The sequence below is a fragment of the Neobacillus sp. GCM10027624 genome (assembly GCF_042675345.1).
Classification (GTDB): Bacteria; Bacillota; Bacilli; order Bacillales; family Cytobacillaceae; genus Neobacillus; species Neobacillus cucumis_D.
In genome coordinates this window covers 57,672-115,342 of sequence record NZ_JBHTHD010000011.1, presented here as the reverse complement: position 1 = coordinate 115,342, position 57,671 = coordinate 57,672, and the positions used below count along the sequence as shown (strand labels likewise).

54 protein-coding genes and 2 other annotated features (2 of these 56 cut by a window edge) are annotated in these 57,671 nt (G+C 38.5%); of the genes, 15 read left to right on the top strand and 39 right to left on the bottom strand.

Annotated elements, in window-relative coordinates:
• From mbcS to refZ, 6 genes are all read right to left on the bottom strand, one after another.
• Nucleotides 1–857 carry the 5' portion of an acyl-CoA synthetase MbcS gene (mbcS, locus tag ACFQZ9_RS16760; RefSeq protein ID WP_498944671.1) on the bottom strand. Its footprint begins 727 nt before the window's first position, so only the first 857 of its 1,584 coding nucleotides appear in the window; it begins with the start codon at nt 855–857; the stop codon falls past the left edge of the window.
• Nucleotides 858–1,056: 199 nt separating this feature from the next.
• Complete coding sequence (locus tag ACFQZ9_RS16755; RefSeq protein WP_198309433.1) at nt 1,057–1,260, bottom strand: alpha/beta-type small acid-soluble spore protein; 204 nt, start codon at nt 1,258–1,260, stop codon at nt 1,057–1,059.
• 90 nt (nt 1,261–1,350) lie between these two features.
• A complete protein-coding gene (gene thiI, locus ACFQZ9_RS16750; RefSeq protein WP_198309434.1) occupies nt 1,351–2,559 on the bottom strand; it encodes a tRNA uracil 4-sulfurtransferase ThiI in 1,209 nt (402 codons plus the stop codon).
• A gap of 1 nt (nt 2,560) precedes the next feature.
• Nucleotides 2,561–3,703: a cysteine desulfurase family protein gene (locus ACFQZ9_RS16745; protein WP_498944670.1), complete on the bottom strand. Its 1,143-nt coding sequence runs from the start codon at nt 3,701–3,703 to the stop codon at nt 2,561–2,563.
• Nucleotides 3,704–3,857: 154 nt separating this feature from the next.
• Nucleotides 3,858–5,546 (bottom strand): septation ring formation regulator EzrA, encoded by a 1,689-nt coding sequence (gene ezrA, locus ACFQZ9_RS16740; protein WP_498944669.1) that lies wholly within the window; start codon nt 5,544–5,546, stop codon nt 3,858–3,860.
• Nucleotides 5,547–5,717: 171 nt separating this feature from the next.
• The gene (refZ, locus tag ACFQZ9_RS16735; protein ID WP_498944668.1) at nt 5,718–6,347 is read right to left on the bottom strand and encodes a forespore capture DNA-binding protein RefZ; all 630 of its coding nucleotides are present in this window, start codon (nt 6,345–6,347) and stop codon (nt 5,718–5,720) included.
• A gap of 159 nt (nt 6,348–6,506) precedes the next feature.
• Here refZ and ACFQZ9_RS16730 point away from each other — a divergent pair, with 159 nt between their 5' ends.
• A complete protein-coding gene (locus ACFQZ9_RS16730) occupies nt 6,507–6,989 on the top strand; it encodes a free L-methionine (R)-S-oxide reductase MsrC (RefSeq protein ID WP_198309438.1) in 483 nt (160 codons plus the stop codon).
• Between the two features lie 43 nt (nt 6,990–7,032).
• Here the strand turns inward: ACFQZ9_RS16730 and megL are convergent, their stop codons facing one another.
• Together megL and ACFQZ9_RS16720 are read right to left on the bottom strand one after the other, a co-directional pair.
• On the bottom strand, nt 7,033–8,217 hold the full coding sequence (gene megL, locus ACFQZ9_RS16725; RefSeq protein ID WP_498944667.1) for a methionine gamma-lyase: 1,185 nt from the start codon (nt 8,215–8,217) through the stop codon (nt 7,033–7,035).
• Between the two features lie 121 nt (nt 8,218–8,338).
• Nucleotides 8,339–9,775: a sensor domain-containing diguanylate cyclase gene (locus tag ACFQZ9_RS16720; RefSeq protein WP_498944666.1), complete on the bottom strand. Its 1,437-nt coding sequence runs from the start codon at nt 9,773–9,775 to the stop codon at nt 8,339–8,341.
• A 390-nt stretch (nt 9,776–10,165) separates the two neighbouring features.
• On the opposite strand from ACFQZ9_RS16720, the gene rpsD reads away from it, so the two are divergent.
• The gene (gene rpsD, locus ACFQZ9_RS16715) at nt 10,166–10,768 is read left to right on the top strand and encodes a 30S ribosomal protein S4 (protein ID WP_198309441.1); all 603 of its coding nucleotides are present in this window, start codon (nt 10,166–10,168) and stop codon (nt 10,766–10,768) included.
• A 42-nt stretch (nt 10,769–10,810) separates the two neighbouring features.
• On the opposite strand, the gene ACFQZ9_RS16710 is transcribed toward rpsD, so the two are convergent.
• Nucleotides 10,811–11,002 (bottom strand): DUF6954 family protein, encoded by a 192-nt coding sequence (locus ACFQZ9_RS16710; RefSeq protein WP_498944665.1) that lies wholly within the window; start codon nt 11,000–11,002, stop codon nt 10,811–10,813.
• A 112-nt stretch (nt 11,003–11,114) separates the two neighbouring features.
• The gene (gene tyrS, locus ACFQZ9_RS16705) at nt 11,115–12,371 is read right to left on the bottom strand and encodes a tyrosine--tRNA ligase (RefSeq protein ID WP_498944664.1); all 1,257 of its coding nucleotides are present in this window, start codon (nt 12,369–12,371) and stop codon (nt 11,115–11,117) included.
• 44 nt (nt 12,372–12,415) lie between these two features.
• Nucleotides 12,416–12,632, bottom strand: a binding site (T-box leader).
• 149 nt (nt 12,633–12,781) lie between these two features.
• On the opposite strand from tyrS, the gene ACFQZ9_RS16700 reads away from it, so the two are divergent.
• Entirely contained in the window at nt 12,782–15,571 is a 2,790-nt protein-coding gene (locus tag ACFQZ9_RS16700; protein WP_498944663.1) for a transglycosylase domain-containing protein, read from the top strand.
• Nucleotides 15,572–15,615: 44 nt separating this feature from the next.
• Here the strand turns inward: ACFQZ9_RS16700 and acsA are convergent, their stop codons facing one another.
• Nucleotides 15,616–17,334 (bottom strand): acetate--CoA ligase, encoded by a 1,719-nt coding sequence (gene acsA / locus ACFQZ9_RS16695; protein ID WP_498944662.1) that lies wholly within the window; start codon nt 17,332–17,334, stop codon nt 15,616–15,618.
• A 199-nt stretch (nt 17,335–17,533) separates the two neighbouring features.
• Between acsA and ACFQZ9_RS16690 the strand changes: the two genes are divergently transcribed.
• The 3 genes from ACFQZ9_RS16690 to ACFQZ9_RS16680 all read left to right on the top strand — a co-directional run bounded on the left by ACFQZ9_RS16690 (nt 17,534) and on the right by ACFQZ9_RS16680 (nt 20,139).
• Nucleotides 17,534–18,166, top strand: a complete 633-nt coding sequence (locus ACFQZ9_RS16690; protein ID WP_498944661.1) for an N-acetyltransferase — start codon at nt 17,534–17,536, stop codon at nt 18,164–18,166.
• 156 nt (nt 18,167–18,322) lie between these two features.
• Nucleotides 18,323–18,970 (top strand): acetoin utilization AcuB family protein, encoded by a 648-nt coding sequence (locus ACFQZ9_RS16685; RefSeq protein WP_498944660.1) that lies wholly within the window; start codon nt 18,323–18,325, stop codon nt 18,968–18,970.
• Nucleotides 18,967–20,139: an acetoin utilization protein AcuC gene (locus ACFQZ9_RS16680; RefSeq protein ID WP_498944659.1), complete on the top strand. Its 1,173-nt coding sequence runs from the start codon at nt 18,967–18,969 to the stop codon at nt 20,137–20,139. The genes ACFQZ9_RS16685 and ACFQZ9_RS16680 overlap by 4 nt, the downstream gene beginning before the upstream one ends.
• Nucleotides 20,140–20,173: 34 nt before the next feature.
• Here ACFQZ9_RS16680 and ccpA read toward each other — a convergent pair whose 3' ends face one another.
• From ccpA to ACFQZ9_RS16655, 5 genes are all read right to left on the bottom strand, one after another.
• Nucleotides 20,174–21,163, bottom strand: coding sequence for a catabolite control protein A (ccpA, locus tag ACFQZ9_RS16675; RefSeq protein ID WP_026572169.1), 990 nt, complete (start codon nt 21,161–21,163; stop codon nt 20,174–20,176).
• A gap of 264 nt (nt 21,164–21,427) precedes the next feature.
• Entirely contained in the window at nt 21,428–22,504 is a 1,077-nt protein-coding gene (locus tag ACFQZ9_RS16670) for a bifunctional 3-deoxy-7-phosphoheptulonate synthase/chorismate mutase (RefSeq protein ID WP_198309450.1), read from the bottom strand.
• Between the two features lie 303 nt (nt 22,505–22,807).
• A complete protein-coding gene (gene ytxJ / locus ACFQZ9_RS16665; protein WP_498944658.1) occupies nt 22,808–23,140 on the bottom strand; it encodes a thioredoxin family protein in 333 nt (110 codons plus the stop codon).
• A gap of 89 nt (nt 23,141–23,229) precedes the next feature.
• Nucleotides 23,230–23,718, bottom strand: a complete 489-nt coding sequence (locus tag ACFQZ9_RS16660; RefSeq protein WP_498944657.1) for a YtxH domain-containing protein — start codon at nt 23,716–23,718, stop codon at nt 23,230–23,232.
• Between the two features lie 30 nt (nt 23,719–23,748).
• Nucleotides 23,749–24,210, bottom strand: coding sequence for a DUF948 domain-containing protein (locus ACFQZ9_RS16655; RefSeq protein WP_498944656.1), 462 nt, complete (start codon nt 24,208–24,210; stop codon nt 23,749–23,751).
• 203 nt (nt 24,211–24,413) lie between these two features.
• Between ACFQZ9_RS16655 and ACFQZ9_RS16650 the strand changes: the two genes are divergently transcribed.
• On the top strand, nt 24,414–25,529 hold the full coding sequence (locus ACFQZ9_RS16650; protein WP_498944655.1) for an aminopeptidase: 1,116 nt from the start codon (nt 24,414–24,416) through the stop codon (nt 25,527–25,529).
• Between the two features lie 38 nt (nt 25,530–25,567).
• On the opposite strand, the gene murC is transcribed toward ACFQZ9_RS16650, so the two are convergent.
• The 7 genes from murC to ACFQZ9_RS16615 form a co-directional block, all read right to left on the bottom strand.
• Complete coding sequence (gene murC / locus ACFQZ9_RS16645; RefSeq protein ID WP_498944654.1) at nt 25,568–26,866, bottom strand: UDP-N-acetylmuramate--L-alanine ligase; 1,299 nt, start codon at nt 26,864–26,866, stop codon at nt 25,568–25,570.
• 316 nt (nt 26,867–27,182) lie between these two features.
• Nucleotides 27,183–29,819, bottom strand: coding sequence for a DNA translocase FtsK (locus ACFQZ9_RS16640; protein WP_498944653.1), 2,637 nt, complete (start codon nt 29,817–29,819; stop codon nt 27,183–27,185).
• Between the two features lie 164 nt (nt 29,820–29,983).
• Complete coding sequence (locus ACFQZ9_RS16635) at nt 29,984–30,778, bottom strand: DUF1444 domain-containing protein (RefSeq protein WP_498944652.1); 795 nt, start codon at nt 30,776–30,778, stop codon at nt 29,984–29,986.
• A gap of 85 nt (nt 30,779–30,863) precedes the next feature.
• Entirely contained in the window at nt 30,864–31,178 is a 315-nt protein-coding gene (locus ACFQZ9_RS16630; RefSeq protein ID WP_498944651.1) for a thioredoxin family protein, read from the bottom strand.
• 16 nt (nt 31,179–31,194) lie between these two features.
• Nucleotides 31,195–31,629 carry a hypothetical protein gene (locus tag ACFQZ9_RS16625; protein WP_498944650.1) on the bottom strand — a complete coding sequence of 145 codons (435 nt, stop codon included), beginning with the start codon at nt 31,627–31,629 and terminating at the stop codon, nt 31,195–31,197.
• A gap of 179 nt (nt 31,630–31,808) precedes the next feature.
• Nucleotides 31,809–32,324, bottom strand: a complete 516-nt coding sequence (locus tag ACFQZ9_RS16620; RefSeq protein ID WP_498944649.1) for an inosine/xanthosine triphosphatase — start codon at nt 32,322–32,324, stop codon at nt 31,809–31,811.
• A 55-nt stretch (nt 32,325–32,379) separates the two neighbouring features.
• Nucleotides 32,380–33,453 carry a M42 family metallopeptidase gene (locus tag ACFQZ9_RS16615; RefSeq protein WP_498944648.1) on the bottom strand — a complete coding sequence of 358 codons (1,074 nt, stop codon included), beginning with the start codon at nt 33,451–33,453 and terminating at the stop codon, nt 32,380–32,382.
• Between the two features lie 183 nt (nt 33,454–33,636).
• Here ACFQZ9_RS16615 and ACFQZ9_RS16610 point away from each other — a divergent pair, with 183 nt between their 5' ends.
• Entirely contained in the window at nt 33,637–33,951 is a 315-nt protein-coding gene (locus ACFQZ9_RS16610) for a PepSY domain-containing protein (RefSeq protein ID WP_498944647.1), read from the top strand.
• 45 nt (nt 33,952–33,996) lie between these two features.
• Here ACFQZ9_RS16610 and ACFQZ9_RS16605 read toward each other — a convergent pair whose 3' ends face one another.
• Together ACFQZ9_RS16605 and trmB are read right to left on the bottom strand one after the other, a co-directional pair.
• Nucleotides 33,997–34,833: an MBL fold metallo-hydrolase gene (locus ACFQZ9_RS16605; RefSeq protein ID WP_498944646.1), complete on the bottom strand. Its 837-nt coding sequence runs from the start codon at nt 34,831–34,833 to the stop codon at nt 33,997–33,999.
• Nucleotides 34,834–34,900: 67 nt separating this feature from the next.
• The gene (gene trmB / locus ACFQZ9_RS16600) at nt 34,901–35,563 is read right to left on the bottom strand and encodes a tRNA (guanosine(46)-N7)-methyltransferase TrmB (protein WP_198309463.1); all 663 of its coding nucleotides are present in this window, start codon (nt 35,561–35,563) and stop codon (nt 34,901–34,903) included.
• Nucleotides 35,564–35,731: 168 nt separating this feature from the next.
• Here trmB and ACFQZ9_RS16595 point away from each other — a divergent pair, with 168 nt between their 5' ends.
• Nucleotides 35,732–36,010 carry a YtzH-like family protein gene (locus ACFQZ9_RS16595; protein WP_026572154.1) on the top strand — a complete coding sequence of 93 codons (279 nt, stop codon included), beginning with the start codon at nt 35,732–35,734 and terminating at the stop codon, nt 36,008–36,010.
• Here ACFQZ9_RS16595 and ACFQZ9_RS16590 read toward each other — a convergent pair whose 3' ends face one another.
• The 5 genes from ACFQZ9_RS16590 to pepV all read right to left on the bottom strand — a co-directional run bounded on the left by ACFQZ9_RS16590 (nt 36,011) and on the right by pepV (nt 42,371).
• Entirely contained in the window at nt 36,011–36,784 is a 774-nt protein-coding gene (locus ACFQZ9_RS16590) for a phosphotransferase family protein (RefSeq protein WP_498944645.1), read from the bottom strand.
• Nucleotides 36,785–37,024: 240 nt separating this feature from the next.
• Complete coding sequence (gene pulA, locus ACFQZ9_RS16585) at nt 37,025–39,169, bottom strand: type I pullulanase (protein ID WP_498944644.1); 2,145 nt, start codon at nt 39,167–39,169, stop codon at nt 37,025–37,027.
• Complete coding sequence (locus ACFQZ9_RS16580; protein WP_498944643.1) at nt 39,156–40,136, bottom strand: diacylglycerol/lipid kinase family protein; 981 nt, start codon at nt 40,134–40,136, stop codon at nt 39,156–39,158. Before ACFQZ9_RS16580 ends, pulA begins: the two co-directional genes overlap by 14 nt.
• 15 nt (nt 40,137–40,151) lie before the next feature.
• Complete coding sequence (gene thpR, locus ACFQZ9_RS16575; protein ID WP_498944642.1) at nt 40,152–40,721, bottom strand: 2'-5' RNA ligase family protein; 570 nt, start codon at nt 40,719–40,721, stop codon at nt 40,152–40,154.
• 228 nt (nt 40,722–40,949) lie between these two features.
• Entirely contained in the window at nt 40,950–42,371 is a 1,422-nt protein-coding gene (gene pepV / locus ACFQZ9_RS16570) for a M20 family metallopeptidase (protein WP_498944641.1), read from the bottom strand.
• Between the two features lie 626 nt (nt 42,372–42,997).
• Between pepV and ACFQZ9_RS16565 the strand changes: the two genes are divergently transcribed.
• Both ACFQZ9_RS16565 and ACFQZ9_RS16560 read left to right on the top strand, forming a co-directional pair.
• Nucleotides 42,998–43,219 carry a DeoR family transcriptional regulator gene (locus ACFQZ9_RS16565; RefSeq protein WP_071358441.1) on the top strand — a complete coding sequence of 74 codons (222 nt, stop codon included), beginning with the start codon at nt 42,998–43,000 and terminating at the stop codon, nt 43,217–43,219.
• 471 nt (nt 43,220–43,690) lie between these two features.
• Entirely contained in the window at nt 43,691–45,028 is a 1,338-nt protein-coding gene (locus tag ACFQZ9_RS16560; protein ID WP_498944640.1) for an amino acid permease, read from the top strand.
• 113 nt (nt 45,029–45,141) lie between these two features.
• On the opposite strand, the gene ACFQZ9_RS16555 is transcribed toward ACFQZ9_RS16560, so the two are convergent.
• From ACFQZ9_RS16555 to speD, 4 genes are all read right to left on the bottom strand, one after another.
• Complete coding sequence (locus tag ACFQZ9_RS16555) at nt 45,142–45,516, bottom strand: ArsR/SmtB family transcription factor (protein WP_498944639.1); 375 nt, start codon at nt 45,514–45,516, stop codon at nt 45,142–45,144.
• A complete protein-coding gene (locus ACFQZ9_RS16550; protein ID WP_198309471.1) occupies nt 45,517–45,933 on the bottom strand; it encodes an SRPBCC family protein in 417 nt (138 codons plus the stop codon).
• Between the two features lie 210 nt (nt 45,934–46,143).
• Nucleotides 46,144–46,665, bottom strand: a complete 522-nt coding sequence (locus ACFQZ9_RS16545) for an LURP-one-related/scramblase family protein (RefSeq protein WP_498944638.1) — start codon at nt 46,663–46,665, stop codon at nt 46,144–46,146.
• 171 nt (nt 46,666–46,836) lie between these two features.
• Nucleotides 46,837–47,646, bottom strand: a complete 810-nt coding sequence (gene speD / locus ACFQZ9_RS16540; RefSeq protein ID WP_026572142.1) for an adenosylmethionine decarboxylase — start codon at nt 47,644–47,646, stop codon at nt 46,837–46,839.
• Between the two features lie 147 nt (nt 47,647–47,793).
• On the opposite strand from speD, the gene ACFQZ9_RS16535 reads away from it, so the two are divergent.
• The gene (locus tag ACFQZ9_RS16535; protein ID WP_498944637.1) at nt 47,794–49,059 is read left to right on the top strand and encodes a TolB family protein; all 1,266 of its coding nucleotides are present in this window, start codon (nt 47,794–47,796) and stop codon (nt 49,057–49,059) included.
• Nucleotides 49,060–49,111: 52 nt separating this feature from the next.
• On the opposite strand, the gene ACFQZ9_RS16530 is transcribed toward ACFQZ9_RS16535, so the two are convergent.
• Both ACFQZ9_RS16530 and ACFQZ9_RS16525 read right to left on the bottom strand, forming a co-directional pair.
• Nucleotides 49,112–49,831: a pseudouridine synthase gene (locus ACFQZ9_RS16530; protein ID WP_498944636.1), complete on the bottom strand. Its 720-nt coding sequence runs from the start codon at nt 49,829–49,831 to the stop codon at nt 49,112–49,114.
• A 26-nt stretch (nt 49,832–49,857) separates the two neighbouring features.
• The gene (locus tag ACFQZ9_RS16525) at nt 49,858–51,468 is read right to left on the bottom strand and encodes a putative polysaccharide biosynthesis protein (RefSeq protein ID WP_498944635.1); all 1,611 of its coding nucleotides are present in this window, start codon (nt 51,466–51,468) and stop codon (nt 49,858–49,860) included.
• 400 nt (nt 51,469–51,868) lie between these two features.
• Between ACFQZ9_RS16525 and ACFQZ9_RS16520 the strand changes: the two genes are divergently transcribed.
• Nucleotides 51,869–53,140: a BaiN/RdsA family NAD(P)/FAD-dependent oxidoreductase gene (locus ACFQZ9_RS16520; RefSeq protein WP_498944634.1), complete on the top strand. Its 1,272-nt coding sequence runs from the start codon at nt 51,869–51,871 to the stop codon at nt 53,138–53,140.
• A 10-nt stretch (nt 53,141–53,150) separates the two neighbouring features.
• Here the strand turns inward: ACFQZ9_RS16520 and ACFQZ9_RS16515 are convergent, their stop codons facing one another.
• Complete coding sequence (locus tag ACFQZ9_RS16515) at nt 53,151–53,336, bottom strand: sporulation protein Cse60 (protein ID WP_133334283.1); 186 nt, start codon at nt 53,334–53,336, stop codon at nt 53,151–53,153.
• 139 nt (nt 53,337–53,475) lie between these two features.
• On the opposite strand from ACFQZ9_RS16515, the gene ACFQZ9_RS16510 reads away from it, so the two are divergent.
• Nucleotides 53,476–53,835, top strand: coding sequence for a hypothetical protein (locus ACFQZ9_RS16510; RefSeq protein WP_498944633.1), 360 nt, complete (start codon nt 53,476–53,478; stop codon nt 53,833–53,835).
• Nucleotides 53,835–54,731 (top strand): FAD:protein FMN transferase, encoded by an 897-nt coding sequence (locus tag ACFQZ9_RS16505; protein WP_498944632.1) that lies wholly within the window; start codon nt 53,835–53,837, stop codon nt 54,729–54,731. The genes ACFQZ9_RS16510 and ACFQZ9_RS16505 overlap by 1 nt, the downstream gene beginning before the upstream one ends.
• A gap of 31 nt (nt 54,732–54,762) precedes the next feature.
• On the opposite strand, the gene ACFQZ9_RS16500 is transcribed toward ACFQZ9_RS16505, so the two are convergent.
• Together ACFQZ9_RS16500 and leuS are read right to left on the bottom strand one after the other, a co-directional pair.
• Nucleotides 54,763–55,068, bottom strand: coding sequence for a rhodanese-like domain-containing protein (locus ACFQZ9_RS16500; RefSeq protein ID WP_498944630.1), 306 nt, complete (start codon nt 55,066–55,068; stop codon nt 54,763–54,765).
• Nucleotides 55,069–55,129: 61 nt separating this feature from the next.
• Nucleotides 55,130–57,547 carry a leucine--tRNA ligase gene (leuS, locus tag ACFQZ9_RS16495; protein ID WP_498944629.1) on the bottom strand — a complete coding sequence of 806 codons (2,418 nt, stop codon included), beginning with the start codon at nt 57,545–57,547 and terminating at the stop codon, nt 55,130–55,132.
• Between the two features lie 40 nt (nt 57,548–57,587).
• Nucleotides 57,588–57,671 (bottom strand) — a binding site (T-box leader) (it continues 134 nt past the right edge of the window).

Sequence of the window (57,671 nt, the reverse complement as noted above, 5' to 3'; positions counted from 1 at the left end):
AATTGATATTCTGCTAGGTTATCTACCTTTGCCATTAATCGATATTCTGTCGGTGTACAACAAAGAACATTTACATCGTATTTTTGCAGCAGGCTTAAATACTTTTTGGGCTCAAATTTGCCATTATAGATTAAACCTGTTGCGCCTGACCCAAGGACTGATAAAAATGGACTCCAAATCCATTTTTGCCAGCCTGGACCGGCCGTTGCCCAAACGGTATCCCCTTCGTTAATCCCAAGCCATTTAGACGCAGCCGTTTTCAGATGAGCAAATGCCCAGCCATGAGTATGCACCACTCCTTTAGGATTCCCGGTTGTACCTGAGGTATAGGATAAAAAGGCCATATCCTCTCTTTTCGTATCGGCAATGGTAAATTCCTCTGAAGCCGCTTTCATTTCTTCATCCAGATGGCTCCATCCTTCCATTTTTCTTCCAAGGGAAAATTTTACAAGAGATTGGGCAGTACTAATATTTTCAAATTGATCCACGTATGGATAATAACTAATAACAGCCTTAACATCACCATGTGTAATCCGGTATTGTAAATCCTTTTCTCTTAGCATTTCAGAGCTTGGAATTACCACCATCCCCGCTTTTAATGCAGCGAGGTAGACAATATAGGCTTCAATCAGTCTTGGAACAATTACTAAAACTGTGTCACCTTTTTGTAAACCATTATGAATCAGCACATTACTTGCTTGATTTACTTTTTTCAATAATTCATCATATGTAACCTGTTTTGTTTCACCTGTTTCATTTTCCCATTTTAATGCTAATTTGTTCGGGTCTTTTGCAAAACGTTCTACTTCAGAAACAAGATTGTAGTTCTCCGGTGCAATTAAATCCTCACGTTTCATAACTCTCCCCCTCAGCAATAAAAATTTACATCCAATTTTATTATACAAAATTGTCCTAAAATTTTAAATTATTATTATTCGAAAAACATTTTTTAAGTTCGTTATTGATTTTCCCACCAATCAATTAGATAAAATAAAATAGCAAATAAAGAAGAGAGCAGGAATAATTCCTGCTCTCTGTAGCCATATTATTTATTTGTTAACGAGTAAATCCGCTGCCGCCTAATTGAGACTCAGCCATAGCGACTAAACGCTTAGTGATTTCTCCACCAACTGAACCGTTAGCACGAGAAGTAGTATCAGCACCAAGGTTTACACCAAATTCATTAGCAATTTCGTATTTCATTTGGTCAAGAGCTTGTTCAACACCTGCAACTAATAATTGATTAGAGTTGTTTGCCATTTGATATCACCTCCTTGTGAGTTTATAATGTGTAGAACTCACAAGGTTCATTCTTAATATCAATTGGTAATTGTTCACAAAAAATTCATTTTAAAATAATTCATCGAACTCTGAATCATCGTTACCCAGATCCGGTTTAATTGTAATAGTCTCCGTGTCATTAACTGCTTCTTCAATCAAAGGATCAAAATCAAAATAGCTTTCATATTGCTGGACTTTCTCTCTGCGGGGCTTTGTTTTTGGCGACGCAGGGACAAAAATCGTACAGCAATCTTCATACGGTCTATTCGAAATCTCAAGGGTATCGAATTCTTGAGCGATTTTAATAATTTCGGTTTTGTCCATTGTTACAAGCGGTCGTATGATGGGTGTATTGGTAACCTCATTAATGGTAAACATGCTTTCAAGTGTTTGACTAGCCACTTGACCAAGGCTTTCGCCCGTAATAATGGCAAGCCCTTCCCGCTTTTCTCTAATTTTATCGGTAATCCTAAGCATGAATCTTCTTGTTGATGTCATAGTATAGTTTTCAGGAACTTGTTCACGTATTGCCTGTTGTACATCCGTAAACGGAACAATATGAAGCGTCATTTGACCATACACTTCAGCTAGCTTTTTAGCAAGGTCAATCACCTTTTCCTTAGCCCGTTCACTTGTAAACGGCGGACTGAAGAAGTGAACGGCCTCAATCTCAAGTCCTCTTTTCATGGCCATAAAACCAGCAACAGGACTGTCGATTCCGCCTGACAGCATTAACATCGCTTTCCCGCTGGAGCCCGCTGGGTATCCCCCGGCCCCTTTTATTGTTTCACATGAAAGATAAACAGCCTCTTTACGAACCTCAATCAATAAATTAATATCCGGCTTTTTCACATTTACTTTTAGACCAGGAATGTTTGACAGCAGATGCGCACCAAATAGTTGGTTGATTCCGTCCGTATCCAATTCAAAGGTTTTATCCGATCTTTTCGCGGTAACTTTAAAGGTTTGACCTTCTTGATAAAGTGAACCAACCAATTCAAGAGCAGTTTCTTTCATTTTCTCCAAATCACTTTCTACCTTAACAGCCGGACTAAATGTTTGGATCCCAAATATTTTTCTTAAAATCATCTTAATTTCTTGTACATCTTCACCGTTTAATAAGACATACATACGATCATGTGTTGCTTCCACTTTTATTTTTGGAAAAGCGGCAAGGGCCAATTTAACACTTTTTTTTAATTTACCAACGAATTTATTACGATTGCGGCCTTTCGTTGACATTTCTCCATAGCGAATGACTATTCGATCATAATTCATATTATTTCATTACCTTTCGTAAATGTTCAGAAGCTTCTTTCATTGCTGAAAGAGCGTCAATGGCTTCATTTTCTGTATTATTAAAGGAGAGACTGATTCGTATAGCACTTTCAGCCAGTTCATCCGGAACCCCCATAGCAAGCAATGTTGCACTTGGGGATTTCTTCTTAGATGAGCATGCACTTGTGGTTGAAACATAGATTTCTTTTTCCTCAAGTGCATGAATAAGAACCTCAGATTTTATTCCTTTAATGGAAAAATTTAAAATATGTGGAGCAGCATTCTGAATGGGCGTATGGATTTGAACCTCTTCTAATTCACTTAACCCATTCCTTAGGATTTCCCGAATCTTTTTCATTCTTTCCATCCCGTTTTTCCCTTCCGTTAATGTCATTCGTAATGCCTTGGATAGGGCAACAGCCCCTGCAACATTTTCCGTGCCGCTGCGGAGCTTCCTCTCTTGGCCTCCTCCAGCTAATAATGGGGACAATCGTACACCTTCCCGAATATATAAAACTCCAGTCCCTTTCAAGCCGTGAAATTTATGGGCGGAAAAAGAACATAGATCGACTCTGTTTTCATGCAATGAAAGCGGGACTTTTCCGACAGCCTGAACGGCGTCTACGTGGAACAAAATGTTAGGATATTTTTTTAAATATTCTTCGATTTCCTTTATTGGCTGGGTGGTCCCAACTTCATTATTGACCTGCATAACCGAAATGAGGATGGTGTCTTTCCTGATTGCCTTTTCCAGGTCTTCTATTTGAATCCGACCGGTTGAATCAACTGGAAGGTATGTTACTTCAAATCCATCCTGCTCCAGCTGCTCAAATGATTGTCTGACAGAGGCATGCTCAATGCTTGTCGTAATTAAATGGCGGCCCTTATTTTTATGAATATAGGCAGTGCCTTTAATCGCTAAATTATTACTTTCGGTTCCTCCCGATGTAAACAGTATCTCTGTTTGCTTTACAGATAAAAGATTCGCCACCTGTTCCCTTGCCTTTGTTAAAAGTTTCTCAGCCTGTCCGCCTAATGCGTTTAGTGAGGACGGGTTTCCAAAGTATTCACTTGAAACCGTCAAAAATGAATCGAGAACCTCTTTATATGGTTTAGTTGTCGCACTATTGTCAAAATAAATCATGATTTTCCCCCTAACGAATCCGAAAACCCTTATGCAAAAAATAATCTTATCATACATTGCTTCAATTTAGAATGATGGTACATGTGAAATTTCAGTTTAACAAAAGCAAAAAACCGAACAGCCGGTGTGCTGAATCGGTTTTTTGCTTATCATTTTAGTCATTTGCAATTGCTGCTTTGATTTTCTTTAAGGCTCCAGGGTCAACCCCTTCTAATGATGCTGCGACCTGTTCCAATGCTTGTTGATATTCATAATGCCTGAAAGCCTGTTCTGCATCCATTAATCCCTTTGCAACGGAAGGAAATTTGCTGCGGTACAGGTTTCCATATTGAATAGCCTTTTCTGCCAGCATCGCATTTTCAATCAATTCCACTGTAGAATGAGTTAGTTTATCAACCGTTAAAACCGCAATTTCTAAATATTGATTCAGAGCAGAAATATTAAGCGGTTTTTCCTCAAGCTGCTGCTTCACATTTTGTATGCTCTCATTTGTGTCCTCATACAAATACTTATAATCCTCGGGCAATCCAGGTATATTACTTTTGGAAACAAGCCGAACGGCTTCCCCCACTTTTTTTGTCAGTTCTCTAACCTTATCCCTTGCCTCAATCTCATCCTTACGTAATGATTGAAGATTATTTGCAAACTGCTGTTGTTCTTCTCTGATGTTTTCAAGCTGTTCCTTTATTTCATTTAATTCTTCACTTATCTTGGTCTGAGCTGTTTCATTAATTTTTAATTTTTCGACTAGGATTTCATAATGCTTAAACACTGCTAAAAGCTCTTTTTCCAAATGTCTTTGTGTTTCAAAATCATATTCTTTTAAATGATAGGTTTGCTGGACATTCGACACTTCATCAACAAGAAGGTTGTTTTCTTCCTGTGCTTCTATCAGAAGATCATAGGCAATTTTCTCATTTTTAATGATAAAGTGCTTAGCATGTACCTCTTTTTCCAGTAAATCAAAAAGGATATCCACTCGATCCTTGGTTTCTTTTACACTTTCAACTGCTTTATCTAAGTCCGTTTCCTCAATCAAGCGAATTGCTTCTGAAAGCTTTTCTTCCAATGCTTTAATTTCATTTTCCAACTGAATATGCTCTAGGTAATAGCCCTGCTGAACCATTTCCTTAAACCCATCATGGACATCGGAAATTTGTGCCGGCAGGATGGATTGAACCTCAATTAAAAGCTGTGGAGTAAGCTCCATCACATTCTTAATGGTCCCTAAATGGCTGCTGATTGTTAAAACAATTTCGCGGGCTTCAAGGTAGTTTCCATGCTCTGTTTTTTCATCAAATTCTTGGAACTTCTTCGTGACCTCTTCCAGTTGCTTTTCCAGGCTTTTTTCAGCCTTGCTGAAGGTATGCCGGTGGGCAAGTAGTACTTTCTTTGTTTCCCGGTATAATTCTTTTAATTGTTCAATTTCTACCCGGTTTTTTTCCTCGCTGCCTACTAGCTCATGCAATTCTTCCAATATTTTTGTAATCTGATTTTCGGTTTCCTGCAAGGTATCATTGATTGTACGTTGAACTGTTTTAGCCTTGTTAAATCGGTAGCGGTCTATGTATTCTTCCGCATCAAATAACATTTCCTCTAGTTTCGGGAGCTTCACTGTAACAATGTCATCCCATTGGTTACGCCAATTTTCGAACAGTTCCTCTGTTTGCCCCGTCATATTAAGCTGCTTCACCTTAGACATTTCTTCCAAAATTGGACGATTCAACAAATCGATTTTCCACGCTTCTAAACGGTCCATTTCTTTAAAATACTTTTTCTTTATTAGATATCCTAATACAAATAAAGCTAGCATAAGGATAAAAAATCCTATGAAATACTTCACATGTAAGCCTCCTGTTCCGGAAAACATCGTTTCAAGTTCTCTTTAGGTGTCAGTTTATATAAAAATAGCACGATATGTTCAATTCAATGTATTTATGATACCATGTAAACGACAATTTTTGACTATAATTTTCAATTTTTTTGCAAAAGAAATCAAAAAAATAGAGGCTCATCATAAAATAGCCTCTTTCTTCACTACTACACCATTACAAAGTGTATTTTCAATCCAATTGTACATTTCGTTTAAATATTTTTGCTCAAAGAAACGTTCATTTGGAAAAATATACATTACTTCTCTTAGATAATGAGAATTCATAAATGGCATCATTAGCAAACCCTTAAGCTGAATAATCAAATAAGGAACAGAGTGAGGCTGGAATTCCTTCCATTCCATCCCTTTTTCAAATATTTTTTGAAAATAATATTTTTCTTTAAGATTATACGTTGACATTATTTCTCTAACGATTTGTGAATCCAATGACATTTCACGGTATACAACATTTGCCAATTGAATATTTTCACATTGGTAATGGAGCAATTTGGCAGTCATTCGTTTTAGGCAATCTTTAGCACCGAGCCCTACCAGGGCATACTCCTCTTCCATGATCCGGAGGTATTGTTCATAAAAGTGCGTAAAGCAGTATTCTAAGAGGCCGAGCTTATTTTCAAAATAGTAAGCAACCGTTGCAGAGTTTACATTCGCATAGCCTGCAATATCTCTGATTGATGTACCAGAGTATCCATTTGAATTAAATAATTTAATCGCTGCTTCAATAATTGCTTCCTTTAAATTTTTTTTCATGTCTTTCCCCCTCGAAAGTGGATCGAACTTTTTACTCCTTACCTAATGTTTCTTTATTTCGCCGCTTATTCCTTTATTAAAAAATCGACAAATTCTACCTGGTTTCACGGTAATTTGCTAAAATAATATAAAAAACTAACGAAAAATAGGTGAAAAAACATGTTTAACGTCGAAATGTATACGGGCAGTCGTGAGGAAAATTATGAACTTGTTAAAAAACAATTGCATGCCTTGATTCATGATGAGAAAAATCAAATTGCGAATCTTAGTAATGCCTGCTCCTTGTTAAACCAATTTCTTGACCGTACCAACTGGGTCGGGTTTTATTTAATGGATGAGAAGGAAGAACTTGTATTAGGACCCTTTCAAGGACTTCCTGCCTGTGTTCGGATTCCTGTTGGAAAAGGTGTTTGCGGCACCTCAGCAAAGTTAAAGGAAACAGTCAGAGTAGAAGATGTGAATCAGTTTCCAGGCCATATTGCCTGCGATGCTGCATCACAATCAGAAATTGTCATCCCATTGTTAAAAAATGGACATTTACTTGGTGTTTTGGATATTGATTCACCGGAAACAAACCGCTTCGACGAGCTTGATCAGCAAAAATTAGAAGAGTTTGTTGAAATTTTAATACAGCATATTTAATCTAAAAAGCAAGGAAGAGTTTTTCATCTTCCTTGCTTTTTTGTTATATCTTTTCCAGGGCCTGATCGAGATCATCGATAATATCCTCCCAAGCTTCAAGCCCTACTGAAAGCCGGAGTAAATTTTCCGTTATCCCCATTTTTCTTCTTTCTTCTTTCGGGACCACTGCATGTGTCATCGTAGCCGGATGCTGGATTAAGGTTTCTGCATCCCCAAGACTAACAGCAATTTTAATTAAGTTTAGTTCATTCATCAATCGCTGTGCTGTTTCCTTTCCCCCTCTTATGGAAAACGAAATAAGACCCCCAGGCTTTTTCATTTGTTTTTTCATAATTTGATAGTCTGGGTGCTCAGCGTCACCTGGGTAATAGATCGCATCAATTTTGGGATGTTTCATTAAAAACTGAAAGATTTTATCTGTATTGTCACAATGACGATCGATTCGAATTGGTAGGGTTTTTAATCCCCTTAGCAAAAGCCACGCATCAAAGGGTGAAATAATTCCACCAATATCTTTTTGCGTTGTTCTTGAAACCTTTTGAATCCATTCTTTTTTACCAACGACGATACCGGCAAGGACATCGCCATGTCCGCAAATATATTTTGTCGCACTATGGATGACGACATCACAGCCATGGGTAAGCGGGGTTTGTAAATAAGGAGAACAAAATGTATTATCTACCACCACCGGTATGCCTTTTTCGTTCGCAATTTTAGCCACCTGCCCTAAATCAACTAGTTTCATTGTAGGGTTTATTGGTGTTTCAATATAAATACATGCAGTGTTTGGACGGATTGCCTTTTCCATCATTTCTATTGAATCCATTGAAGAGAAATCATGTTCAATCCCATATTTTTCTTTCAAGAGTTGCAGGAATCCAAAGGTACAGCCATATACACCTTGTGAACAAAGAATGTGGTCACCGGTTTTCGTTAAGGCAACTAATGCAGCAGAAACGGCTGCCATTCCGGATGAAAAGGCTAAAGCAGCTTCCCCTTTTTCAAGTACTGCCAACCGTTCTTCAAGTATTTTTACAGTTGGATTCCCTAAACGTGAATAAATATAGCCTTCTTCCTCGCCGGAAAACCGTCTTTCCCCCTGCTTAGCAGTGGAAAAGGTAAAGGTTGATGTTTGGTACAAGGGTGGAACGAGACTCCCCTGATGTTCATCAGATACATAACCTGAATGAATGACCTCTGTTTCAAAGCGTAAGTTTTTATCCTCCAATTTTGCCCCTCCTATTTTGAAAACGCTTCCATTTCTATAGAATATGAAGCTTCTTTAGATAAAGTACGTAAACAAAATTTCAACCTATATGAATTCAGGCACCCATGAATCCATGGATGCCTTAACTTGCTTTTATGCGATCATTTTGATTAATGACTTTATTTTTCCCTGTTCCTTTTGCTGTGTAGAGGGACTCGTCCGCCCTTTTAAATAAATAGTTATAAGAATCAAGCATGTCCCTATGCCAATAGGATACACCGCAAGATACGGTAATTGATGGGATTGAGTATTCGGCCACAGCTTTTACTAAACGCTCAGCTACTGCCACCCCTGTCTCTAATGTCACCTTAGGAAGGTAGATGGCCATTTCCTCACCACCCCAGCGTGCTCCAACATCATGATCGCGAATATTTCCACGAATAATATTGGCTACTTGAACCAATACTTCATCACCAACCTGGTGTCCATACGTATCATTTATGTCCTTAAAATTATCAATATCAATCAGAATGAATGTCCCTTGCTCGTCCTCTTTCATTGACAATTGAATCTTTTCATCAAGATAATTTCGCGAATGAAGTTTCGTTAAATGATCTGTAATAATCATTCTCTCCAATTCTTCCCTAAGCATCGAATTGGAAAGCGCCAGTGCGGAATGATGAATCAGCGATTGCAGAAGCTTAAAGGCTTCAAAGGAAAAGAAATAGGGTTCTTGATTCATAACAATACTAAAACCTTTAAATTTTCCTCTTTGGACCATTGGAACCGCCATTATGGAACGAAAACACTTTATTCCATTAATACTAGGAATGTTTATATCTCCGAAAAAAAGCGCCTCTTTTTCTATCAGTATTTTATTTTTTATGTATTCAATATATGGATGTGCTTGTTTCGTATAAAAGAATGGGGTAGATCCTGGCAGTAGTTTACTATTCATCAAATTGTCTGTCAGCAGGAAAAAACCTGCTTCCTCTGCTTGGAAGGAATGTTTAATTTGATTTGTCATATAGCTAATCATATCTTTTAGTCTGAGCTTTGAGTTTAAACGATGTGTTGTTTCATTAATTAACTGTAAATCGGAAATTACCTGTCTGGACTGCTGATAAAGCTTGGTATTTTCCAATGCACCACCAGCTGCATTTGCCAGTAAAGTGATAAATTCAATTTCATCTTTTGGAAATACAAGGATGTTAGCGGCAATGATTTGCAGAACACCATAAACCCCTTGTTTCCCTTTTAACGGTGCATAAAGGATAGAACTGTTCTCTTCAAGAGAATTTTCCAATTTGGTATTCCCTGAAACATAAGCCTCCATGGCTGTAATATTTTCACTATCATATTCAAGATCAATAATGGGCAATTCATTTTGGTTGTGATAATCTTGAGAAAGAAGCAAATAGCAGGAAAATGAGGGATACAACTGTTCGAGAGAAACAATTATTTCCCGTAGAAGAGATTCCTTATCCAATAAAGAATGGAATTTTTCAGTTATATGAAATAACCGCTTATATCTATTTTCTTTATTTTGTATGATGAAATTTTCACCGAACGCGTTCATTTTTCATTCACCCAATTTTTCCATTCTAATTCCAAATATATACACCTTCACTTAATTATAGTGAATATTCTCTGATTTTTGTAATTAATTTTCGAATAATTTCTAACTTTTATATAGTCTGCAAAAGATTGGATATACATTATTATAACAAAATATTCTTGACTTATCAGTAAATAAAATTATATAATACTCTTTGTGTAAAATATTGCAGCTTATGTGAACACTTTAATCGTTCATTTTGTTCCTCACTTGAACACTTTATTCAAATGATGGGGTATCTTGTAACCCTCTGCTGCTAGGGCGAAGGTATCTGAAAACAAAATGGCTATCATCGTTGTTTCATAACCGTTTTTATTTTACCAAAATAAAAACACGAAGGAGGAGTCTCTCATGGCTCGTTATACCGGCCCTAGCTGGAAATTATCCCGTCGTCTTGGAATCTCTCTAAGCGGCACAGGAAAAGAATTAGATAAGCGTCCTTACGCTCCAGGACAACACGGTCCTAACCAACGCAAAAAGCTTTCTGAATATGGTTTGCAATTACAAGAAAAACAAAAACTTCGTCATATGTACGGAGTAAATGAGCGCCAATTCCGCAACCTATTTGACAAAGCTGGCAAATTAGCTGGTAAACACGGTGAAAACTTCATGGTTCTTCTTGAATCACGTCTTGACAACGTTGTTTATCGTTTAGGTTTAGCTCGCACTCGCCGTGCTGCTCGTCAGTTAGTTAACCACGGTCATATTCTTGTTGATGGATCTCGCGTTGATATCCCATCATACCGTTTAACTGCAGGACAAACTATCACTCTTCGTGAAAAATCACGCAATCTTGATGTTGTGAAAGAAGCAATTGAAGTAAACAACTTCGTTCCTGATTTCTTAACTTTCGATGCTGATAAGTTAGAGGGTACTTTCACTCGCTTACCAGAGCGTTCTGAATTACCAGCTGAAATTAACGAAGCACTTATCGTTGAGTTCTACTCACGTTAATCTCTGTAAAAAAGAAACCCCTGAGCAATTGCTTAGGGGTTTTTATTTTCTTTTATTAACCGATTGAAGAGATTTTCGATAAAAAAAGACAATGATTGCATATAAAATGAATACAATGAATGCTGTGATGATTCTTTCTGTTGAACTTCCATCCGCTAACAAAACCGGTCCTAAACCAAAAAAGGTAACAAGTGCGAGCACAATGATAAAAATAGCATGCAACAATAACCGCAAATGCCTCACCCCCGTCTTGTGCTTATTCTATTAGACGATTTAAGTTAATCTCTGTTACAAAAGTAGAAAAAAAAGAAAGAGCCCTCGGTAATTCTCCAAGAGCCGCATCATTTTAGTATTTAATTAATGTATATTTCTTCTTCCCTCTTCTGATGATGGTAAATTGTCCTTCAATCTGGTCATTTTCAGCTAGAGAGTAGGAAGCATCTGTAATTCGTTCACCGTTAACAGACACCGCTCCATTTGTAATGTCTTCACGCGCCTGACGTTTGGATGGTGAAATCGCTGCTGCCACAAGCAGATCAACGAGATTCCCTTCAAAACTGGAAGCGTCAAATGAAGGAACATCTTTAAACCCTTGTCTAATTTCTGCAGCAGAAAGTTCTTTCACATCACCGCTAAACAATGCCTGGGTGATTTTAATTGCCTGCTGCAATGACTCTTCGCCATGAATTAATCGAGTCATTTCTTCAGCCAAAGCTTTTTGTGCCTTTCGTAAATGTGGTTCTTTCTGTACCGACTTTTCTAGCTGCTCAATTTTCTCGTGTGACAGGAAGGTAAAGTATTTCAAGTATTTAACCACATCCGCATCAGCTGAATTAATCCAGAACTGGTAGAATTCATATGGTGTTGTTTTTTCAGGATCTAACCAAACGGCACCGCCTTCGGTTTTGCCGAATTTTGTACCATCCGCTTTGGTTACTAACGGAATCGTCAATCCAAAAGCTTTTGAGCCTTCAGGCTGCATTTTACGGATCAATTCCAGCCCGGAGGTAATGTTCCCCCACTGATCACTTCCGCCAATTTGTAATTTACAATTATGATGCTCATATAAATGGTTGAAATCCATCGCTTGTAAAATCGTATAAGTAAATTCAGTAAAAGAAATCCCTGTTTCAAGTCTATTTGCAATTGTATCCTTCGCCAACATGTAATTTACACCGATATGTTTTCCGATATCACGTAAAAACGATACGATATCCATGGAACCAGCCCAGTCATAGTTATTTACCATGATGGCTCCATTTTCGCCGTCAAACTCAAAAATCGCCGCTAATTGCTTTTGAATGCCTTCAACATTTTTTTGTACGGCTTCTAATGTTTGTAAGTTACGCTCTTCACTTTTACCACTAGGGTCACCGATTAAACCCGTCGCCCCACCGACTAGCACAATAGGACGATGCCCGTGCTGCTGAAATCTTCTAAGTGTTAAAAATGGAACTAAGTGGCCAATATGCAAGCTGTCTGCTGTTGGGTCCGCACCACAATATAATGAAATTTTTTCACTTGATAAAATATCTTTTAAACCTTCTTCATCGGTTTGCTGATAGATAATTCCCCGCCATGCCAAATCCTCTAATAAATTCATTTAAATAGCCTCCTAAAAGAAAATAAAAAACGTCCCTGCAAACATGCAGGGACGTATAAATACGCGGTACCACCCGGCTTGAGGAAAAAACTTCCTCCACCTCAAAAAATTAACGGCTTATCCGTTCTCTGCTACTCCTATCTTCACAGAGAAAGCTCCAGGACGTAATTCAATTTTCTATATGTATCAGCTTTCACCCTCCGCTGACTCTCTACAAACAGGGATAGAAAATCTACTGTTGATTCCTTTCACAGCTTTAAAATTATAAAATTGATTATACCTTTTTTACCACATTTCCATGACTCCTGTCAAACTTGAATTGGAAAATTAAGATAAATGTAGAACTTTGTCATTTTTTTGAACATGTATATGCTATAATGTATGTGATTTAAGTCGAGGTGATGCTCTTAATGAAAGAAAGACTGCAGGCATGGATGGAAGTTTTAAAATCATCCCTAAACTTGCTTACACATAAAAAAACAGTAAAGAGTGCTCGAATTACATATTCTGTAGTTTGGAATCTTTTTCTAATCTTTTTAACTGTAATTATTCTTGGAGGCTCTTTTGCTACCGGTGTTGGTGCAGGGTACTTTGCCTCACTTGTGAAGGATGAACCCGTCCGCTCTTACAGTAGTTTGAAAAAAGATATTTATAATTATACTGAGACTTCTGACCTCTATTTTGCTGATAATGTTTACCTCGGAAAACTAAGATCAGATCTTGAACGTGAAGAAGTAAATTTGGATCAAGTCTCTGATTACCTTGTAAAAGCCGTCATTTCAACAGAGGATGAGTATTTTTATAAGCATCATGGTGTGGTTCCAAAAGCCGTTTTTCGCGCCCTATTTCAGGAAGTCACCAATTCAGCAGTTCAATCAGGCGGCAGTACGTTAACTCAGCAGCTTATTAAGAACCAAATTTTAACCAATGAGGTTTCCTTTCAACGGAAAGCAAATGAAATCTTACTTGCCCTTCGTTTAGAAAAATTTTTCTCCAAAAAAGAAATTCTTGAGGCCTACCTAAATGTTTCAACATTCGGTCGAAATTCATCGGGACGAAATATTGCAGGGGTACAGGCAGCAGCAAAAGGAATCTTCGGGAAAAGCGCAAACAAGCTCACATTACCAGAAGCAGCCTTTATCGCGGGGTTACCGCAAAGCCCCTTCGGATACACCCCTTTTACAAGAGACGGAAAAGTGAAAGAAAATCTGGATCCGGGAATAAACCGGATGAAAACCGTTTTAAAAAGGATGTATGATGGCGGTTACATTAACAAAAAGCAGTATGCCGAAGCGGCCGCCTATGACATTACAAAAGATTTTACACCACCGCGTCCAAATCCTTTGGAAAAATATCCATGGCTGACATTTGAAATTGAAAAACGTTCAATCGATGTTCTTGCTACGGTTTTAGCCCAAAAGGACGGAATCAGTGAAAAAGAATTGAAGAAAGACAGTAATCTTCATTACAAGTACCAAACATTAGCCAGTCACGATTTAAAACAAAATGGCTATGAGATCCACACAACCATTAACAAAAAAATGTATGACGCCATGCAAAAAGTTAAGGATCGATATCCATATTATGGACCTGAAAAACCGGAAGAAAAGAAGGATCCGGAGACAGGTAAGGTCAAAACCGTCATGGAGCCCGTGGAGGTTGGGGCTATCCTAATTGAAAATAAAACCGGTAAAATCATAAGCTTTGTTGGCGGAAGAGATTATAATAAACAGCAGCTGAATCACGCTACCAGCGCGATTCGTCAAAATGGTTCGACCATGAAACCGCTCCTTGTTTATGGACCGGCAATTGAAATGGGAAAGGCTGCCCCTGGGACAACTTTACCGGATGTTGCTTTGAGCCTTAACCCGGCAAGCAGCAGCCCATGGCCCCATAACTATGACATGAGATACAGTGGTTTAGTCTCTGCAAGATATGCCCTGGCATGGTCTTATAACGTGCCTGCTGTAAAGTTATACAGGGACATTGTTAATCAACGGCCAGCTAAATACCTTGAAAAAATGGGTTTTTCTTCACTTAGAAGTGAGGACTATACGAACCTTTCAACAGCCATTGGTTCTTTAAGCAACGGAGTAACAGTTGAAGAAAATACGAATGCCTTTACAACTTTTGCAAATGGCGGGAAATTTATCGACGCCTATATGATTGACAAAATCGTCGATAAGGATGGGAAAGTGATTTATCAGCATCAGATCAAACCTGTTAAAGTTTTCACACCGCAGACCTCTTATTTAACATTAGATATGATGCGTGATGTTATGAGAATGGGTACGGCTGCCGGCATTAATTACCGTCTTAAATTTCGAACAGACTGGGCCGGAAAAACGGGTACAGGAGTCGATTATAAAGACTCATGGCTGGTTGGAACCAATCCGAATGTAACATTTGGAATCTGGACAGGTTATGATACACCAAAATCCCTTCAATCTTACGGGTATATGTCGTATAGTCAGCGGACAAACAATCTTTGGGTTGATTTAATCAATTCTGCCTATAAGATCAAGCCGTCCTTAATTGCTCCTAAAAAGCAATTTAAAATGCCAAAAGGAATTGTTAGACGCTCTTATTGCGCTGTTTCAGGTCTCTTGCCATCTGCAGCTTGCGTAAATGCCGGCTTAGTTGAGAGTGACTACTTCAATGCTAAATATGTCCCGACAAAAGTGGATGATAGTTTGGTTGCCGGAAATTATGTTACGATTGGCGACCGCAAATATTTAGCATTGGATTCAACACCTGCAGAATTTGCGCAAAGAGGGCTTGTCTTAAATCCCGATTTCATTGACAGGATGGTTGGAAGAAACTTTCATAATCCAAGCCAGCTCATTCCAAACAGAAGCCGCTGGGCGCATATTCTTGTCCCAACCGCTAAGATTGTTGATAACGGCAAGACTCCGGGATCCGTAAGGCTAAGAGCAGATGCAAATAACCTAGCTTGGTCATCATCTTCGGAAAATGATGTCATTGGCTACCGAGTTTATCATGCGGGGCTTTTAAAATTGAAGATAGCAAGTATTAAAAGCGGATCAAGCCTTTCTCTCTCGGTCCCAAGCGGAACTTATTACGTTACGGCAGTGGATATTGCCGGAAAGGAATCCCCGCCGTCTAATTTGGTGGAGGTTGGGGGTACCGAAAAAAGCACCGATCAAAAGGAAAATAACAACAAAGAGAAAAATAAATAAGCAGAAAAAAACCGCACCGAATTTGGTGCGGTTTTTACTACTTTTTAATCTTCCATTGTTGAAAGGTCACCAGTAGGCAGGTTAAGCTCCCATGCCTTTAACACACGTCTCATGATTTTACCGCTTCTTGTTTTTGGAAGCTTATCACGGAAATCAATCTCTCTAGGTGCCGCATGTGCTGCAAGACCTTTTTTCACAAACTGTCTAATTTCCTCTTTCAATTCTTCCGTTTCTTCAAAGCCATCTCTTAAGGCGATAAAGGCCTTAATAATTTCCCCGCGAACTGGGTCCGGCTTTCCAATAACGCCAGCTTCCGCGACCGCTGGGTGCTCAACAAGCTTGCTTTCCACCTCGAAAGGACCAACACGTTCACCGGAAGTCATGATTACATCATCAATACGTCCCTGGAACCAGAAATACCCTTCTTCATCCATATAGGCTGAATCGCCTGAAACATACCAGTCACCAGGCATAAAATAGGACTCGTACTTTTCTTGGTTATTCCAAATTGTGTACATCATGGAAGGCCAGCCTTTTTTAATCGCAAGATTGCCCATACGGTAAGGTGGTAATTCATTTCCTTGGTCATCAACGATAGCCGCGGTTACTCCCGGAATCGGTTTCCCCATTGAACCTGGTTTAATCGGCATACATGGGTAATTTGAAATCAGCTGTGCCCCTGTTTCCGTCATCCACCAGTTATCATGAATTCGTTTATTAAATACCTTTGCTCCCCATTTTACCACTTCAGGATTTAGCGGCTCCCCTACACTTAAAACATGACGGAGTGAGCTAAGATTATATTTTTTCACAAGTTCATCGCCAGCTCCCATTAACATCCGGAAAGCAGTTGGGGCACTATACCAAACAGTAACACCAAAATCTTCAATCATTTGATACCAGGATTCAGGGCTGAAACGTCCGCCAATAATGACATTAGAGGTTCCTGTTAACCATGGTCCGAAGATACCATAAGAGGTTCCAGTAACCCAGCCAGGGTCCGCTGTACACCAGTAAACATCGTCTTCTTTTAAATCAAGAACCCATTTAGCTGTTTGGTAATGCTGAACCATTGCATTATGTACATGCAAAACTCCTTTAGGTTTCCCAGTAGAACCGGAAGTATAGTGTAGAATCATGCCGTCCGTTCTTTGAACCCATTCAATTCTTAACTCTTTCTCTGCTTCTTCAAACTTTTTCAAGAAGTCAATAACCGGTCCCTGCTCTTCAACATTTTTACCGATTACAAAAATATGCTTTAAATCAGGTAATTCACTGACAGGAACACGATCAAGCAATTCCGGAGTGGTAACAAGTACCTTTGCACCACTGTCCTGAAGACGGTCTCTGACAGCCCCCTCCATAAATGCTTCAAATAACGGACCAACAATCGCTCCTAATTTAATCGCACCTAAAACAGTGAAATAAAGCTCTGGAGAGCGAGGCATGAAAATAAATACACGGTCGCCTTTATCTACATCGCCATAGGTTTTCAAAACATTGCCTGCCTTGTTTGACAGTTCCTTCATTTCTTTAAATGTGTACTTCTCGTCCCTTACTCCATCACGATAATAAAGAGCAATTTTGTTCTTCCGGAAGGTTTTTACATGACGGTCAATCGCCTCGTAAGCCATATTTACCAATCCTGTTTCGTGCCAAGAAAATTCCTTTTCAGCCTCTTCCCAGTTAAAATTCTTATACAATTCTTCATAATTTGGTAAGTTATACTCTCCCTGAACTACTGGCAGCGCTTCCACTCTCATCTAAATTTCCCCCTTAAGTTTTATTGAGATAATTATATTACAAGTAGAGACTATTCTCAATTTTTAAAATTATTTTTTTGTATGATAATTTTTTTGAAATCTATAAAAAGTGTCTAAACATTTTGTGAAAACGCTTTTAATAAATAGATTTTTTGTATAATAGAATTATATATGAAACACTTTTCCAGGTGGTGAACAAATGGAACATAAGAAAACGTACAATGCAAAAGAATTAAAGACCCCTCACGGAAATTTAATTATAGAAGGACCAATCTCAGCGGAAAAGCTGGCAGGTTACGAATTTCATGAGGACCTTACCGCCTTTCGCCCGCCCAGGCAGCAACACCAAGCATTGGTGGGAATTGCCGATCTTACGGAAGGAAGAATTATTATCGCCAGATCTCACCATACAATTGTTGGCTATGTTACCTATCTCTATCCAGACCCTCTTGAAAGATGGTCTGAAGGAAAAATGGATAATTTAATAGAATTAGGTGCCATTGAAGTCATTCCTCAATTTAGGGGCTGTGCTGTTGGTAAAAATCTCATAATCGTGTCAATGATGGATGATGCGATGGAAGATTATATTACGATTACGACTGAATATTATTGGCACTGGGATCTAAAAGGAACAGGCCTGAATGTATGGGAATATCGAAAGATTATGGAAAAAATGATGAATGCCGGTGGACTTGAATGGTATGCAACCGATGATCCTGAAATTTGTTCCCATCCTGCAAATTGCTTAATGGTCAAGATCGGCAAAAGGGTAGATAATGAATCCGTCCAAAAATTTGACCGCCTGCGCTTTATGAATCGGTTTATGTATTAAACGAAAAGCGGAAGCGCCTTGGTCAGCCCCGACAAGCATAAGACAAGCCGGCGAGAAGGTTGCTCTTTAACCTTCTTGACGGATTGACTTATGACCTCGAGGGGCTAGGCGCTGGAGCTGGACAATGAAACTGTTTTTATGAAGGGGGATTTTCCAATGATCGTAGAAGAAATCATGAAACCAAACGTTGCAACACTTTTTCCAACAGATTCGATTAAGGATGCCTTACGCCTAATGGAATCAAAAAAAATTCGCCATGTGCCCATTATCGACTCCGAAAATCATTTAGTAGGGTTAGTTACGGTCGTAGATATCCGTGATGCCATGCCCTCTATATTTCATGCTAATGAACACTTGGAAGACTTACAAAAACCAGTTGTGACGATAATGAAAAAAAATGTGATTACGGGCCATCCGCTTGATTTTGTAGAAGAGGTGGCAGGTCTTTTTTATGAACATAAAATCAGCTGCCTTCCCATCATCAATGATCAAAAGCTAGTTGGAATTATCACAGAAACAGACCTGCTAAGGACAATGGTGGAATTAACCGGTGCCCATAAGCCCGGGTCGCAAATTGAAATAAAGGTCCCGAATATAACCGGAATGCTTTGTGAAATTTCTAGTATAATTCGAAAACGTAACGCAAATATTCTTAGTGTGCTTGTTTACCCGGACAAAAAGGATGATCAATTTAAAATACTCGTTATTCGCGTGCAATTGATGAACCCAACGGGGCTAATTGAAGATTTAAAAAAAGCAGGACACCATGTTCTATGGCCAAATCTTCCGGGGATTTCACTATGACAGATAAATGTTCATTTGTTTTTTCAGAAGAACTGCTGAATTATAAATTCAGCAGCCATCATCCTTTTAATCAGTTTCGGCTTAAATTAACAGTAGATTTACTTAAAAAATTAAATGCACTGGATGAAAAGCAAATTATCATACCCAGATCGGCAAGTGTACAGGATCTCAGCCTTATTCATGATCCAAATTATATTGACGCCGTATTTAAGGCTGGTCATGATCAGCTGTCTATCGAAATAGCAGAAAACTATGGTTTAGGAACCGAGGACACTCCAATTTTCCCAAATATGCATGAGGCCAGCTCATTACTAGTTGGCGGGACATTGACGGCAGTTGACCAGGTAATGACAGGACAAGCAGTTCATGCAGTTCATCTTGGAGGAGGTCTTCATCACGGGTTTCGAGGAAAAGCTTCCGGGTTTTGCATTTATAATGACAGCTCTGTAGCAATTAAATATCTGCAGCAAAAATATAATGCGCGCGTTTTATATGTCGATACGGATGCTCATCATGGGGATGGAGTCCAATGGTCTTTTTATGATGATCCTAATGTGTGTACCCTGTCTATCCATGAAACAGGCAGATATTTATTTCCCGGAACAGGAAACGTAAATGAACGCGGCCAAGGCAAAGGTTATGGCTATTCGTTTAACATTCCTGTTGATGCCTTTACCGAAGATGAATCATGGCTTCACTCCTATTCACATGCAATTAGGGAAGTCGCCGATTTCTTTAAGCCAGATGTTATTCTCACCCAAAATGGTGCAGATGCTCATTACTTTGATCCATTAACACATTTATCCGCAACGATGAAAATCTATCGCGAAATACCAAAGCTTGCCCATGAAATCGCCCATCAATATTGTAATGGCCGCTGGATTGCTGTTGGTGGCGGCGGGTATGATATCTGGAGAGTGGTGCCACGCGCATGGGCCCTTATTTGGCTCGAAATGACTGAAAACTCCAATTGTTATGGTAATTTACCTGATGAATGGGTCCAATTCTGGCAGAAGGATTCCCCCGTTGAATTACCTAAGGAATGGGACGATCCAGACAATCTCTATTTGCCGATTCCAAGAAAGGCAGAAATTACTGAAAAAAATTTACAGACGCTTGAAAAGGCTTTATATCCAATTCGAAATCAGCAAAAGAGTCAATCCAGCTAATATTAAAAGGGCTATCTGCAGATAGCCCTTTAATTTATTTTGTTGATTGACGATGTTCAATTCGGTGTGGAAGAACCACAGTATGCCGCTCCACTTTTTCTTTATTCATATATTTAGTCAACAGACGCATTGCCACTGCACCGATATCGTATAATGGCTGAATAACAGTTGTTAGCTGTGGACGTACCATAAGGGCCAATCTTGTATTATCCGAGGTAATGACCTCAAAGTCTTCAGGTATATTGTACCCCTTATCCTGAGCACCATGGACAACCCCAAGTGCCATTTCATCAGATGCCACTAAAATGGCAGTTGGCCGTTCTTGTGCTTCCAATAACTTTTCAAAGGCTTCAATTCCTGAATCGTATGTGTAATCTCCTTCAACAACCAATTCTTCGTTAAATGGAATCCCGGCATCCTCAAGCGCTCTTTGATACCCTTTTACCTTATTCTCTAGTTCATATAATGGACCGACGACAAAGGCAATATTCTTGTGGCCTTTATCGATAAATTCTTTAACCGAATCATAAGCGGCTTGTTCATAATTAATATTCACTGAAGGAATCGTTTCGGTTTCTTCCATAGAGCCGGCAAGCACAATAGGGACAGGTGATTTTTCAAATTCCTCTACATGTTCAGAAGTAATATTTCCTCCCATAAAAATTATGCCGTCCACTTGTTTCCCAAGCATCGTGTTAAACAGGTGTAATTCTTTATCTTTATTTTGGTCAGAGTTACTTAAGATAATATTGTACTTATACATTGTTGCAATATCTTCAATACCGCGTGCTAATTCAGCATAAAAAATATTTGAGATATCCGGGATAATGACACCAACAGTAGTGGTTTTTTTACTTGCTAATCCTCTTGCAACAGCATTCGGACGGTATCCTAGCCGTTCAATTACCTCTAATACTTTTTTACGGGTAACCGGTTTAACATTGGGATTCCCATTCACAACACGTGAAACGGTTGCCATCGAAACATTTGCTTCCCGGGCAACATCATAGATCGTCACATTCACGCTCAACACTCTCCTTAAAACGATACATTATTTTTCTTTATTTTATAGCAGTTTAACAAAGCCTAGTCATTTTCTTTTCTTTAGCTTGTTCTATTGTTTCCGCTATTTTAATTTGTGATATAATAAACAATCTTAATTATCTATTTAATGATACGACAAGAACGTAGAAGCCGCAATGAGATTCCTCTATTTTCGGAAATTTTAAGTAAAAAAACCTCCTGCACAGGTTTGCAGAAGGTTTTTTGGAAATATTTACTATCAAGTTTAAATCCGAACAAAGTTCGATGCTAGTAACTCATTGTAAAAATTGTCAAATTGTTCAAGATTCATTTGTTGTTGTGCGTCGGATAATGCTACGGCTGGATCTGGATGAACTTCAGCCATAACTCCATCAGCACCAATTGCAATCGCCGCCTTAGCAGCAGGAAGTAGTAAATCTCTTCTTCCAGTGGAGTGTGTTACATCCACCATAACCGGTAAATGTGTCTCTTGTTTCAAAATTGGTACTGCAGAAATATCTAATGTATTTCTTGTGGCACGTTCATATGTGCGAATACCGCGTTCGCATAGAATAATTTGGCCGTTGCCTTGTGCCATAATATATTCTGCTGCATTGATAAATTCTTCAATAGTTGCTGCAAGTCCTCTTTTTAATAAAACAGGTTTCTTTACAGCTCCGGCTGCTTTTAATAATTCAAAGTTTTGCATATTACGTGCTCCAATTTGAATTACATCAAGGTACTCAGCTGCCATTTCAATATCCGCAGGGTTTACAATCTCACTAATTACAGCCATATCGAACTCAGTTGCAACACGTTTTAAAATTTTTAAACCTTCGACGCCTAAACCTTGGAAATCATATGGAGAGGTTCTTGGCTTATATGCACCGCCACGCAGAAGTTTTAGTCCTTTCTCCTTCATTGCTTTTGCTACCGTTGCAACTTGCTCATAAGATTCAACTGCACAAGGACCAAAAACAAAGTGCGGTTTACCGTCCCCAATATTTTCACCTTTTAACGTAACAATTGTATCTTCTGGCTTTTTCTTTCTTGATACTAATAATGCTTTACTATGATCATCTTTTTGCAGGTCTAACCCAGCTTTAAAAATTTCTTTAAAAATGTGATCAATTGTTGAATTTTCAAAAGGACCATCATTATGATCCTTAATAACCTCCAACATTTTTCTTTCACGGACTGGATCGTAACGGTAAACTCCCTGGTTTCCCTTCACTTGCCCAATCTCTTGGACGAGTCGAGCTCTTTCATTAATTAACCTCAACAATTCCAAGTTTAATTCATCCACACGTGATCTTAAGTGATCCAATTCATTTGTGCTCAATATTTTCCCCGTCCTTTCATTGCCAATCAGATATTTATATTCATAAATACTGAACGGTGTCCTACATTTTAAAAGATTGTGTTGAAAAAAATTTTCTGTTTTTTCAATAATTAGGCTTTATTATAGCGGAAAAAATTATATTTGTCATCACTTTTTTCTTTAATGATTAAACGCTTTTAAGCGATAAAGTACTTTTAAGGATATTAAATTAAAATATGTTGATATCTGAATAATGTGATGCTTATAGAAAAATTGTACATTTTTTTAAAACGAAAGCACCCATATTATGGATGCCCTTAAATGCTACTTATTTTCACTCACTGCATCTGCTAATGAACGCTTGGTAATTTTCCAATGAGAGGCATTCCAGCGTGGCTCCCCATTTGTAAAAAGAATAGCCTGTGGTGATTCATGCTTAATATTAAATTTCTCTGCAATTTCGTTTGATAATGGGCGTGAATCCTGTACAGCTAAAAAGTAAGCAGGAATGCTATTTTCATTATCGGCAAATTTTTGATATTCCTGATATGCTGCCTGACTAACCGGACATGTTAAACTATGTTTTAAGAAAAGGAATTTCTCTTCTTTTTTCAGTAGTTCTTCAAACTGTTCTTGGGTTTCTATTTTTTCAACCATATTTATTCCCTCCAAAAAATTAAACGGTGAAGTCATTTTATCACTCCACCGTTTCTATCACAAATAATCAGTTTAGATTTTAAAAATTCTTACTGTTTTACCTTTAACTCTTCTTCATCGAGGGCTTTTTTTGCTTCGTCTAGTTTTCTCTTAATATCCTCGCTGTTTAGCGGTGCCGCTGTCTTTATGCTTACATTTTTTTGTTGGTGGGTTTGAATGGGAATATAAATGACATCTGACTTGTCCTCTTTTTCTTCCCTTGCCTTTGGTTTGATTTTTGTTTTGCTTAAAAGATCACTTGATTGTTGAACGATGCCCTGTGTAATCGATGTTGTCTTGGAAGCAAACTGGCTGCTTTTGTTCATCATATTTCCCCGCAAATCTGCGGTTTTTTCCATTATAAAACCCGTTTGGTTACTTAGTTTGTTTCGCAAATCCTTCCCTGCTTTTGGTGCAAAAAACAGTGCAGCAGCAGCACCAACCATCCCGCCTATTAAGGCGCCAAGTAAAAAACTATTACCGGAATCTTCGTTTCTTTTTTGGTTCGTTTCTCGTGTTTCGTTATCTTTATTAGACATAAAAAAACGCCCTCCTTGGCTTAACCTATATTATCTTGACCTAACTCTGCCGCTTTCACCGGGGGTAATCCTATTTTTTTCTTGTCTTTTTTCCTTCCATTTATCCTTAAGTTCAAGAATTACATTACTCCATTGAATAACTTGGGAAACCTTTTCTTTACTTTCTTCAACCTGCTTGTCAAAGGAATGGCTAATGTCCTGTAAGGTTCCATTAAACTTACTCACTGTTGTACCAACGTCTTTTACAGCATCTACAACACTATTTAAGCTTTCTGACTTATATTTCAGATCATCAGCAAGAGCATTTGTTTTTTGTAAAAGCGCGGTTGTTTCTGTTGTGACTCCTTCAAGCTGTGTTTCAAGCCCTTCAAGAGTTTTCGAAACGCTTTTCAATGTCTCCCTTAACGACTTAAGCATTTTGGAAACATAAATCACAAGTACTAAAAAGGCGATTGCAATCAATGCAACACTTAAGTATAAAATAATAATCATCGTGGCACCTCCGCTTGATTCTACCATTATGTATTACCCAACGATGTTGGGTATAAACCTCATCAACATTTTATACTACTTCAATATTTTTGTCTTGTTTTCCTGCCATCATATTTATAAAATATCGTTATTTTTCAACATTCAACCATATTCGGGTAAAATAGAGAGGTAGTATAAGAATTTTCTTTTCGGAGGCGTATGAAATGAAGGATCCACGGATTGAGAAACTAGCAAAAAATTTAATCAACTATTCTGTTCAGCTTCAAAAGGGCGAAAAGGTACTAATTGAGAATTTCGGCTTGCAGCGTGAACTTGTAACCGCTTTAGTAAAAGAAGCTTATAAAGCAGGAGGCTGGCCATTTGTTCTTTTAAAAGATCATCAAGTGGACCGCTCTTTATTACTCGGTGCACAAGAAGAACAATTTAATCTAATGGCTGAATTTGAGGCCAATGTAATGAGTCAAATGGATGCATACATAGGACTGCGTTCCGGCAATAACATAAATGAGCATGCAGACGTACCAGATGAAAAAATGAAGATTCACGGGAATACAATTGGCAAGAAGGTCCACCGTGACATTCGGGTGCCAAAAACAAAATGGGTTGTTCTTCGTTACCCAACATCCTCCATGGCTCAATTAGCTAAAATGAGCACTGAAGGATTTGAAGACTTTTACTTTAATGTCTGTAACTTGGATTACGGAAAGATGGATGAGGCAATGGATGGCCTTGTTGAACTTATGAACCGTACTGACAAAGTTCGTTTAACCGGACCGGGAACAGATCTTACCTTCTCCATAAAGGATATCCCGGCCATTAAATGTGCAGGAAGATTAAACATTCCGGATGGAGAGGTATATACAGCTCCTGTTCGTGATTCTGTTAACGGCGTGATTTCTTATAATACTCCATCCCCCTACCAAGGCTTTACGTTTGAAAATGTTAAATTAACCTTCAAGGATGGAAAAATTGTTGAAGCAGAAGCAAATGATTCAGAAAGAATCAATAAAATTTTTGATACTGATGAGGGAGCCCGCTATATCGGGGAATTTGCCATTGGGGTAAATCCATTCATTTTAAATCCAATGCAAGATATTTTATTTGATGAAAAAATTGCAGGAAGCTTCCATTTTACACCTGGTCAATGCTATGACGATGCCTTTAACGGGAACCATTCAAATATTCACTGGGATATGGTCAATATTCAACGTCCTGAATATGGCGGAGGCGAAATTTATTTTGATGATGTCCTGATTCGTAAGGATGGTCTATTCGTTATTCCTGAATTAGAAAAATTAAATCCTGATCACTTAAAATAAAAGAAAAAGGATGCCGGCAAATGCCTGGCATCCTTTTTTTAAGATAATTGCTTTTCATAAGACTCTTGGAATTTTTGAATATCTCCTGCGCCCATAAAAATAATTACACTATTATCAAAATCTTTAAGGACAGATGTATTCTCTTCTGAAAGAATCTCCGCTCCCTCTATTTTGTCCTGAAGATCCTTGATTGTAAGCTTTCCGTGGTTTTCACGTGCGGAACCAAAAATTTCGCATAAATAGGCCTTATCTGCCTTGCGTAAGCTTTCAGCAAAATCTTCAAGAAACGCTTGCGTTCTTGTAAAGGTATGCGGCTGAAAAACGGTAATCAACTGACGATCAGGATATTTTTGTTTAGCCGCTTCAATTGTTGCTTTAATTTCAGTTGGATGGTGTGCATAATCATCAATTAAAATTTGTGAGCCAATTCTTTTTTCCGAGAATCTTCTCTTTACTCCCTGGAACGTGCTTAATTGCTCCTTGACAATAGCCACATCAATTTCTTCATAGTGGCAAAGGGCAATGACAGCAAGAGAATTTAAGACACTATGGTCACCAAAAGTTGGAATTGTAAAGGAATCATAAAAAGTATTCCGGATAAACACATCAAAGCTGGTTCCATCTGTCGTTTTCACAAGATTTTTGGCTTGATAGTCATTCTCTTCTTCAAAACCATAAAACAATACAGGAACCTTTGCTTGGATTTTTTGAAGCTGCTCATCATCCCCGTATGCAAAAATCCCCTTCTTCACCTGTATAGCCATCTCTTGAAATGCTGAAAAAACATCATCAATATTGGCAAAATAGTCAGGATGGTCAAAGTCAATATTGGTCATAATTGCATAATCAGGAAAGTACGATAAGAAGTGCCTTCTGTATTCGCATGCTTCAAAGACGAAATATTCAGCACCTTCCTGGCCTTTCCCTGTCCCATCTCCAATTAAAAACGAAGTAGGTTTTGCCCCTTCCATAACATGTGCAAGCAACCCTGTAGTGGATGTCTTTCCATGGGCACCTGTAATCGCAATACTTGTAAAGTTATACATAAAATCTCCCAAGAATCGATGATAACGGACAATCGGAAGCCCCAGCTTCATCGCCTCTTGAATTTCTTCGTGGGTATCAGGAAAGGCATTTCCTGCAATAATGGTCATTCCCGGTTTGATATTTTCTTTTTGAAAGGGAAGGATCTTTATTCCTGATTGCTCAAGGGCTACCTGAGTAAAAAAGTGCTTTTCGACATCGGAGCCTTGCACTTCAAAGTTCATATCGTGCAGAACCTGCGCCAACGCACTCATTCCAGACCCCTTAATACCTACAAAATGGTAAATAGTCATCTAAAGAACCTCCAACTAACGTCTATCTGTAAAACAGTATATGACATCTTAACTTATTTGCTATAAGAAAAGCGGAAGCGCCTTGCCCAGGGGCGACCAGCATAAGACAAGCCGGCATGAAGGTTGTTCTTTAACCTTCTTGACGGATTGGCTTATGACTTGAGCCCCTAGGCGCTTTCGCTAGACACAAAAAATTTAACTATATTCTCATTGTAATCACATTTAATTATTATAACACTCTTCGTTCTTAAAAACTATTTAAGAACTGTTTACTTTTATTTCAAATTTTTCATTTACTATTTCAAAGAATATTCGGTTATCCATTTGAATTCGCCTCATAAAAGGCTTCTAAATCCGAAGCCGTAATTAAAACCTCACGCGGTTTACTCCCATTTGCACTGGAAATAAACCCATTTGCTTCAAGCATATCCATTAATCTTGCTGCACGGTTGTACCCGATTTTAAAACGGCGCTGCAAACTAGAAGTTGAGGCCGTGCCATGATCAATGATAAACTCGCAGGCTTCATAAAAAAGTTCATCCTCTTCCTCTGTCACTTGTGCCTTCTTTAAAAGTTCTTCCTGTTCAAATAAATAATCCGGTTCCTGCTGCTCCCTTACATGGGCAACAACAAGATCAATTTCTTCATCAGAAACAAATGTACCTTGCAAACGGACAGGCTTCGATGAACCATTTTCTAAGAAGAGCATATCCCCCCGTCCAAGCAATTTTTCCGCCCCGCTGATATCAATAATTGTTCGCGAATCAATTTGTGATGAAACGGAAAAAGCAATTCGTGTTGGAATATTTGCTTTGATTAAACCTGTAATAACGTCTACAGAAGGTCTTTGGGTAGCCACGATTAAATGGATTCCACATGCTCTTGCCTTTTGGGCAATACGGCAAATGGCTTCCTCTACATCTGCCGGTGACATCATCATTAAATCAGCCAACTCATCAATAATAATGACAATGAACGGCAGTTTGTCGGAATATCTCTTATGTTCCATTGCTAATTCGTTAAAGCGGTTGATATCACGGACACCTGTATGGGCAAAAAGCTCGTAGCGTCTTTCCATTTCCTCAACAGCCCATTTTAAGGCAGCTGTTGCCGCTTTTACATCCGTTATAACCGGGCTGACCAAATGTGGGATTCGATTATAAGGGGCTAATTCAACCATTTTGGGATCAATCAGCAATAACTTTAAATCTTCCGGACTAGCTTTAAATAATAAACTAACTAGGATTGTGTTAATACAAACACTTTTTCCCGACCCCGTAGCTCCGGCAATTAAGCCGTGCGGCATTTTTTTCAAATCAGTTACAATCGGTTTTCCTGAAATATCGAGCCCTAATACAGCCGTTAAGGGCGAGCTGGATTCCTTAAAAACATTACTTTGGATAATTTCATTTATGAAGACCGGCCGTGACTTTTGATTAGGAACTTCAATACCAATCGTATGCTTTCCTGGGATAGGAGCCTCAATCCGGATATCTCTGGCAGCAAGGCTTAATTTAATATCATCACTAAGGTTTGTAATTTTATTAACCTTGACACCCGGCTCAGGCTGAACCTCAAAGCGTGTAACGGCTGGCCCCTGTGTTACATTAACCACCTTTGCCCCAACGTTAAAATTTTGTAAGGTTTGGTTTAATAAATTTTCTTGGTTTTGAATCCACTCTGTATCTGTTTCAATTACAACTGGTGGGCTCAACAAAGAAAATTCAGGAAATTGATAGATATCTGCTTCCGAAATAGCCACTTCTTCAAGGACCACAGTTTTATCATAAGTGGTTGCCTCTTCTTTATGGGCCTCCGGTTCATCATGAGTGGTTGCCTCTTCTATACGGGCCTCCGGTTTATCATGAGTGGTTACCTCTTCTTTATGGGCCTCGGGTTCATCATGAGTGGTTGCCTCTTCTATACGGGCCTCCGGTTCATCATGAGTGGTTACCTCTTCTTTATGGGCCTCGATTTCATCATGAGTGGTTGCCTCTTTTTTCGGTGCAGCGTTATCTATTCGAAAAATTGGCACTTCCTTTATTTCCTCATGAACCACTTTTACTTCCTTAACCGTTTCTACCGGCTTGTTTATTTCAAGCGGTATTCGGGAATCCATGCCCAATTTTCTTTGTATTTTTCTTTCTTCCCATTTCTCCTTATCCTGCTTTAACATCATGACATTGAATGGTAAATGGGACTGTTTTGGTCTTGGGTTCTCCGTATCCACCTGAACGGTTTCTACACTTATTTGTGGTGGTAAGTTTTCAGGTTCAACCGCTTGAACAGGAGGAATCTCTTGATCACGATCAGGTATAGAATCTGGAACATTTAAGAAGGGCTCCAACTGACTTGAATTTTCCTCTTTTTCAATCTCCTCAATTAACGGACCAGGTTCTGTTACCAGGAGAACAGGATTTTCATTTTGTTCCTGTGGTGGGACCTGAATCTCTTCCATCATTTTTTGACTGTTTTGGAGTGATTCTGTTTCCTCTTTTATAAACTGAGTCAGCTCGTGCTCAACAACGATTGAATTGCTGGTTTTCACAGGTTTTTTAAAACCAAAGACTGGGGATGGAATTTCGGTTGCATGAAAAGGTCTGCTTTTTTTTGGCTCCTGCTCCTTTTGTATTTTAGGAGCTGGCTTTTTCTCTTGCAGAACCTCAAAATGCTCTGTCTCTTTTCTTTTTTGATGTCTTTCTGTTCTCTTCTTTGAAGCTGTACCTTTATTTTCGATTGACTTTTCATCCTGGATAATGGGTAAACGAATTTTCCCTTTTGGATATTGGTAGGAAATACGGGCATCTATATCCCTGCCGCCTTCCTTATTTTTTAAAGAAGGAAGGTCTCTCATTTCATTATGTATTCTAGAATGGTTCGATTCATATTCGTAATCATTTTCATCTTCTTCATCATTTTTAAACCTTTGAAAAAAGTTTTGGATCCAGCTCAAAACTATCACTCTTTCTACTTTCATCTATTATTCTATTTTAGCAGTATTTGATAATATTTCGACAAGAAATCTAAAAATCAGTCGAAATATAGTGGAATAGGGTGGAATTCTTAAAATACAAATGAAAAAAGACCACTTTTTGTTGTGATCCTTCCTCATTTTTGTCACTTATTTTTTCCTAAAATGAAGATTGGTTCCAGTTCCCCATCCTCGTACAAAAATGACAATGCCGTGATGGGCACATGGCCATTAGCAAAGAAGCTCATCGCTAATTGTGCTAGAACATCATAGCCTCTGTCATTTCGAATATCTGCAATGACCAGCACATCCTGATGCGGTACAGCTAATACCATTGTTCCTGAAACTTTCTTTTGCATCTCATTTAAAAAGCCTTTATTTAAAATCCGGCTGGCATCATAACCATCATTTGTGTTAAGGAAATAAAAGACATTTCCAGCAACATTATCTTCTTTTAATGGGGTTGGAAGGGATCTGACATTAAATAACGCAATTTCTCTTATCCGATTTGCTTCCCATCCCTCATTTTCCAGCACACGTGAATCAATTAAACGATACGTTTTTCCCATATCAATCACATAATAGATTTTCGTCTCCGCTGTATGCTCATCGGCTAAAAAAGGAACACCCTCTTCTGCTTCAGCTGGAAATGATGTAGAACGAATAACAGGGAAAATATTTTTCTCGTGGTTTGTTAACTGGATTTTATCTTCCATCGCCTTTAGGCCTTCTTCAACATAATAAACCACTTCATCAATCGCTTTTTCTTTATTGGTATGCCAATTAGCAATTATTCCAGATAAAGAAACCGTAATTCCTTTTCCAGCTGCAGAATTTTCGATTCGGAGCTGATCATTATCACGGTCATACGTAAAGTTCCGACCAGGAGCCGCCAATCGCTGTTCTAATTCTTTTCGCATTTTTTTACTATCCATTTTCATCCTTATCCCTCCATATCAAAGGAGATGCGCACTTATTGTAACATGAAAAAACTCCATCTCAAAGGAGACGGAGAGAGAAACGAAATTATTTTAGGCCATTGATGAAGTTTTCGATTTCTTCTTGGGTTTTTCGATCCTTACTAACAAAGCGACCGAGTTCTTTCCCATTTTCAAAGCCAATAAAGCTCGGAATTCCAAATACATCAAGCTGCTGGCAAAGATCAATAAACTGATCGCGGTCCACATGAACAAAAGTATATTCCTTAAAATTTTCTTCGATTTCAGGCAGGAACGGTTCAATGAAACGGCAATCCCCGCACCAGTTTGCTGAAAACATAAAAATCGTTTTTCCGTTATCCCTAAGTTGTTCAAATTGCTCCATAGACTCTAAATTTTTCAATTTCATTACCTCCTGCTTATTTTTTTATTGAATGAACAATCTGCATCATCGTTTTAGTGTCCATTGCTAAACTGCTTGTTTTGGTTTGAGTGGTCATCTTGGTTCCGCCAATTCCTACCGTAAGTTCATTCAAATCATCCTTCAAATGTTTGACCAAGATAAATCCAAGTTCATTGTTTTTCTTAAATCTTTCATTTGTATCTAGATGCTTATATTGTGCCACTGTTGCTTTGTAAACTACTTCACTTGCCGAATCTTCTTGCGGATTATTAAATAGTATAAATGTTTTTGAACCATTTTTTAAAATAATATTATTTGGTGATTTATCATTTATCTCATAGCCAAATGGCAGGTAAATTTGGAATTCTCCGCTTTTTTTATTTGGCTTCTTCGTGTCTTCATTAAAAGTAGTTTTGACAGTTTCAACAGCAGTCTTACTTGCCTCTTTCAATGATTGCTTCCCGCAGGAACTTACTATGAGAATAGCTAGGATACAAATAAAAATTGTCTTAAAGAATTTCAGATGATTTCCCTCCTTTTCGACCAATTCCTATATACATCATACCTTTCACTTTATTTACATGACAAGGTATTTGACGATATTTGTTGTCGAAACAAGGAGGAATTTCTTTATTCCCTGTTTATTTGATAGGTGTATTGTCCAACTAGCAGCTTCACAATATGGGTAAACATTTCATCCCGTTTAATGAATCCATTGGTAAAAATTCCGATTGCACCTTCTTTTTTACGGACATTTTCCTTGTTGGAGAAATCCTCCATTACTGGCCCTAATTCTTCTCCTGCCCTCAAACGTGTCGCAACTTCTTCAGGGAGCAGGATTCTTGCTCCTCCAGCAATAATCGGTTCTCTGCCTTTTGCAGCAAGTGCACCCCAATTTACAATCAATAACCCATGTTTGGATTCTTGCACACCGCCTTCAAGTCCAATACCTAGATCACCATTTCCTTGTTCTAGTGCCCCTTGTGCCCGATTGATTGCTCCTTGAATTGTTTCATCATCCGAAAACGGTTGGTCACTTACTTCTGACGGGATATCTAAGGAGAGAAACTCCGCTTCTGTTTCAACAAATGCTTTTTTAACTGCAGAAATTTTAGCAGGGTTCTTTGTTCCGATAATGATTTTCATGGTGCCGCTCCTTTTTCGCTAAAAAGAGGCATATCAAAATGCCCCCTCTTAATTTTTAACTATTTGCTTTTATAGAATCCACCGTTGATTTATCACATGCTTTTACAAGTTTGACTAATAATTCTTTAGCTGCGGCATAATCATCGACATGGATAATGGAAGCATGGGTATGGATGTAGCGAGAGCATATACCGATTACTGCGCTTGGAACCCCTTCATTGGACAAGTGAACCCTTCCTGCATCTGTACCGCCCTGCGACACGAAATATTGATACGGAATTTTATGGGTTTCAGCCATATCGAGGACGAATTCTCTCATTCCACGATGGGTAACCATTGAGCGATCAAGGATTCGCAGCAAGGTTCCCTTTCCTAACTGGCCAAATTCAGACTTCTTCCCTGACATATCATTAGCAGGGCTTGCATCTAGTGCAAAAAAGATATCAGGATTAATCATATTTGCAGCAGTCTGTGCACCTCTTAATCCAACTTCCTCTTGGACAGTAGCTCCGGAATACAGAGTATTTGGCAAAATTTCGTCTTTTACTGCCTGAAGTAGTTCAATCGCTAATCCGCAGCCATAACGATTATCCCAAGCCTTTGCTAAAATTTTCTTCTTATTGGCCATTGGAGTAAACGGACAAATCGGTAAAATTGCTTGACCTGGCTTGATGCCAATCTGCTTCGCATCCTCGCGGTCATCCGCACCGATGTCAATCAGCATATTCTTGATTTCCATCGGTTTATTTTTCTTTGAATCATCGAGTAAATGAGGAGGAATTGAGCCCACGACGCCAATGACCGGGCCATTTTTCGTCATGATTTGAACCCGCTGTGCTAAAAGAACTTGGCTCCACCAGCCGCCAAGTGTTTGGAAACGAATCATCCCGTTATCGGTAATGGAGGTAACCATAAAGCCCACTTCATCCATATGTCCTGCTACCATTACGGTTGGACCACTCTCATTACTCCTTTTCACGCCAAAAATACTTCCAAGGTTATCTTGGACAATTTCATCCGCATAAGGTGTTAGTTGTTCCCGCATAAATTTTCTCACAAGATGTTCATTTCCAGGAGCGCCGGGAAGCTCTGTCAAGGTTTGAAAAAGCTTTAATGTTTGTTCGTTCATTTTCAAACTCCTTAAAATTTATTTATGTATAAATTTATTTTACAGAATCATTTCCTTGATGACCAACATTTCAAATCGCCAATGGTTATATTATGTTCAGACCATTAAATACGATATACTAAAAGGAGAATTCTTAACCGAAACGTTTTCATTACTAAATCATATTTCGGAGGTGCAGAAGGTATGAACTGGAAATCATTTATCCTTGGTGCGGCGGCTGGAGCAATAAGCAGTTTAGCAATAAGAGAAATCATTTCAAAAAATTCAACAGTTTCACCTGAGCGGGTATTAGAAAATGTAAAAAAACAGTTTAAACAAAACGGAGCCATCAACGGGTCATGGATACATATGGAACCTGTGCCCTACGAAAAGCAACAAATTCATTATCAAGTATATAAAGGCGGCATATCCAAAAATAACGAAGGTACAGCCGAGCAATATGAATTTGTCGCTGATGCTAAAACGGGAACGGTCATAGACGTTCATGTCACAAAGTAAATAGAATAAAAATGGGCCGCACCACGATAGGTACGCCCCATTTTTTTAGCTTCTTTTAATAGCATCCGTTATTTGTCCATCTGAACCCCATTTAACTGCACGATAAAAAGCATCATGATAAAATGTAAACCAGGCATTTTTGTCAAGGGCATATGGCAGCCATTTTTCTTTCGCGGCAATCGAATCCATTGGATAATCGTCATAGGCCATTACCCATAGTACATTTTGATGGGCATGAGTTGCCAGTAAATCCGCCATATGAATGGCGACCTCATCGCCATCTTCAATAAGTAAAATCGAATGTCCGTTACTATGTCCGCCGGTATGAATCAAGGTCAGGGAACCTAAGCTCCACTTTTCATCAAAAGGTATGACTTGTTTTTCAATTGCCTGCCAATTTTCCTTCCAATATGTATTTTTGGAGCGAATATTAGGGGTGCGCATTTCATCCCATTCAATTTTTGACGTGATAATTTTCGCATTTGGAAAAGCTGAAACATATTCCCCATCAACAAGTTTCGTAAGGCCGCCGGCATGATCAAAATGCAAATGTGTCATAAGAACATAATCAATTTCTTCCGGCTTTAATCCAACCTTTTCAAGAGATGAATCCAATTCCGATTCTTTTGTTACCCCGAAATTCCGCAATTGTTTTTCTGTTAATTTTCCTTTTCCGATTCCGGACTCAACTAATATTTTCATCCCATCCATTTGGATTAATATCGGATCTGTCGGACATTCAATTTGGTTTTTTTCGTTAGCTGGATATTTTCTATCCCACAATATTTTTGGAACTACACCAAACATCGCACCGCCATCCAGGTTTGTTACTCCTCCGGTAAGCCATGTAAGCGCTACCCTTCCAATTTGTAATTTTTCCACGGACCTCTCCTCCTCTTCCTTTATTTTACCATTATCTGATAATTCAGGAAAACAAAAAAAGACAGCCCTATAAAGAACTGTCCTTTCCTTCATTTTGATATTTTACTTCAGAGCGGTAAATGCGGTTACCTTTTTCAGAGAATTTTTGTTCATATTCTGTCATGATATTCCCTTCATACTCACTGTTATGAAGGTCGAGACTGACATATTTCAATAATAAACCGTATTCCGAAAAGCTCATTAACGAATATTCAAATAAACCTTGATTATCCGTTTTAAAATGAATTTCTCCACCATCAACTAAAATGTCCTCATATTTTTTCAAAAAGTCTTTATACGTCAATCTTCTTTTTTCATGACGTATCTTTGGCCATGGATCAGAAAAATTCAAATATACTCGGGTCACATCGTTTTTTGAAAAATATTTTTCTAAATCACCCGCATTAACATTTAAAAGCTTTAAGTTCGGTAAATCTGCTTCAATCAAGCGATCTAATGCGGCAACAATCACGCTGTCATATATCTCAATCCCCATATAATTAATATCCGGGTGAGCCTTCGCCATTTCAGTGATAAAACGGCCTTTGCCTGTTCCAATTTCGATGTGAAGCGGTTGATCTTTCACAAATGCTTCCTTCCATCTTCCTTTAAAATCTTCAGGATTGGGAACTATATATTGTGGGTGCTGCTCTATTTTCTCCTTTGCCCAAGGCTTATTTCGAAGTCTCATTTCTACACTCCTAAAAATATTTTCGTTCAAACTTTAACATGCTATGATCCGTAAGCGCAAGGCGAATCTTTTGGAAATCAAGTAACTTAGATGCAATGTATAAACAAAAAAAGAATTCACAACCTAACTGTGAATTCTACTTATTATCACTTGAAAGGGTGTTACTCTATGCCATTAAGTCACCAAGACCAAGTTACGTTACTAAAAGATATATTAAGCAATCATCAAACAGATTGCTGTGGATCTGTTGCTGAATGTGAACAATTGGAACGTTTAGTAAAATCCCTAATGGTTAATACACAAGTCGATCAAAATGTAAAAAGCATTTTGCAGGAAGTTTATCAATACAGCCAAAATGGAGCTCAGACTGCTGATTTAGACCAACATATCCTATCAAACCAAGAAAATCTATCCGGGTGGGTTAGTAATATTGATCAATTCTCATAATTAAAGAATAACATTTAAAAACTTAACCCACTTATCCATTTCCTGAAATCTACTTTTATTTTTATGCCATTGTATGGAAGATATGGTTTGAATCGCCACATACCATTTCATTCTCAGTCTTAAATCGTCTGTTAACATTTTTCCATACATCGCTAACCATTGATCCCAGCTTTCTTCTGAAATATACCAATAAAGAAGTAATCCTAAATCAATAGCAGGGTCAGCAATCATAGCACCGTCCCAATCAATCAAATACAACTGGTTGTTTTCATCGAGCAGCCAGTTGTTATGATTAACATCACCATGGCAAACAACCTTTTCCTCACTATAAATATTTGATACTTCTTCTTTTAAAAAGTCCATTGTTTTTTGCACTTCCGGTAATCCAAGGACCTCTGAATCTAATTGTGATTGCACGGATTGAAAAATCGTTTCAGGAGACATTGCCTTTTTTTCCAGGCGGCTTAACATGCCTAGCATTGGCTCTGAGCGATGAATTTTCTTCAGAAGCTTTGCGACGACTTCTTGATCCATTTCAGCCGGCTTAAGTTCTCTTCCAGAAAGCCATTGCTGTGCTGTTATCACATCACCATTTTCCAATCGTTTTGTCCAAACAAGCTTCGGGACAATGCCTTCAGCAGATAAGACTGCAAGAAATGGAGAGGAATTACGTTTCAGAAAAAGCTTTTGATCCTGATACTGGGCAAAAAAAGCTTCTCCAGTCGCTCCACCAGCCGGGACAATTTTCCATTCTTGTCCAAGTAAATGTTCCAAAATTGTTCACCTTCAATTATGACCGTTCTAATGGGATACTAGCCCATTTTATTCCGAAGTAAAATCCTTGCTGCTGGAAGGTTCTTTCTTTACTTGTAATACTTCACAGCTTTAAAAATTAAGGAGAATTTATACTAAATAATAAAAAATAAAAAAAGCTATTGATATCATTTCACACAATAGCCATCTTAATAAATTTTATCCTCAAAGAGCTTTTTTCGTCAAGTAAATCTAAAGAATCTATTTTTTCGCAAAAATATTTATACTGATTGGTTGAATTTTTATTTCTCCCCCAGATATTCTTTTGCTCATAGAAATCCCTGCCTCATTATGGTCAGCTAACACGTACCATGATCCTTCTGGAAGGCTGATTATTTCTTCATTTTTTCTTGGATTTATGACAAGAATGACTTCACGATATTCTCCATTTTTATTTTGATAGACAAAGCTGATAAGCGGAGCGTGAAGGGGATTTTGTTTCATGGATGAGCGGATTTCCTCAGCGGTACGTAATCTGAAACAGGATAACTTTTTTCGAATTTCTATTAAACCTTTTAAATATTGAACATTTTTTATATATTGGCTTTTTCGATTCCAATCCAGTTGGTTTATAGAATCTGGCGATCGATAGCTATTCCCTTCACCTTGCTTCGTGCGGAAGAATTCCTGGCCACTATGAAGAAAAGGAACTCCCTGTGATACAATCACCAGGGCTGTTGCAAGCAAATGATATTTTATTCGAATGGATTCATCTTCAGTAGGATAGCATGCTAATAGTTTATCCCACATCGTATGATTATCGTGGCATTCCACATAATTGACTGTTTGAGAAGGCTCATTAAATAACTTATTTTCTCTTTTCACAACCCCAACACTGCCGGCAATTAAATCGGCTGCTGCCTCATAGTGATGTTCATTTCCAAAGGCATATCCTTTATCAAATAAATTAAAGGTACTCCCTTTAATCGTATCCCGGAATTTATCATTAAATTGAGCAATAGTGGGAAGTTTGGACTGGTTTTGAATGATCGCTTTTTTATCAAGCGGAAGTGGCGTATTTAAATTCCAACCCTCACCAATTAACAGGATCCCCTTCGCCAATCGATCACACATCTTTCTTACTTCAGAAATGGTTCCCACATCAAGAATTCCCATTAAGTCAAAACGAAAACCATCAATATGGTATTCTTCCAGCCAGAATCGAATGGAATCAAGGATAAACTTTCTTACCATTTTTCTTTCCGATGCAATATCATTTCCAACTCCTGTACCGTTTGACGGCATCCCGAATTCATTATGACGGAAATAATAGCCCGGTACTATTTTTTCAAACGGGGAGTTTTCACGACTGTACACATGATTATATACGACATCCATTATTACCTTTAAACCTTTATAATGAACTTGATCAATTAACTGCTTTAGTTCCTTAATTCTGGAATAGGGATCAGTCGGGTCGGTAGCATAGCTTCCATCAGGGGCATTAAAATGTACAGGGTTATAGCCCCAGTTATATTCCTTTTTTGCTTCTAGTTCATTTACCCCGGCAAAATCATGAAAGGGTAAAAATTCAATATGGGTTATTCCTAAATCTTTTAAATAAGATAGACCAGTAACGTCTCCTTCTTTTCTTTTTGTATCAAATTCCCCGGCACCAAGATAAAGCCCTTTGTGCTTTACACCACTATTGGGGTGAACGGTAAAATCCCTGATATGTGTTTCATAAATGAGCGCATCGACTGGACTTTCCAATTCAGGCAAAGGGATTTTCGGCCTCGTCGTTTTTTCCAGCTTAACGATTACTCCTCGCTCCCCATTGACCGAAACTGCTGTAGCATAGGGGTCAACAGCTTCCTGCCATACTTGATTCACAAGGACAAGAAAAGTATAGTGATGATATTCTAAATTGCGATGGACTACTGCGGACCAAACCCCTCTATCCTTTCGCTTCATTTTTACAATTTCAGCATATGAACCATTAGGCTGCCGTAGTTTGACTTTCACTTGAGTAGCAGTCGGTGCCCATAGTTTAAATTGGGTATAAGTTTCCGTACATTTTGCCCCAAGATCATCCCCATCGTAATAATATTTGTTATCGAATAATTCTGTACGAATCACTGCACCTATTTGTAGATCTGTTTTACCACCATGCTCATCCAATATCCAATATACTTTTCCAAAACTAATTTCATGTGCAAGCTGACAAACATATTTATTATTATTTTCGATTCGTCTTTTCTCGAGTATCTTTAGGGGCTGTGTCTGAATTCCATCACTTATCGAAAATGTTGCAGACACACCTTGGTGATATGAAAGAGGAAGAAGAATCGCAATGATCTTCATCTCATCCAAGTAGGCAAGAAAATTTCGTTCACTGGAAATCATTCGAATCCCTCTCTTTCAAACCAAATTCCTGTAAATTTTGTTTTCCTGTCAGAATTTTTAATGCCTTTGATTTGAGCTGTATCTTTATCGGAGTATAACCAATAAACTCCCCATCAGCATGGGCAAAAAGGGGGGCTGATGATTGAATATAAATATCCTTGCCTTTAAACATTTTTACTTCTTTAAAAAGAACATGTTTTCCCCAAAAAACACTAATAAATACTAACAACAGTTTCAGCCTTGATAATTGATGGACAACTGTAATATTAAAAACACCATCATTTGGCTTGGCATCCGGTGCAATCTTCATACCGCCGCCATAAAAGGGTTGATTAGAAACTGTGACAAACCATGTATGTTCAAATATATGCGTTTTACCATCAATTGATAAACGAATTATTGAACGTTTATACGTAAAAAGTTTAATCAATAAAAAATAAACATATACTAGCCTTCCCAAGGATAGGCTATTTAAGACGGATTTAATCTTTGAACGATTCACATCATATGAAATCAGTGCATCAAATCCAACACCCATATTGTTTATAAAATAGCAAGCTGTTTGATTCCCACTATCGATTTTCCCAATATCAACGCCGGCTTCCTTTTGCATTAAACGGAGTAAAGCATTAAGGGCCTGCTTCGGTTTAGAAGGAATTTCAAATCCTCTCGAAAAATCATTTCCTGAACCTCCCGGAATAAATCCAAGAGTGATATTATTATAGTTTACAACTCCATTCATCACTTCATGCATGGTTCCATCACCGCCAAGTGCAACGATGATGGTGTGCTCCTCACTACGCTCCGCAATTTGCGATGCAAGTGTTTTTGCATGTCCAGGGGAATTCGTAAAAAACGCCATATAGGGTAATTGCTCGAGTTTTAATTGGCTCTCAATCTTACTCCAGATTTTTTTACAGGTCCCGTTTCCTGCCTTGGGATTAATAATAAAGTAGATGGTTTTCATACCGAATCAACCTTTTTATTTTTTTAGAGAGAATACTTTCTTCACTTCATATTTTGGTGTTTTCTCTAAATGGGTTTGAAATAAAACCACTTCACTCGCTAAAAATGCAAGGGGGTTCGGCTGTAGTTCCTGCCAAACATCAAGTCTTTCATGATGAAAGGGTTCATCCCCTGTCCATTTCCTTGCAAGAGTGATATGGGGACGAAACGGTCTTGTTTCAAGTTGAAAACCTGCATCTTCACATGCTGTAAATACTTTTTTTCTAACGAATTGAAGTTCATCACTTTTTAACGTATCCGCCCAAAAGATACGGGGAGATTCTTTACGTCCAAAAATTCCAAGTTGGTTAATCTGCAGTGAAAAAGAAGGGTTTCCCTTTAGTTCTGTTCTGACGTTTTCTAATGATTTTTCAAGTTGATCTGAAGGTGCAAATCCTAAAAAGGCTAAGGTAATATGCAAATCTTCATGATGGACCCAGCGGTTAAAAGGAAGGGACTGTTGTAATTTTTCACAATGGTCTTTCATGATTAATTTTATTTCTTTTGGAATTGGAACAGCGTAAAAAAAATGAGTTTGATGGTTCATCTCTAAACCTTCCTTTACTTAATTTTAGTCGATTTTTATCCATTTGTATCTAAAAACAAAATCCAAAGGTTTCCGATATTTTTTACATTATTTAAGTATTTATTATTAAAAAAAAAGGCTCTGTTAAACTTTGTTGTTGATTTCCGCTCCAATCAACACTGTTCAAAAATCAACTTAAAAAAAAGACGTTCAGCAGAGGTTTGCTGATACGTCTTTACTTTTTTTGCTTTATTCTTCTTTTGCGAGTTCATAGATTGCTTGTGCGTAGATGGCTGTAGCTTTGAATAAATCCTCGAGATCAATATATTCATCCTTTTGGTGTGCTACATCCGGTCTTCCCGGAAATAATGGGCCAAAGGCTACGCCTGACTTAAGAGAACGTGCATAGGTTCCACCGCCGATTGCCAGCAGTTCCGCTTTCTCGCCCGTTTGTTCTTCATAAACCTTCTTTAACGTCTGAATCAAGAAATCCTTTTCATCAACATGATGTGGTTTAGAATCCGAAAAGTTTTCAATCGTAAAACCTTCGTTTTTCAACAGTGCGTCTAGTTTTTCTTTTGTTTCCTCCATCTTATTGGTAACAGGGTATCTGCATGTCATTCCAATTTTCCCACCGGACTCTTTTGTATAAGAAAACTTACCAGGATTGATGGTTAATTCTCCTGAAATATCATCCGAAAAAGCAACTCCTAAATGAACTCCCCTTGAATCATCAAAAAAATAACGGGAAACAAATTGAAAATATTGGGCTGCTTTTCGATCTAAATTGAGCTTTGAAAGAAACTCTGATAAGAATAGACCGGCATTTTTACCGTTCCTTGGCTCCATTCCATGAGCAGAAACTCCTTTTACCTCTAATGTAAGCTTTTGACTTTCTTCTGAATATTGATGATCGAGTTTATATTGGTTCATAAAATTTGTAAACATTTCAGTGATCTCAGCCTGATTCTCTTTGATCTGAATCACTGCCTTTGCATAATCAGGAACCATATTATATCTTTTCCCTGAAAGAAAGGTTTGAACCTCAACATTTGCATCTATATTACCCTGATCCGTCCCTATTTGAACCATATCAAAGTCGGAAATTCCCTTTTCTGCGTTGATAATCGGAAAGTCAGCATCCGGAGCGAAGCCAAGGGAAGGCATTTCTTCATGCTTAAAGTAATGTTCCACACAGCGCCAATTACTTTCCTCATCCGTGCCAATAATCATTCGTACCCGTTTCTTCAACGGCAGACCAAGTTCCTTCACAATTTTCATGGCATAATACGCTGCCATTGTCGGTCCTTTATCATCAATCGCTCCCCGCGCATAGATTCTTCCATCTCGAACTTCAGCAGCATAAGGATTACTTGTCCAGCCGTCCCCCTCGGGAACAACATCGACATGGCAAAGAATTCCCAGCAAATCCCTTCCCTCTCCAAACTCCAGGTGTCCAGCTAGATTTCCAACATTTTTAGGGATAAATCCATCCTTCTCCCCTAGAGTCAGCATGTAATCTAATGCCTCTTTCACCCCTTTACCAAGCGGGGCATCCTGCGTAGCATTTTCTTCATCTAATAAGCTTTTGATATGTAATAGCCCCTGTGCATCTTTGAGCAGTGCCTCTTTTCTTTTTTCCACCTCAATGATCCAATCAATCTTTGTCAATTCAAATGCCTCCTAAAGCAAATATGATACGTAAAGCCAATATTATTATTGCAAATATCTTACCAATTTTCATAACAAAAGCGAAATCCATTATTATTTTTAATTATTGGCTATATTAAAATTCTTGTTGAATGTTGTAACAATGTTGATTGGAGCGGAAGGAGCGAAGACTCCTGCGGGAGGACGGGGCAGGGGAGACCCCACAGGCGCATCAGCGCCGAGGAGGCTCCCCTGACCGCCCGCGGAAAGCGAAGCGCCTGGAGCGGAAATCAACAGACAAGTTAAAAACAGACTTGCTATAAATAATTTACAAAAAATTCAATTAATTTATCATATTTCTAGCTTGATTCCCCATATTCTATACTAAGAGAATTTAAAGGAGGGAGAGTAACCACTATCTTTTAATAAAAAGATTATTTTGCAAAATGATGTATAATGGTGGAAATTTTCAGAAATTGTGGGTACAATAAGGTTAGATGTATGACATCTAAGTGTCCACTTAAACGTCCATGCAAAGGAGATGTCTGCGGAAAAGAAACTACATATTCTTGAAGAATAATTCTTCAAAGAGGCTGTCGGTAGAGGGAATTCGCCATAGGTTTGAAAAAAGGATAGGGAGTGGTTCTTTGAAACCTTCAACTAACCGGATGTTAAACCGCATCAAATGTATCTACATGTTTATTCGCAATAATGGCACTGTGACAACGCAGGAACTTGTAGAGGAATTTGGTATCACTCCTCGCACCATACAACGAGATTTAAATGTCTTAGCCTATAATGACTTGGTCATAAGCCCAAGCCGCGGAAAATGGACCACCACAGAAAAAAAAGTGAAAATGACATCTTAAACAGTTTATTAATGAATAAAAAAATAATGAAAAAATAGCATGCGATGAGTTCGCATGCTATTTTTTGTGCAATTTACTATATGTCCTTTTAAGTAAAAAAATTCTTCCACTTACCTTTTAACGTCAGCATGTAAAAAATCCACACCCGTTATTGCTTTAAATTCCTGGTCATTTATAATGCCCAGCATTTTAAAAAGGAAAGAATATTTTAAGATTTTTTTATGGATCCGCGGGGTCGAATTCATTTCTATCACCCTCCAATTTTACTATTATTTTATTCGTGAAATCTAAAAAGTTTCCTTTAGGCAAAAAAATTCTTAAAGTGAAATTCTTTATCATTATGGCAAAGATATCAGACTATACTTGATTTATAAACTTTTAAAATATATTATATTAATATAAAATTCTTTAACGCATAAAAGCGTTTAAGCACAAAAGAAAATTCGTTGTATATAGAAGGGTAGGAGCATTTTGGAAAAAAATCATCAAGGATTAAAAAGAGGGTTATTACCGCGGCATGTTCAGTTTATTGCCTTAGCTGGAATGATTGGGACCGGAATTTTCAAAGGAAGTTCAGATACATTAAATATCGCTGGTCCAGGTGTCGTATTAACATATTTTATTGGCGGAATATTATTGTTAATCATTATGGCAGCATTAGGGGAAATGGCAGTTTCCTATCCAAACTTAAACGTACAGCTTTTGGTTAATAAAGCATTTGGATTCAAAGTTTCGTTCATTGTTGGTTGGCTTTATTGGATTAACTGGATCATTGTTACCGTTGTTGAGTTGCTCGCTGCGGGAAGTTTCCTGCAATTCTGGTTCCCTTCTGCACCATTATGGCTGTTAAGTCTTTTTTGTGGATTATTGATTGTGGGAATTAATTTATTTCAAGTTAAATACTATGGAGAACTTGAATTTTGGTTTGCAGGAATCAAAATTTTTGCCTTAACGACTTTTATTATTTTAGGTGTATTAATCCTGGCAGGAATAATCCCCAGCTCCATTCATAACCCGCTTTCCAATTATACGGCTTATGGCGGCTTTTTCCCGAATGGTTTTCATGGAGTGGCCAGCGCGTTCTTAGTTGTTATGTTTTCCTACGGCGGAGCTGAATTAATCGGGGTAGCTGTTACGGAAACAAAGGATACTGAAAAGGTTTTACCAAAGATCATTAAAGGGGCCGTATGGCGTGTCATTATCTTTTATATCTTTCCAATCCTTATCATTTGTGGAATGATACCATGGAACAAGGTATCAGGTGTAGATAGTCCTTTTGTCCAGGTATTGAGTATTACCGGGCTGCCAGGTGCCGCACATATTATGAACTTTGTACTCTTAACTGCGGTTCTTTCAGCAGCCAATTCCGGAATTTATGCTACATCAAGAACCTTATTTTCAATGGCACAAAGCGGTGTAGCACCGAAAATTCTATTAAAAATTTCCAAAAATGGAACCCCGATAGCAGGGATTTTGATTACAAGTGCATGGATTTTAGTCGGAATCTTTTTAGCCTATATTACCCCTGACCAGGTAATTAGTTACTTAATGACGATACCAGGGTTTACTGTGATGTTAATTTGGATTAGTATCTGTGCAGCTCAGTTAAAGCTAAGACCACATTATAAAAACAAACCATTTTTCAGGGTAAAAGGGTTCCCATTTACTACTATTTTTGCGATTGTTTCTTTAAGTGTCATTTTTATTGGATTTCTCTTAAATTCAAATAATCTTATAGGATCAACTGTTTGTTTGGTAATCATGGCTATTTTGATTGTTCTTTCTTTTACTGTTCGAAAAATGAATTAGCAATAACAAGCCGGTAAGCTAGGTTACTAGCCCTATCCAGACTCAAAAAAGTGGCGGACGCTTCACCTTAAACAAAAAAGTGATACCCATTTGTGTGAGGGTATCACTTTTTTCTATTCTTCAGACTTGATTCCCCCGGTAGGTCCCGATAAATCACGGTTATCGGGCTCATCGGATTCCACAAAACGCCTGAGTGCCGAAAGTTTGTTTTCCCAAAAGATTTCAAAATATTGGAGCCAGTCCTTTAATTCAAATAATGGCTCAGGTTCAAGCTTGTACCGTGTTTCTCTTCCGACCTTTCGCTCCTTAACCAGACCTGCATCAGCTAAAACTTTTAAGTGCTTGGAAACGGCGGTACGGCTAATTGGGAATTGATCACTTATATCTTTAACAGGCATTTCTTGCTGGCTTAAAAGTTTTAGCAGCCTTCGGCGAGTTGGGTCAGCGATGGCTTGAAAGACATCATGTTTGGCCGAAGAAGCTTCCATTTATGCTTCAACATATCCTTGTAATTTTTTAACAAGACCTGCCCAGCCTTGGTTCATATTTTCACGGATTGGAGTATGCGGTGCACCAAATTCGGTTACCTTATTCGCATCCCATCCGCCATGGATTAAAGTAAATTCAGTTTTACCCTCTAACTCTTTTAATTCAAATGTAAGGCTCCAATCCTTTCCCCAATTAAAAGAAAGACGATTAGGCGGGTCGACTAGTGTAACCTTACAAGGGGACATCCCAAACTGTCCGGCATTCAAATGAAATTCATGGCCTTCTACCGGCTCCATATCGTTCGGCATGAACCATGCAGCAAGCCCTTCTGAGGTTGCAACAGCGGCCCATACTTTATCAATGGGAGCATTGTAGATTTCGGTATATCTGATATCCTGTAGTGTTTCATTCGTCATTTTAAAAAGTCCTCCTCATAATGTTCCAATTTTAATAATAAATTTATACAAATAAATAAGAAACCATTTGGTTTCACATTTAGAATATATAACACCTTTTGGTTTCATGTCAATTATTTTTTTATAAAAAAGGCAACTCTACAATTAGTAAAGTCACCTTAATAGACCTGTTTCATTCAATAATTGGTTTTATTAAAAACTTAATAAAAATCAATTTCCCGGACTGCCTGCCGCTGCTCCATTACTTCTTCTTCTTTTTTGAATGGCATTGACTCCCATTATAACCGCAATTAATTCCTCTGAACGGAGTTTTTCATTAAAATTAGTTAATTGAAAAGCTGGGGAGGCAAAAATTCCGCTTACTTTTTCAAATTTGGCTATTTGGTTCGATTGTTCATCAAATACCTCATATTTACGGGAGAAAGCCTCTGCTTCAATTATATAAACACCTCGATCAAAGGCATTATATTCATATTTTTTAGCAAAGAAGGTTAGCTTTTGTTTAAGGATCCCCATTTCTTGCTCGCTGTCGTCTAAAATTCTCCACTTATTGCTAAACAAACCAAATCTACCACTAATAATTTTTTTCCCATCCCCATCTATTACGTCAATACTAGAAGAAAAGGCGCTCCTGAGATCCAATTCCCCTACCTTCTCTTTTAAACTATTGTAAATCTCCGTCCTGCCAGACGAAAAAAAATTATCTTTAAAATAAAGCGAATCCTTGTTCATTCTGCCACTCCTCGTAACTTTTTCTGTCTACCAATATTACGTTAAATTTTGGAAAAAGTTTCAAATAGGAGAGAGAAGCTTGAATTCTGCACTTTCTGCACTGAACATTTGTCAAATGGATAATTTCCAAAAAACAAAGAGCCTAGAGTTAGTTTCTAAGCTCTTTGTTGGTTATTGGACAATATTTTTCCCATAAAAGATTTCGTCCATTTCCATTTTAATTCTTTCGGTGATTTCAATGTGTTCGTCAGGGGATAACTTGTCCTTTGTGTAACCAAATAAGTAATTATTTAAATCAAATTCCCGCAGCTTACATTTTGTGTGGAAAATATGCTCTTGATAAACATTTACATCAATCATATCAAACATTTCGCCAACATCTTCAGGAATATAATTTTGAATCGAACTGATTTCATGATCAATAAATAACTTATGGCCACTTTTATCCCTAGTAAATCCGCGAACGCGATAATCAACAATCATTACATCTGTCTCAAACGACCGGATTAAATAATGCAGTGCCTTAAGCGGTGAAATTTCTCCGCAGGTAGAAACATCAATATCTGCCCTAAAGGTACTAATGCCTTCATCTGGATGATATTCCGGGTATGTATGAACGGTAATATGACTTTTATCCAATTGCATGACGACTGATTCCGGCAACGGCCCAGGAGATTCCTCAAAGGATTCAGATGGCGCGTGCTCAACTGGACCTTCTGATACTAATAGAGTCACACTTGCTCCTGCCGGCTCAAAATCCTGACTGGCTATATTTAAGACATGGGCTCCAATGATGTCAGATACATGCTTTAACATTTTGGTTAATCGGTCCGCACTGTACTCCTCATCAATATATTGCAAATAGGCCTCACGTTCTTCTTTCGTTCTTGTATAACAAATATCATACATATTAAAGCTAAGTGATTTTGTCAGGTTATTAAAGCCATGTAACTCAATCCGCTGCTCATGTGTTAGCTTCATGGTATACTTTCCCCCTTTTCAAAAATCCAAGTAAATATTTATAGATTACCCACTGTGTAATCATGTTATTTGCAAATATTGTTCATTTGTTTTTTTTATCATAATTCTCCCATTATTGTGGAAAATAATTGAAGATGAGGTGAAAGAATGAAAAAACAAATTTTCATAGTATTTATTTTATTTTTGCTGCTGCCAACCTTTGCAAATGCAGAACCAATTGAGGCTCATATAAAAATGGCCTATATCAAAGATGGCTTCCTTTGGACAATGATGAATGGCAAGAAAGAGAAACAAACGAAAGAACCGGATATTTTCCCTTATGCCCCACAATGGTCGCATGATGGAAAGTGGATTTTATACCAAATCGAAACGAAAGAAAAAGCTAGCTCGGCCCCTGAACATAGTACAGAAATATGGGTTTATAATATCGAAACGAAAAAGCATAAAAGGATTACCTTGAATGGCACGAACCCGAAATGGTCACCTGTCGAAAATTTGGTAGCCTTTAAAAGCGGTGGCGTGTTAAATATCTCAGATCTTGATCATTTTTATAATATTGCTTTAGGAGTCGGGGATTATAATTGGTTCCCTGATGGCCGTTCCTTAATTACCTCCTCAAGTGCATCATTACGCCCTGACGGATGGACAAATCCAATCCTTTATAAAATAACACTGGAAAAGAATTTAAAAAAGATTACAAGCTTAACTAAACACGTAAAGCCTTTTTATACAATCCCGAAAGAATTGAAGAAAGGCAATGTCAGTATTATTGCAATTGATGGAACTGATTTTCAGTTTTCTCCTGATGGCAAGTGGATTTCTTTTATTGTTGGGCCAACAGCGTCGTGGTCAATGGACAGTAATATGGTTTGTGTTCTTTCTTCAGATGGAAAGAATTTCGAGGTCTTAGATGAGGTCATCCTTGGAGTGGATCATCCACAGTGGGCATTACATAAAGATTTAATTGGTTATATTGCCGGCGGCGGAAGAATTGTTTTTGGTTTCAAAAATAAAAACATGAAGGTCACGGAACTTCCAGCTTACAATACTCTCAGCATGACACCCGCGCATTTTGCCGAATTGGGATTCGGATGGAAGGATGACAATGCACTTTACGTTTCAAGGGTAAAAGAAAAAGAGTGGTCAAATGAAGCAAGTAAACGCCCCGATCCATCATTATTTTTAATCAATATTAATGATCAGAAGCAGACTCAGATTACTCATCCACCAGCAGGCCTGGGGGATTACAGCCCGGTTTATATTCCTTCTGTCAGCAAGGTAACTTGGTTGCGAAAAAAAGATATTGCATCTGCTGAGGAGAATTTATGGATTGCAAATCAGGATGGAAAAAATGCAAAGCTATGGATTAAAAATATCGGCGGTTATTCGTTTTACGAAAATCAAAAAGATTAGCACTCAATGGAAAAAGCAGCCATACTTCTGGCTGCTTTTTCATTGCTTTATTCTATTTCACTTGAAACTCCATCAATAACTCCACTTCTTCCTCCGTTAGTTCGCGATATTCACCAAGTTCGAGTGTCTCATCCAGAGCCAACGGCCCCATCGAAATTCGCTGAAGGTATACGACCTTTTTCCCAACCGCTTCGAACATTCTTTTTACTTGATGAAATTTTCCTTCGGTAATCGTAAGTTCAATATCAGAACGAAGCCCTGATTTTAGAATCTTTAACTCGCCGGGCTTTGTTTTATAGCCATCATCAAGTGTGACCCCGTCTGCAAAAGCACGGACATCTTCCTCCGTTACCTCTTGGTCAATTACCGCAAAGTAAGTCTTTGGGACATGCTTTTTAGGAGAAAGTAAGCGATGGGCCAACTGACCATCATTCGTAATCAAAAGCAGACCTTCCGTATCCTTGTCCAGCCTGCCGACTGGAAAGGGTTCATACACTTGATCCTCAAGCTCCAATAGGTCAATAACCGTCTCACAGGAATTATCCTCAGTAGCTGATAAAACCCCTTGCGGTTTGTTCATCATCAAATAAATAAACTCTTTATATTCAATCACTTCACCGTTTAGTGTCACGGTTTCTTGATTAGGCTCCACATGCTGTTTGGCATCTTTTACAACCACATCATTCACTTTTACGGCACCGCTTTTCAGAAGCTGTTTTACTTCTTTACGGCTCCCATATCCAATATTTGCCAGCATTTTATCGATTCTCATCGCTTACACCCCTTTTGAGAAGGTTTTTAAACTCTTAAATGCAGCTTTTGCTTTATCCGGTCAACGCGGTCCCCAAATAACCGGTTGATCAATCCTGATTTTAAACCAAGATAAAAATAGATTGCTGCTCCCACAGCTGCCGTAATGACAATGATAATAAGAGATTGCCCTTTAGAAGCAGGTGATAGGAATAACGTCAATAACCGATAAACGATTTCACAACCTGCCCACATGCAGCCGGCAAAAATGAAAATTAGTAAGCTTCTCCGAAAGACAAGCCGATACTGAAACTCTACAAATTTTTTAATTACGAATAAATTAATCGAAATGGCTGCCATGTATCCAAGAGTAGTTGCCAGTACTGCCCCTTGTGGTCCCCACTTTTGTATTAGTGGAATATTTAATGATAATTTTATCAGTAATCCTACCAGCAAGGTTAAAACAGTAAATCGTTGTTCATTAATCCCTTGTAAAACGGAGGCCGTTACATAGTACAAGGAAAACAAGATCGCCACAGGAGCATATGCCCTTAATACTTCCACTCCCAGCATTTTATGCTCATAGAATACGGTATAAACAGGCTCAGCCAGTAAAGAAAGTCCAATGGCTGCCGGCAAAGTTAAATAAAGAAGTACCTGAAATGCTTGATTTAATTGGTGATTCAATCCACTTCGGTCTTTCTCAACGAATGCTTTCGTGATACTTGGCACCAGTGCCAACGAAAATCCAGTTGCAAGTGAAACTGGAATGATGACAATCTTATGAGATTCAAAGTTTAAAATGGAGAAGGCATTTTTAGCATACTCCGTTGCCCCTAATGCACGGTAAAAGGTAAATTGATCGATCGCCTGGAATAACGGATTGTTGATTCCTACAAATACAAATGGGGCTGCATAAAGAACGATTTCTTTATAAATTTCTTTTAACGAGATATTGATGGTTCCTTTATCATGGATGAGAAGTTCATCCAAATAATGTTTTCTCTTATACCAATACCAAAATAACATCAATAGGCTTCCGATAGCTCCAACAAAAGCAGCAAAGGTTGCAACACTTACCGCTTGAACGGTGCTGCCATTTAACCAATGCAAGACAACATATGCACCTGCAAGTGTAAAGGTAATCCGGACAATTTGCTCAATTACCTGCGAAACAGCGGAAGGCCCCATCGATTGATGGCCTTGGAAAAATCCGCGGATTAAACTCATAAACGGAACGACGATCAAGGCAAAGCTTACTGCCCTAATAACCGTTGTGATATCCTTTAAACTTGAACCGACATCCTCATTTTTCGTAAACATCATTTCTGCGAAAAGCGGGGCAGAAAAATAGAGGATTAAGAACGAGACAAATCCGGTCGACAGCATAATTACTAAGCCCGATTTAAATAACTTGCGGCCAACAGCGTATTCTTCAAGAGCATTGTATTTGGAAATGAACTTTGAAACGGCAAGCGGTACCCCAGCTGTTGCAATACTGATAAAAATCGTATATGGAACATACGAGTATTGATAAAGAGCTGTTCCCGAAGACCCGACAATTTGATAAAAAGGTATGACATAGAATAAGCCAAGAACCTTTGATAAAATCGTTCCAAGGGTTAATATAAACGTTCCTCTTAAAAGCTTAGACGACATAGAATCCCTTCCTACTTCGAAAAGCGTAAGCGCCTTGTTCAGCCTAAGGCAGCTGCTTGCGGGCCAGACGGTGAAGTCGTTCTTTGACTTCATCGGCTGGCGTGACGCGACCTAGGAAAAAAGCAGTTCATTTTTTCCCTCGAGGAGCTAGGCGCTGGAGCTAGACAGTATTCATGTTAAAATTTTAAAATGTGTTCTTTCTCAAAGTTAATTCGACTTTTTTTGCACACTATAGTAGTTTACAACTGTTTTCCCTTTGACGCTACTAACAATCATATTAAATTTTTTTGAAATATTGACTTTCCGTTTTCTTTTCAGAAAAAATGGTAAGGTTTATAATAAAACAATGCATTTCAATAGTTTAACCAAAAATTTCTAGGAACATAAAGTTGGTGAGAGAATGGAATTTGATTGTATAGTCATTGGCGGTGGTCCGTCAGGCCTGATGGCAGCGATAGCCGCCGGTGAAAAGGGTGCAAAAGTACTTTTGATTGATAAAGGAGACAAGCTTGGCCGAAAGCTTGCTATTTCCGGGGGAGGACGGTGCAATGTGACAAACCGCCTCCCTGTTGATGAAATTATAAAACATATTCCAGGGAATGGAAAATTTTTATATAGTGCGTTTTCCATTTTTAGTAATGAGGATATTATTGCTTTTTTTGAAAAACTCGGGATAGCCTTAAAAGAGGAAGATCACGGGCGGATGTTTCCGGCGTCGAATAAAGCTCAATCGGTTGTAGATGCTCTCTTGCAAAAATTAGAAGAACTGAAGGTCCGGGTTTTTAAAAATACAGCCGTAAAAGATGTCCTCTATGAAAACGGGCAGGTTTCAGGCGTAATACTGAGGGATGGTCAAAAAATAACCGCAAAATCTGTTGTAATTGCGGTAGGTGGAAAATCTGTTCCCCATACCGGGTCAACTGGAGATGGATACGCATGGGCAGAAAAAGCCGGGCACAAAGTGACCGAGTTGTTCCCGACAGAAGTACCTGTCACTTCAAGCGAAGCGTTTATCCAAAAGAAAACTCTTCAGGGACTTTCCTTAAGGGATATTGAATTAAGTGTTTTAAATCCAAAAAGCAAGCCAATGATATCTCATCGAATGGATATGATTTTTACTCATTTTGGGGTAAGCGGTCCAGCTGTTTTACGCTGCAGCCAATTTGTTGTCAAAGCGATGAAGAAGTGGAATTTAAAAGAGGTAACAATGAACCTAGATGTCCTCCCTGACAAAAAAGAGGAGGCCCTTTTTCAAGAAATTAGTAAGCTGGTAAAAAATGAACCAAAGAAGAGTATCAAAAACACCTTAAAAGGGATGTTGCCAGAGCGATACCTTCTATTTTTACTGGAGAACAATGAGATAGATCCTGCTGCACAGTGTGGGACTGTTTCTCATGAAAAAATTCGTAGTTTTGCAAAAAGCTGCAAGCAATTTACCTTTAAAGTGAATGGCACCCTGCCACTTGAAAAAGCATTTGTCACCGGCGGCGGAGTTTCTGTAAAAGAAATTGAGCCGCAAACGATGGGCTCTAAAATAATGAATGGTTTATATTTTTGTGGGGAAATACTTGATATCCATGGATATACAGGAGGATATAATATTACCTCAGCACTTGTAACAGGAAGGCTTGCCGGTACAAATGCCGCACTTTCTGCAAAAGATAGATCCTGACAAATTATTGTCAGGATCTATATATAATCATCGCAGAAAAACAATAAATTTGTTCCTCCTCTTCATCCTCTGTCATTGCTGCAACATTGTATTTAATATCCAGCAGACTTTTTTCATCTAAACCTTTTAAAAAACGATTCATTTCCTTTTCCAAATCCTTTTCATGCTCCCGGTCAAACAGTTTAACCTGAATCACTTTACTCTCTCCCTTTGTTTTTTCCTATCATTATTTCCCTATTTTCAGAATTTTAAAAATCAGCATCTGCAAAAATTTAAGAATAATTTAAGGTTCAGCTTTTAAACTACTATCAGAAAGAAGGAAAGGAGAAAAGAAATTGGATAAAAAACAAAGAATCTCGTGGGGCGTCAGCTTTGGGAGCTTGGCATTAGTGGCAGGGATGGTATCCTATCTCGGACTATCCAATGGAAATAATAATCAAGCAGCAGTGAGTCAAAACTCTCCGGCTAATCAAAATACAAATCAACAAGCGCAAAATAATCTTGATTCAAGTGGGGATCAGTCGTCAGCTGATTCTGATTCGAGTTCGAATTTTAGTTTTGATGATGATCAAGCATCGCAATATGGGCAAGGGAACAGTGATGATTCTTTTCAGCAAAATCAAGATCAATTTAATGGCGGCGGTCATTCATTTGGGCATCATGATGGCTTTGACACAACAACGGGTGGTACCTGATGTATCAATATCAATTTAACTCCATGAGTACGATGGTGAAAATCTCGATTAACCAAGAAATGTTTGCGAATGATTTGATGCCGATCTATAAGCTTTTCGAACTAATCGAGTCCACCTGCAGCCGATTTAAAGTAGATAGTGAATTATCCCAATTAAATAAACAAATAGGGAAACAAGTAACCGTTTCTTCTGAAATGTTTTCGATACTAACAGATGCTGAACACTATTTTCTTGAAACTTGCGGTGTTTTCAATCCGGGAGTATTAACTTCGCTTGAAAGCAGCGGGTATGTAAAATCAATTGAGTATATTAAAGGACAATCATTTAAATTACCCGGCTTTTCCCCGAATGCCATTCACAATAATAAACCCTTTGTTTTAGACAAGGAGCAGCAATCCGTCATTCTCTTTTCAAAAATTGACTTAGGCGGAATTGCAAAGGGCTGGGTGATTGACCGTGCAGCAGAATTGTTAGAAGAAATAGGATTTGGCTTTATTAATGTCGGCGGTGATATTCGCATTTTTGGAGCATTGCCACGGTCATTAAATATTGGAATTGAGAGTCCATTTGATTTTTCCAACCTGCTCTCCTCCATTCAGATTGAAAGCGGTGCGGTTGCTACCTCAACTACCATGAAAAGAAGATGGAAGTTAAACGAGGAGTGGCAGCATCATTTGATAGATCCTAGGACCGGGCAGCCGTCCGAGAGCAAAATTGTTTCAGCGACCGTTACCGCCCCCACCGCTGTTGAAGCGGATGTATGGGCAAAGACCGTTCTTTTATTAGGAGATAAGGATGGAAAGAGTTTTATCCGCGAAAAAAGAACCCAAGCAGTACTCATTGACCAAGAGGGGAAAATTTGGAGAGGAGGAATTTTCGACGGAAATGTTAAGTAATAGAAAAAAACGATTCCACTTGTGGAATCGTTTATTTGGTTTCACCTGTCCAATTCATCATGCCGCCAATCATATTGCAAACTTTATAGCCTTGTTCCTGCAAGTAGTAACAGACATTTTCACTACGGCGGCTTGAGCGGCAGATGAAGATATATTCTTTATCCTTATCGAAATAATCAAGGTTGGCAGGGATATCTCCCATCCGGATATGCTTTGCACCCGGAATCATTCCCTCAGCAACCTCTTCATCTTCCCTTACGTCAACAAGCTCCAGCTTTTCCCCTTGCTTAAGCTTCGACTTTAATTCTTCTGGAGTAATAATTTGAATTTCTTCCATTTTAGCCATCCCTTCATAAAACATCCTCCAGCATTTTTTTACTGGAGGATGTTCAATTGTATTAGTTTGCCACGATATTGACTAGCTTGCCCGGAACCGTAATGACCTTGCGAACAGTTTTTCCTTCGATTTGTTCCTTCACCCGGTCATCGTCCATGGCGATACCTTCTAACGCTTCTTTACTAGCATCTGTTGGTACCTTTAGTTTTGTTTTCACTTTGCCATTTACTTGGATGACAATTTCAACTTCTTCATCGACAAGCTTTGCTTCATCATATGCTGGCCATGTTTCATAGGAAATTGTACCATTGTGTCCTAACTTTTCCCAAAGTTCCTCTGCAATATGCGGGCAGACTGGAGAAAGTAATTTTACAAAGCCTTCCATATAATCCTTTGGAAGGACCGTTGATTTATAGGCTTCATTGATAAATACCATCATTTGTGAAATAGCCGTATTAAAACGCAAGCCTTCATAATCCTCTGTAACCTTTTTTACAGTTTGATGATAGATTTTTTCCAAATTAGTGGCTTCCTCGTTTGGCTGGATCTTCGGATTTACCTCGCCATTCTCTTCCACTAATAAACGCCAAATCCGATCTAAGAAGCGTCGTGAACCGTCAAGGCCATTCGTTGACCATGCGATTGAAGCATCAAGAGGTCCCATGAACATTTCATATAAGCGAAGTGTATCAGCACCATGGCTATCCACGATATCATCAGGATTGACGACATTTCCTTTAGATTTACTCATTTTTTCGTTGTTTTCGCCTAAAATCATTCCTTGATTAAATAGCTTTTGGAATGGTTCCTTCGTTGGCACAACACCAATATCATATAAAAACTTATGCCAAAAACGAGCGTAAAGTAAGTGAAGCACCGCATGCTCCGCACCGCCAATATAGGTATCAACCGGAAGCCAATGTTTTAATTTTTCTTCAGAAGCAAGTGCCTGATTATTTTTTGGATCAATATATCGTAAATAATACCAGCAGCTTCCTGCCCATTGCGGCATCGTATTGGTTTCCCGACGGCCCTTTTTACCGGTTTCTGGATCAACCACATTTACCCAGTCATCGATATTAGCAAGTGGTGATTCACCTGTCCCAGAAGGTCGTATTTCCGTTGTTTTTGGAAGCATTAACGGAAGCTCTTCTTCCGACACAGCGGTCATTGCGCCATCTTCCCAATGGATAATTGGAATTGGTTCACCCCAGTAACGTTGACGGCTGAATAACCAGTCACGTAAACGGAAGGTTACTTTCTTAGTTCCAATTCCTTTTTCTTCAAGCCAAGAAATCATCTTTTGAATGGCTTCTGTTTTATCTAAACCATTTAAGAATTCAGAGTTAATATGTTCCCCGTCACCTGTATACGCTTCTTTTTCAATATCACCGCCTGCAACTACTTGCTTAATAGGCAGGTCGAATTGTTTAGCGAATTCGTAGTCCCGTTCATCGTGTGCCGGAACCGCCATAATTGCACCGGTTCCATAGCTTACTAACACATAATCGGCAATCCAGATCGGCATTTTTTCACCATTTACAGGATTTATGGCATAAGCACCTGTAAATACACCTGTTTTCTCTTTTGCAAGATCTGTCCGCTCAAGATCGCTTTTGGTTTTTACTTTATCTAAATAAGCATCCACTGCTGAACGTTGCTCAGCGGTTGTAATTTTATCAACAAAGGCATGTTCTGGGGCAAGCACCGCATAGGTTGCTCCATATAGTGTATCTGGTCTTGTTGTGAACACAGTGAAGGTTTCATCATGTCCGTCAATTTGGAAGGTGACTTCAGCACCTTCAGAGCGGCCAATCCAATTGCGCTGCATTTCTTTCAAACTTTCCGGCCAATCAAGTTCTTCAAGGTCTTCAAGCAAACGGTCAGCATAGGCCGTAATTTTCAACATCCATTGCTTCATTGGACGGCGTTCTACCGGATGTCCTCCGCGTTCGCTTTTTCCATCGATGACTTCTTCATTAGCTAATACGGTTCCAAGTGCCGGACACCAGTTAACCGCCACTTCATCAATATAAGCAAGACCCTTTTCCCATAGTTTCAAGAAAATCCACTGCGTCCATTTATAATATTCAGGATCAGTTGTGTTTACTTCACGATCCCAATCGTAAGAGAAACCTAGTGATTTAATTTGTCTGCGGAACGTGTTAATATTCTGTTCTGTGAATACTGCCGGGTCATTTCCGGTATCCAATGCATATTGTTCGGCAGGTAAACCAAAGGCATCCCAGCCCATTGGGTGAAGAACATTATAGCCCTGCATCCGTTTCGTACGTGAAAGAATATCTGTTGCTGTATAGCCTTCAGGGTGTCCGACATGAAGTCCGGCACCGGAGGGATATGGAAACATATCAAGCGCATAGAATTTTCGTTTATCATACTCTTCGCTTGTTTTGAATGTCTTCTCTTCTTCCCACTTCTTTTGCCACTTCTTTTCGATTTGTTGATGGTCGAAACTCATAAGATTTTCCTCCTTAAAAATAAAAAACCTCTCATCCCCAAACAGGGACGAGAGGATTGTATGTATCTTCCCGCGGTACCACCCACATTAGTGTTAAAACACTCGCTTCATTCTCCTTAACGCG

Excerpts from the sequence above, each read along its gene's own strand:
- ACFQZ9_RS16755 (WP_198309433.1), bottom strand. The coding sequence starts at position 1,260 with ATGGCAAACAACTCTAATCAATTATTAGTTGCAGGTGTTGAACAAGCT.
- thiI (WP_198309434.1), bottom strand. The coding sequence starts at position 2,559 with ATGAATTATGATCGAATAGTCATTCGCTATGGAGAAATGTCAACGAAA.
- ACFQZ9_RS16745 (WP_498944670.1), bottom strand. The coding sequence starts at position 3,703 with ATGATTTATTTTGACAATAGTGCGACAACTAAACCATATAAAGAGGTT.
- refZ (WP_498944668.1), bottom strand. The coding sequence starts at position 6,347 with ATGAAAAAAAATTTAAAGGAAGCAATTATTGAAGCAGCGATTAAATTA.
- ACFQZ9_RS16730 (WP_198309438.1), top strand. The coding sequence starts at position 6,507 with ATGTTTAACGTCGAAATGTATACGGGCAGTCGTGAGGAAAATTATGAA.
- ACFQZ9_RS16720 (WP_498944666.1), bottom strand. The coding sequence starts at position 9,775 with ATGAACGCGTTCGGTGAAAATTTCATCATACAAAATAAAGAAAATAGA.
- rpsD (WP_198309441.1), top strand. The coding sequence starts at position 10,166 with ATGGCTCGTTATACCGGCCCTAGCTGGAAATTATCCCGTCGTCTTGGA.
- tyrS (WP_498944664.1), bottom strand. The coding sequence starts at position 12,371 with ATGAATTTATTAGAGGATTTGGCATGGCGGGGAATTATCTATCAGCAA.
- ACFQZ9_RS16700 (WP_498944663.1), top strand. The coding sequence starts at position 12,782 with ATGAAAGAAAGACTGCAGGCATGGATGGAAGTTTTAAAATCATCCCTA.
- acsA (WP_498944662.1), bottom strand. The coding sequence starts at position 17,334 with ATGAGAGTGGAAGCGCTGCCAGTAGTTCAGGGAGAGTATAACTTACCA.
- ACFQZ9_RS16690 (WP_498944661.1), top strand. The coding sequence starts at position 17,534 with ATGGAACATAAGAAAACGTACAATGCAAAAGAATTAAAGACCCCTCAC.
- ACFQZ9_RS16685 (WP_498944660.1), top strand. The coding sequence starts at position 18,323 with ATGATCGTAGAAGAAATCATGAAACCAAACGTTGCAACACTTTTTCCA.
- ACFQZ9_RS16680 (WP_498944659.1), top strand. The coding sequence starts at position 18,967 with ATGACAGATAAATGTTCATTTGTTTTTTCAGAAGAACTGCTGAATTAT.
- ytxJ (WP_498944658.1), bottom strand. The coding sequence starts at position 23,140 with ATGGTTGAAAAAATAGAAACCCAAGAACAGTTTGAAGAACTACTGAAA.
- ACFQZ9_RS16660 (WP_498944657.1), bottom strand. The coding sequence starts at position 23,718 with ATGTCTAATAAAGATAACGAAACACGAGAAACGAACCAAAAAAGAAAC.
- ACFQZ9_RS16655 (WP_498944656.1), bottom strand. The coding sequence starts at position 24,210 with ATGATTATTATTTTATACTTAAGTGTTGCATTGATTGCAATCGCCTTT.
- ACFQZ9_RS16650 (WP_498944655.1), top strand. The coding sequence starts at position 24,414 with ATGAAGGATCCACGGATTGAGAAACTAGCAAAAAATTTAATCAACTAT.
- murC (WP_498944654.1), bottom strand. The coding sequence starts at position 26,866 with ATGACTATTTACCATTTTGTAGGTATTAAGGGGTCTGGAATGAGTGCG.
- ACFQZ9_RS16635 (WP_498944652.1), bottom strand. The coding sequence starts at position 30,778 with ATGAAAATGGATAGTAAAAAAATGCGAAAAGAATTAGAACAGCGATTG.
- ACFQZ9_RS16620 (WP_498944649.1), bottom strand. The coding sequence starts at position 32,324 with ATGAAAATCATTATCGGAACAAAGAACCCTGCTAAAATTTCTGCAGTT.
- ACFQZ9_RS16615 (WP_498944648.1), bottom strand. The coding sequence starts at position 33,453 with ATGAACGAACAAACATTAAAGCTTTTTCAAACCTTGACAGAGCTTCCC.
- ACFQZ9_RS16610 (WP_498944647.1), top strand. The coding sequence starts at position 33,637 with ATGAACTGGAAATCATTTATCCTTGGTGCGGCGGCTGGAGCAATAAGC.
- trmB (WP_198309463.1), bottom strand. The coding sequence starts at position 35,563 with ATGAGACTTCGAAATAAGCCTTGGGCAAAGGAGAAAATAGAGCAGCAC.
- ACFQZ9_RS16595 (WP_026572154.1), top strand. The coding sequence starts at position 35,732 with ATGCCATTAAGTCACCAAGACCAAGTTACGTTACTAAAAGATATATTA.
- pulA (WP_498944644.1), bottom strand. The coding sequence starts at position 39,169 with ATGATTTCCAGTGAACGAAATTTTCTTGCCTACTTGGATGAGATGAAG.
- ACFQZ9_RS16580 (WP_498944643.1), bottom strand. The coding sequence starts at position 40,136 with ATGAAAACCATCTACTTTATTATTAATCCCAAGGCAGGAAACGGGACC.
- thpR (WP_498944642.1), bottom strand. The coding sequence starts at position 40,721 with ATGAACCATCAAACTCATTTTTTTTACGCTGTTCCAATTCCAAAAGAA.
- ACFQZ9_RS16555 (WP_498944639.1), bottom strand. The coding sequence starts at position 45,516 with ATGGAAGCTTCTTCGGCCAAACATGATGTCTTTCAAGCCATCGCTGAC.
- ACFQZ9_RS16550 (WP_198309471.1), bottom strand. The coding sequence starts at position 45,933 with ATGACGAATGAAACACTACAGGATATCAGATATACCGAAATCTACAAT.
- ACFQZ9_RS16545 (WP_498944638.1), bottom strand. The coding sequence starts at position 46,665 with ATGAACAAGGATTCGCTTTATTTTAAAGATAATTTTTTTTCGTCTGGC.
- speD (WP_026572142.1), bottom strand. The coding sequence starts at position 47,646 with ATGAAGCTAACACATGAGCAGCGGATTGAGTTACATGGCTTTAATAAC.
- ACFQZ9_RS16535 (WP_498944637.1), top strand. The coding sequence starts at position 47,794 with ATGAAAAAACAAATTTTCATAGTATTTATTTTATTTTTGCTGCTGCCA.
- ACFQZ9_RS16530 (WP_498944636.1), bottom strand. The coding sequence starts at position 49,831 with ATGAGAATCGATAAAATGCTGGCAAATATTGGATATGGGAGCCGTAAA.
- ACFQZ9_RS16525 (WP_498944635.1), bottom strand. The coding sequence starts at position 51,468 with ATGTCGTCTAAGCTTTTAAGAGGAACGTTTATATTAACCCTTGGAACG.
- ACFQZ9_RS16520 (WP_498944634.1), top strand. The coding sequence starts at position 51,869 with ATGGAATTTGATTGTATAGTCATTGGCGGTGGTCCGTCAGGCCTGATG.
- ACFQZ9_RS16505 (WP_498944632.1), top strand. The coding sequence starts at position 53,835 with ATGTATCAATATCAATTTAACTCCATGAGTACGATGGTGAAAATCTCG.
- ACFQZ9_RS16500 (WP_498944630.1), bottom strand. The coding sequence starts at position 55,068 with ATGGAAGAAATTCAAATTATTACTCCAGAAGAATTAAAGTCGAAGCTT.
- leuS (WP_498944629.1), bottom strand. The coding sequence starts at position 57,547 with ATGAGTTTCGACCATCAACAAATCGAAAAGAAGTGGCAAAAGAAGTGG.